This is a genomic window from Dactylosporangium sp. NPDC006015 (assembly GCF_040614215.1).
GTDB lineage: Bacteria > Actinomycetota > Actinomycetes > Mycobacteriales > Micromonosporaceae > Dactylosporangium > Dactylosporangium maewongense.
In genome coordinates, this window is record NZ_JBEXUD010000026.1 from 1 (window position 1) to 57,671 (window position 57,671).

Below are 57,671 nucleotides of genomic sequence, written 5' to 3' on the forward strand. Positions count from 1 at the left end.
AAAACCATGCTCAAGACCGCGTTCGGCTGGACCGACGACCAGGCCTACCGGCACATGGGCATCTCCGGCATGAACGGCCTGTCCGACCAGCAGGAGCTGACGTCGGTCGCGTACTGGCAGCAGATCCGCGACTGGGCCCAGTCCAAGCACCTCGCCCGGCTCGCCTTCTGGTCCGTCAACCGCGACCGCCCCTGCCCCGGCGGCGGCGTCGTCTCCAACTGCAGCGGCATCGCCCAGAACAACTGGCAGTTCACCCAGATCACCGCCACGTTCACCGGGTAACCGCGCGAACTGAGCACAGCGAGGGCTGGTCCTGCTACAGGGCCAGCCCTCTTCTGTCGGGGTGGCGCCCCAGCCAGGCCGTGTAGCGGTCGTTCTTGCGCACGGCGTCGGCGTAGGCCTCGATCGCATACGCCCAGACCTGCCCCGCCACGTCGGCGGCGGGCCCGTCGGGCAGCCAGCCGAGCATCTGCCGCCAGTGCAGCGGCGCGCCCGCGATCGGCACCGCGGCCAGGCCCGCCATCGGCCGCAGCGTCGCCTGGCACAGGCCGACCGCGTCGCCGGACTCGATGAGGTCGATCGCGCCGCGGACCTCCGTCTCGAACAGGACCCGGGGCGTGAACCCGGCCCTGGCGCAGGCCGCCGCGTGGCAGGAGGAGAAGCAGCCGTCGCCGGGCGCGGCGACCCACTGGGCGTCGGCGAGCTCGGCCAGGTCGACCTCGTCGCGGTCGGCGAGCCGGTGCCCCTCCGGCAGCAGCAGGAACACCGGGTCGGCGGCCACGGCCCGCCAGGCGAGCCCGTTGTCGGTCGCCGGGGGCGCGTCGCCGCAGGCGCCGACCAGGACGAAGTCCAGCTTGCCGGCGAGCACCTGGTCGCCCAGCTCGGCGGCGGACCACGACGCGTGCGTGCTGACCTGGGCACCCGGATGGTTGCTGCTGATGCGGTGCACCAGGCCGCCGAGGATCGGGCCGTTGACCGCACCGATCCGGTACCGCCCGGCGCGGTCCGTCGTGCTGGCCAGCCGGGTCGCCTCGTCCTGGAGCCCCTTGACGGCCGGCAGCAGCACCCTGGCCCGCGCCAGCACCAGCTCACCCAGCGGTGTCGCGCGGGCCCCCCGCCGGTCCCGCTCGAACAGCAGCCCGCCGAGCGCCCGCTCGATGCGCTGCAACTGCGCGGTCAACGCCGGCTGGGCGAGGCCCAGCACGGAGGCCGCCTTCGTGACACTGCCGGCATCCGCGATCGCGCACACGACCCGCAGGTGCCGCAGCTCCAGATCCATATGCAGACGGTAGGACCTCCGCCGGATGGGGAGAAGACCCCAAAGCCATCGAGCCTCACCGTTTTCGCAGATCGACACATCTGCGAAACGTGCCGGTCGATCATCATATACGGGGGGCGGGTATGCGGCGATGCTATGGAACCGGGCCGCCTGGGTACCCTGGACGGGTGCTCTCCCCCCGCCGCTGGTGCGCCGGTGCCGCCACCGTCACCGCGGCGACCGGCGCGATCGGGCTCGCCTTCGCCGTGGCCGGCTCGGCGCCGTGGCGCTATGTGAGCGAGTCCGGCGTCGCCGGCGCGCCCCACCCGACGCTCTACCGGGTCAGCATGCTGCTCCTGGCGGCGTCGCTGGCGTTCCTGGCGGTGCCGGCCCGGCACACCGCCCGCCACGCCCTCGTCGCGCTCCCGTTCGTGCCCGGGCGCGTCGCCGCCCTGGTGCCGGCGGGGCTCGCCGCGGCGGCGATCGCCCTGGCCGCGCCTCTGGCCGCCGTCGCGGGCGCGGTGACCTGCTCCCCGGGGTGCCCGCTGCCGCCGTATGAGTCGCCCCAGCCGCGGGACCTGGTCCACGCCGCCGGCGCGATCGGCGCGCTGCTGCTCCTCGCGCTGGCGATTCTGGTGTACGCCACCCAGCCCGATCACTCGACGCTGCGCCGTACGGGGCGGCTCGGGGTGCTCCTGGCGTTCCCGCCGCTGATCCTGTCCGCGATCGGCATCCTGTTCCTGGGCCGGGGTCTCTTCACCGGCCTGATGGAGCGGGCCGCCCTGGTCGCCGTGTCGGCATGGCTGGTGCAGACCGCCGCCGTCCACGTCCGCGCCAAGCCGTGACCCGCACCGTCGTCGTCACGGGGGCGAGCGCGGGGATCGGCCTCGCCGCCGCGAAGGGGTTCGCCGCCGCCGGCGACCACCTGATCCTCCTCGGCCGGAACGAGCAACGCCTGGCCGCCGCCCTCGACGCCGTGCGCGAGGCCGGCGCCGCCGACCCGGTGGCCGTGCGGGCGGACTTCGCCGACCCGGCCCAGGTGCGGTCCGCGGCCGCCGAGGTCCGCGCCGCCTGCGACCGCATCGACGTCCTGGTGAACAACGCCGGCGGCCTCTTCCGCGGCCCCACCTGCCTGCAGGTCAACCACCTGGCCGGGTTCGAGCTGGCCCACCTGCTGCTCGACCGGTTGCGGGACCCCGCCCGGCTGATCACGACCGCGTCCCTCGCCGAGGCCTGGGGCGTGCTGGACGTCGACCGGCCGCTGCGCGCCTCACTCTGGCACCGCAGCCGGTGGCTCGCCTACGGCTCCTCGAAGCAGGCGAACATCCTGTTCACCCTGGAGGCGGCCCGGCGCTGGACCGCACGCGGCGTCCTGCCCGTGGCGTTCTTCCCGGGTCTCGTGCGGAGCCGGTTCGCCACCACCAGCCCGCTCTTCATGCTCGGCAAGCTGATCCCGGTCCTGTTCAGCTCCCCGCAGAAGGCCGCCGACACCCTGCTGTGGCTGGCCGGCGCGCCCGCGGAGGCACTCGTGCCCGGCGGCTACTACTTCCTGCGGCAGCCCTTCGCCGCGACGCCCCGCTCCACCTCACCGGCGCGGGCCGCCCGCCTCTGGGCGTCCTCCCTGGAGGCCGTCAAGCTTCGGTGAACGCGAGCCGGCGGCCGTCAAGCTTCGGTGACCGCGAGCCGGAGACCGTCAGGCGTCGGCGACCGCGAGCCGGCGGCGGGCACCGCGGCCGGGGCGGGGCACGACGTCGCGCGGCGGGACCTGGGCGTGGCCGGACTCGCAGACCAGCACGGCGTGCACGGGCGCGCCGCAGCCGCGGTGGACCGTCTCCAGCGGCGGCCCCTCCGGCCCGGCCAGGTACCGGTCGCCCCACTCCAGCACGGCGACGAGCAGCGGATACAGGTCGAAGCCCTTCTCGGTGAGCCGGTACTCGTCGCGGACCCGCGAGCCGGGCTCCCGGTACGGCACCCGGCGCAGCACGCCGTTGTCGACGAGCATGCCGAGGCGGTTGGTCAGCACCTGCCGCGGGATGCCGGTGCGCTCCCGCATGTCGTCGAAGCGGTGGATGCCGTTGAAGACCTCGCGCAGCACGACGACGGTCCACTTCTCACCGAGGATCGCCATCGCCGCGCCGATGGTGCAGTTGTCGACCGACCAGTCCAGTGCCGCAGGTCTCATCCCGTCAGGCTAACCCGCACCTGAGTCTGGTTGACAGATCCAGCTCTCGCCCGACAGGCTGCATCCATGACGCAGACTCAGGACGAGGTCCGTAGCCGCACGTTCACGTGGTCCGACCCGATGCTCAACGCGGCCGAGCTCGGCCGGCGCAGCGGCCTGGAGCTGCTGCGGGCGATGGCCCGCGGCGAGCTGCCGGCGCCGCCGATCACGCACCTCATGGGTGCCGGGCGGATCGAGGCGGAGCTGGGCCGGGTCGTCGTGACCCTCGAACCGCAGGAGTTCCACTACAACCCGCTCGGCAGCATCCACGGCGGGGTCCTCGCGACGCTGCTCGACACGGCCGCCGCCTGCGCCGTGCACTCGACGCTGCCGGCCGGCGTCGGGTACACCTCCCTCGACCTCAGCACGAAGTTCCTGCGCCCCGCGTCGATCGCGTCCGGCACCCTGACCTGTGAGGGCACCGTGCTGTCGAAGGGCCGGCGGACCGCCCTCGCCCAGGCGGTGATCACCGACGCCCGCGGCGGCATGGTCGCCCACGCCACGTCGAGCTGCATGATCTTCGACCTGACCTGAAGGCCGCACCTGGAGGCCGCACCTGGAGCAGCGTGACCGACACCACGCTGCGTGAGGCTTGATCAGCGAAGAGTGTCCGACCTGGTGACAACGCCACGCTACCGGCTGCTCAACCATGGATCACGGCGAGTCGTCGACCCATGGAAGGGGACCGAATGCCAAGCAGAAACCGGAGCGCACTGGGAGCCGCCGCGGCAGCGATCATCACGATCGCCGGCGTGGCCGCACCGGGCGCGCCGGCGGCCTCGGCACCACCGGCGGCATCGGCCGCCGACCAGCTGACCCGGGTGATCGTCGCCTACGACGACGCCGACGCGGCAGCCCGGGCGGTCGACCGCGCCGGCGGGAAGGTCGGCCGGGCGCTGTCGATCGTGGAGAGCTTCGCGGCCGAGATACCGGACACGCAACTGTCCGCCCTGAGGGCCGCCCCCGGCGTGCGGTCCGTGACCCTCGACGGTGAGGTGGCACTCCAGGCCGAACGATGGCGCGCCGACGGCGACGCCAACTCGATGTTCAGCGTCGTGCGCGCGACCGGCGCGCTGGACGTGTGGAAGAAGACCGACTCCAGCGGCCGCCCGATCGGCGGCGCCGGCGTCGGCATCGCCCTGATCGACTCCGGCGTCTCGCAGGTCACCGGGCTCAACGACCCGGGCCGGATCGTCAACGGGCCGGACCTGTCGTTCGAGTCGCAGTCGCCCAACCTGCGCTACGCCGACACGTTCGGGCACGGCACCCACATGGCCGGCCTGATCGCCGCCCGCGACCCGGGCACCAACTTCATGACCGTCGACTCGCCGACCAACTTCACCGGCATGGCGCCCACCTCGACGCTGATCAGCGTCAAGGTCGCCACCGCCGACGGCGCCACCGACGTCTCGCAGGTCATCGCCGGGATCGACTGGGTCGTCACGCACCGCAACGACCCCGGCCTGAACATCAAGGTGCTGAACCTGTCGTTCGGCACCGACAGCTACCAGGACGAGAAGCTCGACCCGCTGTCGCACGCGGTCGAGGCGGCCTGGAAGAAGGGCATCACGGTCGTGGTCTCCGCCGGCAACGACGGCAAGACCCGCACCGCGCTGTCGATGCCGGCGGCCAACCCGTACGTCATCGCGGTCGGCGCCGCCGACTCGAAGGGCACCGAGTCCCGCTCCGACGACGTCCTCGCGGACTTCAGCACCCGCGGCAACACCACCCGCTCCGCCGACCTGACCGCGCCCGGCCGCTCGATCGTCGGCCTGCGCGACCCGGGCTCCTACGTCGACGTCAACTACCCGACGGGGCTCGTGCCGGGCGACACGACCGGACGGTACTTCCGGGGCAGCGGCAGCTCGCAGGCCGCGGCCATCACGTCCGGCGCCGCGGCGCTGCTGCTGCAGCAGCGCCCGAACCTCACGCCCGACCAGGTCAAGAAGCTGCTCGTCAGCACCACCGACGCGATGACCGCCGGCGACGTGCTGGGCCGCGGCTCCGGCCAGCTCAACATCAAGAAGGCGATCGAGGCGCCGACGCCCGCCGCCACGCAGACGTGGGCGGCGTCGACCGGCACCGGCACGCTGGAGTCCTCCCGCGGCTCCGCGCACGTGGCGGACCCGGTCACCGGCACCGAGCTGACCGGCGAGACGGACATCATGGGCCGGGCCTGGACGCCGTCGACGTGGGCGAAGGCATCGACCGCCGGCACCGCGTGGACCGGCGGCACCTGGAACGGCGCGACCTGGACCGGCACGTCGCTGAGCGGCACGGCCACGACCGGCCGCAGCTGGGTCGCGGTCGGCTGGTCCGGCACCAGCTGGTCCGGGCGCACCTGGAGCGGGCGCACCTGGAGCAGCGCCGTGTGGGACGGCCGCACATGGAGTGGCCGAACTTGGTCAGGTAGCACCTGGAGCGGCCGAACTTGGAGTGGAAGCTACTGGTCAAGCTCCATCTGGCAGTAACCCTCATGAAAAGGGCGATTCCGGGACGGTCATGAAGAAAGCACGCGCGTGGACGCGCCCGGACGCACGGGTGGCGGCGCTCAGCCTGTGGCTGGGCGTCGCCACCGTCGTGGCCCACGGTCTGCGCATCCACCACGGCGGGCTTCCGGCGTCCCCCGATGCCCTGCCGCTGATCCTGCTCGCCGTCGCGTTCGCGGTCACCGAGGGGTTCGCGGTGCACATCCGGGTCCGCCGCGGCGGCCACGCGATGAGCCTCAGCGAGATCCCGATGGTCCTCGGGCTGCTCTCGGTCGACCCGACCCTGCTGCTCACCGTCCGGCTCCTCGGCGGCGGCCTCGGCCTGGTGATCCTGCGTGGCCAGCGCGGCGTCAAGCTCGGCTTCAACGTCGCCCTCCTCGGCGTGCAGACCACCGCGGCGTCCGTGATGCTGCGCGCCCTCACCGGCCCCACCCTGCCCGACGTCGGCCCGATGCAGTGGCTGTACGTGCTGCTCGTCATGCTCATGTCCGACGTCGTCGCCGCGGTGCTGGTCACCGCCGTGATCGCGCTGCACGACGACCCCAGCGAGTGGAAACGCCTGCCGAGCGCCCTGCAGGGCCTGCCGCTCGTGGCGATCACCACCAGCATCGGCCTGATCAGCACCCTCGCCATCGACCGCGACCCCCGGGCGATCGCCCTGCTCGCGATCGTCTCCGCGGTCACGTACCGGGCCTACCGCTCCTACGTCAGCCAGAGCCAGGGCCACGAGCAGGTCGAAGAGCTCTACGCCTTCACCCGCGCCGTCGACGGCGTCCTGGACACCGGCGGCGTCGCCCGCATCGTGCTCGAACAGGCCCGCGACCAGCTTCGCGCCGAGCGGGCCGAGCTGATCATCCCGGGCGCCGACGGCTCCCAGATCCGGATGCGCATGCACGGCCGGCACCAGCTCGACACGACCGTCATCGACGCCCTGCCGGAGACCGCGTGGTGGCAGCCCGCCCGCGCCGGCACCCCCGTCCTGGTCGCCAAGGGCAGCCGCGTCGTCGGCTCCATCGTCGACGGCATCGCGGTGCCCGTGCCGCTCAACGACGGCGCGACCGGCGTGCTGTTCGTCGCCGACAGCCTCCCCGACATCCCGACCTTCGGCGAGCATCACGTCCGCCTCTTCCAGGCGCTCGCCAACCACGCCAGCCTCTCGCTCGCCAAGGCCCGGCTCCTCGACGAGCTGCGCCGGGAGGTCGCGGAGAAGGAGCACCTGGCGCTGTACGACCCGCTCACCGGCCTGCCCAACCGGCAGCGCTTCCAGTCGCTCACCGACGCGCTGCGCGCCCAGGGCACCCCGGTCGCGATGCTGCTCATGGACCTCGACCGCTTCAAGGACGTCAACGACGCGCTCGGCCACGACATCGGCGACACGCTCCTGCGGCAGGTCGGCGACCGCCTGCAGGGCCGCCTCGGCGACCGCGGCACCGTCGCCCGCTTCGGCGGCGACGAGTTCGCCGTCCTGCTGCCCGGCATCCGCACCCGCGAGGTCGCCGTCGCGATCGGCGACGACCTCGCCGCCGCCATGGAGCAACCGATCGCGATCGGCCACCTGCGCCTCAACGCCCGCGTCAGCATCGGCATCGCGCTCGCCCCCGAGCACGGCCACGACGCGAAGACCCTCATCCAGCGCGCCGACGTCGCCATGTACGTCGCGAAGACCACCCGCACCGGGGTGCGCGTCTACCAGCCCGACGACGACCGCAACAGCCCCCGGCGCCTCGCCATGGTCGCCGACCTGCGCGAGGCCATCCAGCGGCACGACCTCGTCGTCGTCTTCCAGCCGAAGCTGGAGACCGCCACCGGCATCGTCCGCGGCGCCGAGGCCCTCGCCCGCTGGCACCATCCCGCGCACGGCTTCGTCCCGCCCGACGAGTTCATCCCCCTCGCCGAGACGTCCGGCCTGATCCGGCCCCTGACCCTGCACGTGCTGGAGGTCGCGCTGCGCCGCTGCGCCTCGTGGCGGCGGATGGGGCACGACATGCACGTCGCCGTCAACCTGTCGCCCAACAGCCTGCAGGAGGCCGACCTGCCCGACATCGTCGCCCGGCTGCTGGGTCAGGCGGGTGTACCGGCGAGCGCGCTGACCCTGGAGATCACCGAGAGCAGCATCATGGACGACCCGGCCGACAGCCTCGTCACGCTCGACCGCCTGCACGCCCTCGGCGTCAAGCTCGCCATCGACGACTTCGGCACCGGGTATTCCTCCCTCGGCCGCCTCCGCGAGCTCCCCATCCACGAGATGAAGATCGACAAGTCCTTCGTGCAGCGCATCGCCGTCGACCACCGCGACCGTGCCGTCGTCCGCTCCGCCGTCCAGCTCGGGCACGCCCTGGACCTGGAGGTCGTCGCCGAGGGCGTCGAGGACGAGCAGACCCTCCACCACCTGCGCACGGAGGGCTGCAACCTGGTCCAGGGCTACTTCATCTCCAAGCCCCTGCCCGCCGACGAGTTCGCCGACTGGCTGGCCGCACGGGTGCCGCAACTCGGACAGGCATAACCTTTTCCCGCATGTGCACCGTGCTCCTCCGCTTCGACCCCGCCGCCACCTTCCCCGTCCTGCTGGCCGCGGTCCGCGACGAGTACCTCGCCCGCCCCTGGGAGCCGCCCGCCGAGCACTGGCCCGGCTTCTGGGGCGGACGCGACAGCACCGGCGGCGGCACCTGGCTCGCGGTCGACCCCGCCGCCCCGGCCGTCACCGCGCTGCTGAACGGCTTCCCGCCCCTGCCGCCCCTCGGCGACCGCCCGACCCGCGGCGCCCTCCCGCTGACCCCCCTGCCGCAGGACCTCTCCGGTTTCGACGCCTTCCACCTGGTGCGGGCGACGCCCGCCGAGGTCACCGTCCTGTCCTGGAACGGCACCGACCTCACCACGCACACCCTGCCCCCGGGCGACCACGTGATCGTCAACCAGGGCGTCGACGTCAACGACTTCGCCCCGCTCCACGCCGCCGCCACCCCTCCCCTCGACCCGGACACCCCGACCCGCGAGGCCTGGGGCGACTGGGTGCCGCTGCTCGCGGGCGGCGCGTTCACCGGCGCCGCTCCGCGCACGCTGCTCGTGCGCCACGAGGTGGACGGCCTGGAGTACGGCTCCGGCTCCGCCAGCCTGGTCGCCCTGGGCCGCGACACCGTCCGGTACGACTTCGCCACCACCCCCGGCCCCTCCGCCACCTGGACCTGGATCCCCGTTCCCCCGACCCGCTGACCGCCCCGTCCCGCTGACCGGTCCGCCACGGTGGACCGGTCCGCCACGGTCGACCGGGACTCACAGGTGGCGCACAGGTGGGGCCCAAGGTGCTGGCAGGGGCGGGCCGCAGTCTCGGGAACATGACGACGACGCTGGTCCGCCCCGCTGACATTGCCGACACGCCCCCGCAGACGCCGCCGCCCCGGGATCCGGTCTGGGCCCGGCCGGCGTTGGGGGTGCTCCTGGTCGGCACGCTGGTGGCGTACGTGTGGAACCTCAGCGCATCGGGTTGGGGCAACGCCTTCTACGCGGCGGCGGCGCAGGCGGGCGGCGAGAGCTGGAAGGCGTGGTTCTTCGGCTCGTCCGACGCGTCGAACTTCATCACGGTCGACAAGACGCCCGGCGCGCTGTGGGTCACGGGACTGTCGGTGCGCGTCTTCGGGCTCAGCTCCTGGAGCATCCTCGTGCCGCAGGCGCTGATCGGGGTGGCGACGGTCTGGCTGCTGTACGCGACGGTGCGGCGCTGGCACGGCCCGGCGGCCGGGCTGCTGGCCGGGGCGGTGCTCGCCACGACGCCGATCGCGGCGCTGATGTTCCGGTTCAACAATCCTGACGCCCTGCTCATGCTGCTGCTCGTCGCCGGCGTGTACGGCATGGTCCGCGCGCTGGAGCGGGGCAGCACCTGGTGGCTGGTGTTCGCCGGCGGCAGCGTCGGCCTCGGCTTCCTGACCAAGATGCTCCAGGCGCTGCTGGTGGTGCCGGCGTTCGCGCTGGCGTACCTGCTGTTCGCGCCGACCGGCTGGGGGCGGCGCCTCGTGCAGCTGCTGGTCGCGGGCGCGGCGGTGGTCGTGTCCGCCGGCTGGTGGGTGGCGACCGTCGAGCTGATCCCGGCGTCGTGGCGGCCGTACGTCGGCGGGTCGCAGAACAACTCGATCCTGGAGCTGACCCTCGGGTACAACGGCCTCGGCCGCATCACGGGCAACGAGACCGGCAGCGTCGGCGGCGGGGGCGGCGCCAACGGTGGCCGCTGGGGCGAGACGGGCTGGTCGCGGCTCTTCGACGGGCAGACCGGCGGGCAGGCGTCGTGGCTGCTGCCGGCGGCGCTGATCTTCCTGGTCGCGGGCCTGGTCTGGTCGACGCGGAAGGCCGCCTACGTGCTGTGGGGCGGCTGGCTGGTGGTGACCGCCGTCGTCTTCAGCACCATGCAGGGCATCTTCCACGACTACTACACCGTGGCCCTGGCGCCGGCGATCGGCGCGCTGGTCGCGATGGGCACGGCCACGCTGTGGCGCCGCCGCGGCAACGTGTACGCGCTGCTCACCCTCTCCTCGGCGGTCGCGGTCAGCGCGATCTGGTCCTACGTGCTGCTCGCCCGCGCCACCGGTTTCCAGCCGTGGCTGAAGGTCGCGGTCCTGCTGGCCGGCGCGGCGGGCGCGGCGGGCGCGGCGGGCCTGCTGGTCAGCCAGCAGCTCGGCCGCGGGATCGGGCGGCGGGTCTCGCTCGCGGCGGCCGCGGCGGCGCTCTTCGCGGTGCTCGGCGGGCCGGTCGCCTACTCGTTGAACACGATCGCCACCCCGCACTCCGGCTCCATCGTCACGGCGGGTCCGGCGGTCGCCGGAGGCTCCTTCCCGGGCGGCGGCGGCCGCGGCGGTACGGGCGGCGGCCCTTCCCGGAACGGCGGCTTCCCAGGAGGCACCGGCACCTTCCCCGGTCCCGCCGGCACTGGCGGCGGCTTTCCCGGCGGCGGCGGTGCGGGCCAGCGTGGCGGCATGGGCGGGGGCGGCATGGGTGGGCTGCTCAACGCCACGACGCCCAGCGCGGAGCTGGTCGCGCTGCTGCGGGAGGACGCGGCCAAGTACACGTGGGTCGGTGCGGCCGTCGGGTCCAACAGCGCCTCCGGGTACCAGCTGGCGACCGAGCTTCCCGTGATGGCGATCGGCGGCTTCAACGGCAGCGACCCGGCGCCGAGCCTCGCACAGTTCCAGCAGTACGTCGCCGACGGCCAGATCCACTACTTCATCGGCGGTGCCGGCGTCGGCGGGCGCAGCAACGGCGGCAGCAGCGTCAGCGCGGAGATCGCCGCGTGGGTGGCCGCCAATTACACGGCGCAGACGGTCGGCGGCGTCACGGTGTACGACCTGTCCTGACCACGCCTCCCGTCCACGAGGGCCGTCCCGTTTCCGGGGCGGCCCTCTTCGCAGCCGGGGTGCCGGCTCGCTTTCACAGGTGGGGTACAGGATCGCCACAACCTGCCGGAAGCAACGGAGCCGAACTTGGTTGGCATGACGACAACGACGCTCCCGCGCGCAGCAACCACCGACGTCACCGCCGCCAGCGCGGTCCTCGACGTCGTCGTCCCCGTGTACAACGAGGAGCGCGACCTCGGCCCGTGCGTGCGCCGGCTGCACGCCCACCTCAGCGCGACGTTCCCGTACCCCTTCCGGATCACCGTCGCCGACAACGCCAGCACCGACGGGACGCTCGCGGTCGCCACCACCCTTGCCGGCGAGCTGGCCGGCGTCGAGGTGGTGCACCTGACCGAGAAGGGTCGCGGGCGGGCCCTGCGGGCCGCGTGGGACGCCTCCGACGCGCCGGTCCTCGCGTACATGGACGTGGACCTGAGCACCGACCTCAACGCGGTCCTGCCGCTGGTCGCCCCGCTGCTGTCGGGCCACTCCGACGTCTCGATCGGCACGCGGCTGGCCCGCGGCTCCCGTGTGGTCCGCGGCGCGAAGCGGCAGTTCATCTCCCGCTCGTACAACATCCTCCTCCGCGGCACGTTGCAGGTCGGCTTCTCCGACGCGCAGTGCGGGTTCAAGGCGATCCGCAAGGACGTCGCCGAACAGCTCCTGCCGCTGGTGGAGGACACCGGCTGGTTCTTCGACACCGAGCTGCTCGTGCTCGCGCAGCGGGCCGGGCTGCGCATCCACGAGGTGCCGGTCGACTGGATCGACGACCCCGACAGCCGCGTCGACATCGTCGCCACCGCGCTCGCCGACCTCCGTGGCATCGCCCGCCTCGCCCGCGGCCTGGTCGACGGCTCGCTGCCGCTGCAGTCGCTGCGCTCCCGCTTCGGCCGGGAGCCGCTCGCCGCCGCGGGCGTGCCGGCGTCGATGCCGTCGCAGCTGCTGCGCTTCGCCGGCGTCGGGGTGCTGTCGACGGTCGCGTACCTGCTGCTGTTCGCGCTCCTGCGCCCCGCGGCGGGCGCGCAGGCGGCCAACTTCGCGGCCCTGCTGATCACCGCGGTCGGCAACACCGCACTCAACCGGCGGCTGACCTTCGCCGTGCGGGGCACCGCCCACGCCGGCCGGCACCAGGCACAGGGCCTACTGCTGTTCGCCCTCGGCCTCGCGCTGACGTCGGGCTCGCTGGTCGCGCTGGACGCGGTGGCGCCAGCACACCCGCACCTGCTGGAGGTGGCCGTCCTCGTCCTGGCCAACCTGGCCGCGACCGTGCTCCGGTTCGTGCTGATGCGGGTCTGGGTGTTCCGCAAGGCCTGATACCCGGGCTACACCGGCGCCTCTCACAAGCCGTCCCCACACCGGATCCCGATCGCCGGCACGGCGCCCGCCCGGCGGCTCGACGCGCTCACCCGGCAGCTCGGCACCCTGCTGGCCGCCCCACTGGACGCCCGGCCCGTCACCGACGAGGCCACCGCCCGAGGTCGCGTGCCCTGGGTTCCGCTTCCTCCAGGACCTTAGCCCACGACAGGAAATTGATCTCCGGCGTCGTCGCTGTCCGTAGTTTAGCCTGCCCGCAATACGAATGCCTGGGGCACCGAGCGGCACAGGGAGGCTACGCCGGGTAGTCGGAGGGCCAGGTCGGGGGGCGGCGGTCTCTGAAGGCGGCCAGGCCCTCCGCCACCTCGGCGGGGTCCTGCCGGGCGGGGCCTTCCCGGCCGTCGATGAACGCCTTGGCCGCGCGGACGCTCAGCTGGGAGCGGGTGGTGATGGTGGCGGCGGTGTCCCGTACCGACGCCGCCAACGCGTCCGGAGCGACGACGGCGTCGATGAGGCCGATGGCGAAGGCGGCCGGGGCGTCGATCAGGTCGGCGGTGAAGAGGAGCAGCTTCGCGCGGGAAGGGCCGACGAGGTCGGCCAGGCGGCGGGTCGTCGAGCGGGGGTAGACGATGCCGAGCTTGGCGGGCGTGATCCCGAAGCGGCTGTCGGCGGCGGCGAAGCGCAGGTCGCAGGCGACGGCGAGCTGGCAGCCGCCGCCGACGCAGAAGCCGTCGATGCGGGCGATGGTCGGCTTCGGGAACGCGGCGAGGGCGAGCTCGGCCTGGACGGCGACGCTGTCCTCGCCGTCGGCGGCGATCGCCGCGGCGTCGTCGATGTCGGCGCCCGCGCAGAAGGTGCCGCCGGCGCCCTCGACGACGAGGACCTTGACGGCCGGGTCAGCCTCCAGGTCCTTCAGCAGGACCGGCACGGCGCGCCACATGGCGGCGGTCATCGCGTTGCGCTTGCCGGGGTTGTCGATGGTCAGCGTCGCCACCGGGCCGTCGACCGAAACCCGGACCGCCTCGACGCCGGAACCGGCGCCCGAAGCGGTCACCACTCGTGGACGGGGACGTTGGAGTGCATCCGTGGAAGGTACTCCTCGAGCAGCTTGCGCATGGTGTCGTCGCGGTCGATCTGGCCGGCGCCGGTGATGCGGTGGACGGTGTCGACCTGCCATGAGGCGCCGTTGCGGGCGGTGAGGCAGCGCTGCTCGATGATGCCGAGGAGCCGGTCGCGGTGGGCGGGGTCGACGCCCCAGCCGTCGAGGCCTTCGCGGGCCATGGGCAGGAGGCGGCGCAGCACGAGCTCGGTGACGGGGACGGAGCCGAGGCCGGGCCAGAAGAGGGAGGCGTCGATGCCGTGGCGGGCGCCGTTGTGGAAGTTCTCCTCGGCGGCGCCGAACGACATCTGGGTCCAGACGGGCCGGTCCTGCTCGGCGAGCCGGCGCACGAGACCGAAGTAGAAGGCGGCGTTGGCCATGCTGTCCACGACGGTCGGACCGGCCGGGAGGACGCGGTTCTCGACGCGGACGTGCGGCTTGCCGTCGACGACGTCGTAGATGGGGCGGTTCCAGCGGTACACGGTGCCGTTGTGCAGGCGGAGCTCGCCGAGCTTCGGGACGCCGCCGTCGTCGAGGACGGCGATCGGGTCCTCGTCCTCGCAGATGGGCAGCAGGGAGGGGAAGTAGCGGACGTTCTCCTCGAAGAGGTCGAAGATCGAGGTGATCCAGCGCTCGCCGAACCAGACGCGGGGGCGCACCCCCTGGGACTTCAGCTCCTCGGCGCGGGTGTCGGTGGCCTGCTCGAAGAGCGGGATGCGGGTCTCCCGCCACAGCTCGCTGCCGAAGAGGAAAGGCGCGTTGGCACCGAGGGCGACCTGGACGCCGGCGATGGCCTGGGCGGCGTTCCAGTGCGCGGCGAACTGCTGCGGGCTGACCTGCAGGTGAAACTGGACGCTGGTGCAGGCGGCCTCGGGCGCGATCGAGTCGCAGCGGACGTGGAGCCGCTCGACGCCGTCGATCGCGATGAGCAGGTCCTCGCCGCGGGCCGCGAAGATCTGCTCGTTGAGCAGTGCGTAGCGCGGGTTCGCCGACAGGACGTCGGGCGTGAGCTGGTCCCGGCGCAGGGTGGGCAGGATGCCGATCATCGCGAGCCGGGTGTCCACGCCGGCGGCGTGCTCCTCGGCGGCGTTGAGGCTGGCGCGGACCTGCTCCTCGAACCCGGCGAGCCCGTCACCGGCGAGCCGGCGTGGCGGCACGTTGATCTCGATGTTGAACTGGCCGAGCTCGGTGACGAACGCCGGGTCGGCGAGGGCGTCGAGCACGCGCTGGTTGCGCAGGGCCGGGTCGTGGTGCTCGTCGACGAGGTTGAGCTCGATCTCGAGCCCGCTCATGCCGTCGCCGTCCTCGAAGTGCGCGTCCGAGAGCATGCGCGCGAACGCGTCGAGACATTGACGCACCTTGTCGCGGTACCGCATCCGGTCTTCGCGGCTGAACTCGGTCGTTTCGACGTCCTTGCCCATGGGCCGTCCACCTCCGAAGCCGTCGGTTCATCTGGCATACCACGAGTCGCGGTTTTTTACTCCTGCATCTCAACCTGACGCGGCTCAGGTCGCCTTTCGATGCCCATGTGCCGGCGTGGCCTGGAGTGCTGGCCCAGCCGACGCAGAAGCTCCGTCATCACGGTGTACCGAGGGACCCGAACAGTTCAGTGTCGAGGCGCAATCGCGCCGTACCGGCGATGCCGCCGATCAACAGAATCTGCGTGTCTTCGTCCGGAGCTGGACTGAAGGTCATCGAGAGCACTGGAGAACCAACGACGACACGGTGGAGTTCGGTCGAGGTTTCGACGTCCCAGAATCTGACGTCTTGGGCATCGGACGCCGATGCGATCACAGGCCGCCCTGCCACCACACCGGCGGTAACTGCGTTGACCCAGCCCGTATGCCCACGCAGCGGTGGCCCGACCGGCTCGCCGGTGTCGAGATCCCAAAGACGAATGCTCCGGTCGTCGCTACCGGAAACAACGACTGTCCGATCGCCGATGTCGAGCGTTGCGAGGTCCAGGATCCAGTCGTCGTGACCGGTCAGCGGCGGCACCGTCAGCGATGCGGTCGCTGCGTCCCAGATACATACGACGCCATCGTCACCACCGGTCACGATCAGCGTGCCGCCGGGTCGCTCCACGACGCGAAGCGCGCGAACGGGGCCGTCATGGTGCCGAATCGGCGCACACCACGGATCGCCGGTCGCCACGCGCCACAGACGGACGGCTCCGTCCTCATGAGCAGAGATCACAACGAGGTCATCGTGTACGTAGCCGGTCCCGACCGCGTTCACAGGCCCGCCGGCACCGTCGAACGACCTGCTCGTCGCGGTGCCGTCGGCCAATGCCTCCGTGAGAATGACCAGTCCGTCCTCCGCCCCCGTCACCGCAATCAGCGACGCGCCATGCCGTCGTGTGCTCAACCCGTTCACCCCACGGCTGTGCCCGACGGCGATTCGATGGAGCGCCGCACCTGAGTCGAGGTCGAGTATCCGGAGGGAAGCATCGCCGCCGGCCGACACGACGACCGGCTTCCCCGCAAGCGTGCCGACGTCGATGGCATTGATGACGTCCGGCGAGCCCAGTAGTGGACCATCGATCTCACGGAGATTCTGCACGTCCCACCTACGGACCGTGGTGTCCAGCGACGCCGAGACCACCACCGGCTGCCCGTCTCTCAGCGCCGCCGCCAGCACGTGGACGCCCCGCTCGTGACTTGTCCAGACAGGCGTCAGCTCCACACGAGTTTCGAGATCCCAAACCCGGATCTCCCGATCTGCTCCCGCCGAGAGCACCGTCGGCCTGCCGTCGCGCTGCACGATGCTGACACTCCAGATGGCTGCGCGATGCGACGTGAAGGGAGCCCCGACTGGCGCCCCCGTTTCAAGGTCCCAGATCGCGACGGTGCCGTCCTCCGAACCGGAGACGATCACATTGCGGCCGCCGGACCACACGGTCGCCATCGCCCTGATCGGCTTGGCGTGTGCAGCGATCGGCACGCCCGGCTGCGTGCCCTCCAAAACACGCCAGTGGCGGATCGTTCCGTCCTCTGCACCAGCGATGACGACGGGTTCCCCGTCCGCCCATCCTCCCGCGAGCGCCCGGATGGCCGGCCCGGAGGCGACCAGTGGGTCGCCGAAACGTTCGCCGGCCGTCAGGTCCCACAGCAGCACCGCACCGTCTTCCGAACCGGACGCGACGATGTCGATGTCGCCGAGACGGACGACGGTCAACGCGGTGACCGGACTCTGATGACCCGCCAGCGGCACGGAGACGGGCTGGCCAGTGGCGATCTGCCAGACCCTGACCGTGGCGTCGTTGGCCCCGGACAGCAGGACGTCCGCACCCTCGCGCCTCGCCTGCGCAAAGGCCCGAACACGGCTGACGTGCCCCAGCAGCGTCGGGCACAGTTCCCGGCCGGTGTCGAACTCCAGCAGCTTGATGCCGCCGTCCGCTCCTGACGCGGCAACGATGCACTGTCCGTCCTCGCCGGTCAACGTCGCCAGCGCCCAGGTCGGACATCCCCAGTTGCCGACCCTCGTGAAGTCGTCACGCCAACGCACCCAGTCGGCGGTAACCATCGGACGAAGACCGGTGAGCGCACTGCGTCGCCCCGCAGCCTTCAGTTGGAATGCCAGCGTGGATTCGCGGGACGCGGTGTCTGCGTCATCGATGAGCGACTCGACCAGCGCCCAGGACTCCAGAGCGGCCGCATCCGATGCGCTCCCCGCCCGCGCCAGGAGGCGACGTACGTCGCCTCCTGATTCCCAAGGCAGAAACCACGGGGGAACGACCGTGTCGCTGAGGACGCCACCGAGAGCCGCGTGCCGCACAAGATGCCGCCTGACGTAAGCATGTGGCGCCTGAAGTGCGCCTCCTTCGTCGAGCAGCGACAGCAACGCCATGGCGACGACGGCGTGGCCGTGCCGATCGGCTGAGGGATCGTCCATCGGTGGCGCGCCGGCAAGCGTTGCCACCACGAGCTCCGGATTTCGACGGAGGATCTCGCCGATTCTTGCGTGCGCCGGTCGGTAGACCAGGCGATCGTCTTCCACATCGGACGCCAGATATCCCGAGAGACGGCCGTGCTGCACCGCCGCGATGACTGCGTCGATGTCGATTCCGGCGGCTTTCGCATCCGTGTCCGGCATGAGCGCAGCGGCGACGGTCGACCATACATTGGCCCATGGAAGGCCGGCTCCCAACGAAAAGGCGACGGCTCGGAGCACTGCGACCACGTGATCGACCGCGAGGTCGAGCCGTTGCGACTCTTCCCGGATGTCCGCTTTCAACAGCGAGACGGTGCCGGCGCGCAGGCGGCCGAAGAAGGCGGCGGATGACCCTTCGGGCCTTCTGCCTGACATCTTGAGTCGTGCGGCGGCGAACCGGGCGTCCAGAAACGATGGGCTGACTTCTTCGGCGATCAGTTCGGCGGTCCTGAGCGTCTCCCGAAGCCGGCTTGCCGGCAGCCGGTCCAAGTCCTCTCCGGACAACAGAATCCGCTGCACGTATTCCGTGATGTCATGGGCGACGTCGGCCGTCGAGTCTGTCCGGATCAGCGCCCAGACGGCATCCGGGCGGACGTTTTCCGCCACCTTCATGAGCAGGCCCTGCAGCCCCGCGCCGCGCAGGACGGCACCGCTGGGGCGGTCGGACCGGACACCGACGATCAGGCGGACGAGCGGCTCGCCTGCGTCGTTCGCGACCGCCAGGAGCCGGCCCAGGAGGCCAGATACGATCAGCTCGGGCTGCGCCGCCTCGTCGACACCGTCGATGACGATCGAGATCGTCCGGTCCTCGGAGCGAAGCCGCTCGACGATGGTGTCGAGGACAGTGCCGTCGGTGGGGGTGTCGGGCTCCACGGCGAGGAACGAGGCGAGCCGAGCAGCCAGATCGCCGAAGGTGGAATTTCGCGCGTACAGGGCCACGTCCACCGACCCCAGCGGCGGAACCGCATCCGCGCCGAGGTTCCGTACGGCCTCGTGAAAGGCCGGATCGTCGCGGAACGTCGGGTCGCTCAGCACCGTCACCTGGGCCAGAATTGCGGACTTGCCGCTGCCCGCCTCGCCGGTGACGACGACAACGCCAGACCCGCGGGCAAGGAAGTCACACAGGACTCGCAACTCGTCGCGGCGTCCGGAGAAATACCAGGCACTCGGCTCGTCGGAGTACCGACCCGAGGCACGCGAGCTCCAGTACGGCAGAGCGGACAACTCCTGTGCGAGCTGCCGGCGGACCGCCTCGACAGGTGGACCGACCGGCCGGTAACCCGGGTTCGGAATACACCGGGTGGTCGCAGGGGTCGGCGACGAACGCGGCCACACCCACAACGGCTCGAGGAGCGAGTCGTCTTCCTGGAAGAGATTCGCCATCTCAACCGCGAAGTCCTGAAACGACAGGTATCGCCGCGCATAACCGCTCTGCGGGCTGCGGAACCGCTCATACAGCCTGGCCAACACCGCGGCGAACTCGCCGACGCGGGGCTTCTCGTCGAAGTCACCGACCGTGATGACAGCAAGTGTCCTGAGACGCCGACGATCGAGGGGCAGCGACCGCAGTCGCTCGGCGAGTTCCGCGTGCAGCGCGCCCGAATGGCAGGAATCGACAAAAACGAGAATCTGCTCGGCACTCGACGACAGGACACGCTCCACGAGGTCCGCCGTGACGAGCGCCGTGTTGCGCAGGTTCGCCTCTTCGGAGCCTGGCAGCAGAAGGAAGTGGCGGCGCGAAGAGTCCTGCACACCGTGCCCTGTGATGTACAGGACGGTCGGCTGGTCACGGTGGAGACCTGCCAGACCCTCCGACCGGACGAGGTCTTCCAGCTCGTCCAAGCTGTGCGGATGCAGGATCGACAGCCTGCAGGCCTCACTTTCGACGCTCGATTCGCCGAACCAGCTCACGACGACATCGACCTGCTCGTCGAGCGCTATCCGAAACTCGTCGTCGAATGCCGGATATTCTCTCGGGGCAATCACCACGACGCGACGTGGGCGCTCCGTGGTCATTTCGGACGGCCGGAGGGCGGAAATCCCGCATCGAACCCGATCTCGACACATTGCGCGGGAACCCGCACCCGGAACGCCTTCAAATCGCTTTCTGGTCGCCACGGCGCGCAATAATCCCGCGCTTGTGTCACGATGTGTTACCTCCTGATGCGACGGCGACTGTCACCATGCTGTGCATCGGTCTGTCCAAATAGTCTAACCGCGTCACGGCATCACCTCGACGACACGAGACCACAGGCACCTGCGGTTGTCACCAACTTTTTGATCCGATATTGACACATTCCTGACGATCATCACTTCCCGCACGTCGCCGGCGGAAGCCTTCGGCCGTAGTGACAACATCGCGGCCCGCTGATGTGGTGGACAAACCAACTCGCAGCGGAGGCCGCCGTGCTCGGACTGTTGGACATCGCTCATGGCGGCACGACAATTGCCGCGTCGATCGGGCTGCTCGCGGCAGTTGCTGGAATGCGAGGCCGGCGATTGCAGTGGGGGCATCCGGCTCCAGCCGTGGCCGCAAACAACTCCGCTGCGAGCCTCCACATCATGACCAGAGGGCCGGCGCCGCGAGCACCCCGCCCGGCGATCCGCGACGTTCTCGTAGCCTCCCCGGCCCCGGCACGCAGGCCTCCGGCAGTGGCGGCACCGAAGATCGACGCCGTCATCGTGCCGCGCCGCGACCCGGCCACGCCTGTGGACAACGCGATCCGCACCGCATCTGCCGCAGGGGCTCCACTGGTCGTATTGGACTCGCCGGACGGCGTGGCGGCGCCGCCGGCGGACAGCGTCGCGTTCCGTGCGGCGCTCGACTCGGGCAGTGCGGCGCGGCTGACGTTGCCCGAAGCGTGGGACCCGACCGCGGCATTGTCCACGTCGAATCATGGGTCCGCGGATCGCCATCGGGACACTCCGGCGAAACGGAACGCAGGGATGCTCCTGGCGAGAGCCGCTGGGTGGCGGCACGTGCTCTTCATGGACGATGACATCGACCCGCTCGGCAGCGACCACCTCGACGCCACGCGGCAGGCGCTCGCCGGGCGAGGCAGTGGGACCGCGTCACAGATCGCGGCATGGGCATTCGTGGACGCGCACGACCGGTCCGTTGTCGGTCACGCCTGCGCGACCGCCGGCATGCCGACCATTTCGCTGATCGGCGCCGGAGCGATGGCAATCGACTGCCGGTCAGCCGTTTCGTTCTTCCCCGCCCTGTACAACGAAGACCTGCTGTTCGCCATGACCTCGGCAACACTCGGCGGCGCCGGCGTCACTCCCGTGGGCACAACCCTGCACCAGCGCGCTCGACGGGCGGATACCTTCGCCTCGCCGTCGCTGGCGGCACGCCAGGAGTTCGGCGAGCTTCTGGCGACTGGCCTCATGGAGGCGGAACTGGACAGCGAGCGGCTGCACATCCAGACGCAGATCGACTTCTGGCGGCACGTGGTATGCGATCGGATGACCTTGCTCGTCCAGCTCGCGGTCCAGCTGCAGGCAGGGCGTCACGCCGCTGCCGCGCGTTGCGTCGCGGAAGCAGCAGCCTGCCATGCTCCGGAACTGCCGGCGCAGTTGGCCGGCTATACCACCCAGCTGATCCGCGACCATGAGACCTGGCAGACAATGCTGGAACGCCCAGTGCAGGCACTCGGGAAGCATGCCGGGCCGTGGCTCGAGACACTGGAAACACGTGCCCGCGTCTGATGCCCCGGCTAGCCGGCTCGCCGATGCACCTCAATACGGTCGAAGGACGGCTCACCAGGTGGGACATGGACGGTGAAGATGTCGCGCGACCTGACCAGCACGAACCGCCACATGCCCGTCGCGGTGCGCTGCTCCTGCCGGACGGCGAACCGATCCACGTGTGGTGCGTGCTCGGGCCATGCATCGGTGACGGCACCGAGCGCCGCCGCCAGCGCCTCAGCCCGCGCCAGGGGCGTGTCGGCCGTCGCATCCGATCGCCCCGGTGCCGACCTCCGTCCGCGAAAGCTCACGACCGCATGCTTCAACAGGTCGTACGCGAGATTTCCGGTTACGCCGCCGGCCAGGACACCAGCAAGATCAACCGCGATGTCGACGGCCGGACCGAGATGCAGATCCGCGTAGGTCACCGCGCCGTCCTCAACCTGAAGACGATCGAGGTTTCGCAGTCCTCGCTCCGCGGAGAACATCGCAACAATCGTCGACCTGGCCGGCGCATGGACGAGCCATTGGGTCAGCAGCAACAGGTCGGCATCTCCGGTCGCCGCGTCATCACGCGCAGCGCACAGCTCAGCCGAACGGCGGAGTACCGAACCTTCTTCCGCCGCGTCGTGCTCCGTCCAGGACGCGGTGCCCGCCAGCGCGACCCATCGATCAACGACATGAAGGCCGGCATCAGCGAACTGCCGCACGACAGGCCCGGCCCAGTCCTTCTCACCCGGAATCACCCGAGATTCCAGAGAACCGCCGTCGGGTGAGGTCGCGTATTCGTGCCCGCAGATCACACATCGCCAGGCCGACGGGGCACCAACCCGCACCGATCTGCGGAGCGGTGGACGGGGAGAGCATTGATGCCGCGCTTCAGCCCTGGCATTTTCCTCGGGCACCATTTCCTGGTGAATGAGCGCCTCCGCCTGATCAGAACCTACGAATACCTTAGCGCGCGGATGCCACCCAGCGGAACCCATCCCTCGGTGGGGCAGACACCCACCTCGCATGCAGGCATCATTGTGGGATGCCGATTGATCAGGTGCGGATGACGCAAGCGACGGACACCGACACGGATCGAGTGGTCGCAGCGCTGGGTGGCGCTTCGTTCGTCGCAGATCGCCGGCGGCAGCTCGCCGGCGGCAGCGGAGTCCTGCTCGCGGCGTGGCGCGAAGCAGAGGCCGTGGGCTGCGTCTACATCTCGTTCGAAGAGGCGGACGAGGCGGAGCTTCGCGAGCGCCGGCCGGGCACGCCTGTCCTGCACCGTCTCCTGGTGGTTGAGCACCTGCGCAGGCAGGGTATCGGGCGCCGCTTGATGCAAACCGCGGAAAACGTCGCTCGCGACCGAGGATGCGCCCGCATGGCGCTGGGCCTCGACCTCGACAACATCGACGCGGAGCGTTTCTATCGTCGTCTTGGATACACCGAATGGCCCTATGGCCTGCTTGACACATTCTATATCGCGACCGTCGACGGTCGCGAAGTCCGGGTCCCCGAGCAATGCCGGGTGATGGAAAAGCATCTCTGACGGCAGAGCACCGTTCATGACCGGATTTATCTACCTTCTGGCGGCCATTCGTGGAGCCGGCTCTCAGGAGCCGTCCAGTCCGGGGTCAAGACCTCGCCCCTGACAATCTGGACCGTCGTCAGGATGCTGAAGGTGTCCCGCTGAGCGAACCGGGTGGCGAGGTATTCGCCGTTGCGGTCGCGGAACCTTGCATCGGTCAGCGAGCGCACGGCGCCGTAGGTGCCGCGGGCGAACATGCCGTTGAAGATCGTGACGGTGCGGAGCCGGTTGTACGGGTTGGGCGCGCGGTAGAAGTGGGCGACGTCCTCGACGAGCTGGCCGTCGACGAGGGTGGGCGCGAAGACGTGGGTGTCGTCGCCGGCAGAGACCTGGAACGCGGCGCCGGTCTCGTCGTCGCCCAGCCGGTCGTGCTGGGTGACGGGGACGTCGAGGCGGTTGAGCAGGGTGCGGGTGAGGAAGTTCCAGTCGACGCCGCCGAGCACGACGAGGTGGGTGGTGAGGTCGTCGGCCGAAAGCGCGTCGTCGGCGCGGACCCGGACCTGGCTCAACGGGTTGGCGGCGCGCAGGTGGCCGTGCAGTTCGAGGAGGGTGTCGAGGTCGGCGTACGTGTAGGACTCGGTGTAGTCGGGTTCGGCGGGGTCGACGTAGGGCATGTTGCGCCGGAACTCGGGTGGGAGCCGGGCGCAGGCGATGGTGATGGGGCGGCCGTCGGCGAAGAACAGGGGTCCGCTGTGCAGGCGGCGGAGCTCCTCGTCGGCGGGCCGGACCGGGCGGGCGCCGCCGCTGGTGCCGTTGGCGGCGTCGCGGAGGGCGAGCAGCTCCTCCTCCAGCTCGCGGCGGCGGGCCTGCTCGTCGCGGTCCAGGTCGTCCTCGCCGATGAGCTTCACGCGGCCGGCGGTGAAGGAGCGCGGGGTGCAGAACAGCCGCGCATAGGCGTTGATGCGGGCGGTCGGCGGCAGGTCGGGCTTGCCCGGCGACTCCCATGAGGAGATGAGCGGCGGGCTGACGCCGAGGGCCTTGGCGAGCTGACCCTGCGTGATCCCCGCGCCGCCGACGTCGGTCCGCAGCGACTTCAGCCGCGCCGCGAGGCGAGCTTTCGCGTTCGATGTCGGCGCCGCCATCAGCATCCTTACGTTCTGGACTTCAGAATGTGGATGAACATTCCTGACGGATTTCACCACAGCAAATACGTCGTCGGCAATCCTCAGTCGATTCGCGCTTCAGCCAGGACTGAAGTTCAAGTTGACGTCAGACAGGGCAGAATCCGCGGATCGACCCGGAAACACAGGGCAGTATTACTGCGTGCTGTCGGACCATCTGGAGGTCAGGCCCGCGATCGGGCGTGAGCTCGACCTCGTGGTCGCCGCGTTCGGCGATGCCTCGTTCTTCGCCGAGCGAATGGCACGACAGGCAGAGGACAACGGCGTCCTCCTGGTGGCGTGGCTGCACGGCGAGGTCGTGGGCTGCGTCTACGTGTGGTTCGAGGACGCCGAAGAGGCCGAGCTGCGCAAGCACCTGCCGGGCGTGCCGCTGCTCAACCGGCTGCGGGTCGTCGAGCGGTTGCGCAACCAGCGGATCGGGACCGCGCTGGTGCGCGCCGCCGAGCAGGTCGTGCGCGAGCGGGGGCACGCGCAGCTGGCGCTGGGCATCGGGCTGGACAACGCCGGCGCCGAGCGGCTGTATCTGCGGCTCGGGTTCGCCGAGTGGCCGCACGGGCTCGTCGACACGTTCTACATGGTGTTCAAGGACGAGCGGGAGGTGCGCGAACCGGAGTTGTGCCGGATCCTGGTGAAAGAGCTGAATCAGGAAATGCCCCTTAAACGCGACTAATGTTCGCGTACCGTCAGGCGCATGGCCGACCGTTCGCTGCTCCTCCGGGTCGCCAACGTGAACCCCGCCAGCGTGCGGACCCACACCGACCGCGCGCTGTACCGCTCGATCGCGGTGTTCATCCTGCTGTACGGCCTGTACGCGATCGTCGGCGCCGCGACCTTCGTCGACGCCACCGCGAACTACACGCACCCGTGGTGGCAGTGGCTGGTCGGCCCGCCGGTCGCGGCCGCCGTGATCGCCTACGACCGGGCCGTCGTCGGGCGGGTCGCGGTCAGCTACGACAACCTCGACTCCCCCGACCCGAAGCACCTGCTGCGGCGCGGCACGTTCGGCCTGTACGCGGGCCGGCTGCTGCTCGCCCTGCTGTTCGCCGTCGTCATCACCGAGCCGCTCATGCTCGCCAGGTACAAGGGCGAGATCGACGCGTACCTCGGCACCGTGCACAACCGCCAGCTGATCCAGCTGGAGCAGTCGGGCGCGATCGCCACGTTCGCCGGGCAGGTCGACGCGCTGCGCCGGCAGGACGCCGCTGACGACAAGGCCGTGGCCGACCTGCACCAGCTCGCCGCGACGAAGCGGGCCGAGGCCGCCGAGGTGTACGACCGTGCCCTCGCCGACTCCCGCGCCGACGGCGTCACCCAGCGGGCCGGCTGCCCGCCCGGCGGGTTCTGCGACACGCTCGTGCGGCAGTCCAGGGCGCTGACCGCCGAGGCGACCCGCCTGGACGACGAGGCGGCCGCGCTGCAGAAGACCCAGGAGAGCGCCCGCCTCGACCGGGCGAAGCAGGTCGCCGCGCTCAACGAGCAGATCACCGAGCAGCGCACCGACAACCGGCGGTCCGTGGAGGCCGGCGCGGGCTTCGGCGCCCGGACCACCGCGATGTGGCACCTGGTCAAGAGCGACTTCTGGGGGTTCGGGTTCTTCTACCTCGGCGTCGCGGCGCTGCTGGTCTGCCTGGACTGCGCGGCGGTGTGGCTCAAACTGGTCTCGCACGGCAACGCGTACGAGCGGACCGAGGCCCGCGACGCCCGCCGCCGCGAGCTGACCGCCACGAAACGCCACGAGCAGCAGCTCAAGGTCGCCGCCGCGGCACAGGAGGTGGCCGGCGACGGCCTCGACACGATCGTCGCGGAGCGCCGGCTCGTCGACGCCGCGGTCGAGCAGGCGACCGCGCGGCTCATGGCGGAACTGGAGGAGCAGTCCCTCCCCTCTTCGTCCAGAAGTTCCTGAATCGCTTGCAATGGGGGCTTCGGCACCCGGCAGACTGGTCGACGTGCGTCACAGCCTCCCCCGCCGCCCCCCTGTGCTGCCGGTCGTGATCGGCATCGTCCTGGCGGTGGTCGCCGGAGTGGGCGCCGTCAGGGCCGTGTGGGTGAGCTCGACGTCCTCCAGCGCCTCGCCCGACGGCCGCGGCGGTGACCGCGCCGACCGGTCCAGGCCCCGCACCGGCTCCGGCACCGACCTGCGGTGCGACGGGGTGCCGCTGAACGCGCCGCGGGAGCTGCGCGGCATCTGGATCACCACGGTCGAGAACATCGACTGGCCGAGCCGGCCGGGGCTGCCCGACGAGCAGATCAAGTCGGAGTACCTGGGCTGGCTCGACCTCGCCGGCAAGCGCAACCTGAATGCGGTGTTCGTCCATGTACGACCCAGCGGCGACGCGCTGTGGCCATCCGCCTACGCCCCCTGGTCGGAGTGGATCACGGGGGTACGGGGGAAGGCGCCCGGCTTCGACCTGATGCGCTGGATGATCGACGAGACGCACGCCCGCGGGCTGGAGTTCCACGCCTGGTTCAACCCGTACCGGGGCAGCCAGCCGGCCCCGGGCGGCGCCGGCTCCGACATCAACGCGCTCGCGCCCGACCACCCGCTGCGCAAGCATCCGGAGTGGGCGGTCGTCTACCCGGCGGCCGGCACCACCGGCAGCCGCCTGCACTTCAACCCGGGCATCCCGGCCGCCCGCGAGTTCGTCGAGGACTCGATGCTGGAGGCCGTCAAGAAGTACGACGTCGACGGGGTCCACTTCGACGACTTCTTCTACCAGTACCCGGTCGGCAAGCAGGACTACCCGGACGCCGCCGCCTACGCGCAGTACGGCAACGGCCTCAGCCGCGCGGACTGGCGGCGCGACAACGTCAACAAGCTCGTCCAGGAGATGCACGACAAGATCCGCAAGCTGAAGCCGTGGGTGAAGTTCGGCATCAGCCCGTTCGGCATCTGGCGCAACGACCGGACCGACCCGGCCGGCTCCCCGACCCGCGGGCTGCAGTCCTACGACGAGATCTACGCCGACACGCGGCTGTGGGTGCAGCGGGAGTGGCTCGACTACATCGTCCCGCAGCTGTACTGGAACATCGGGTTCGACGTCGCGGACTACGCGAAGCTGCTGCCCTGGTGGGCCGCCGTCGTCAAGGACACCGACGTGCAGCTGTGGATCGGCCAGGCCGACTACCGCGTCGGGCAGTCCGGTGCCTGGTCCGACCCCGGCGAGCTCGACCGCCAGCTCGCCCTGAACCGGAAGTATCCGCAGGTCACCGGCAGCGTCCACTTCAGCGCCAAGAGCATGCGCAGCGACACCCTCGGATCGGTCTCCCGCTACGCCGCCAGCTTCTACTCCACGCCGGCGCTGCCGCCGGTCATGGCGCAGCTGCCCGCCGACGTGCCCGCGCCGCCGTCCGTCTCGATGTCCGGCACCACGCTCACCTGGAAGGGCAAGGGCGTCAACTCGGCCGTGTACCAGGTGCGGGGCTCCTCGGCGAAGCTGCTGGCGGTGCGCCGCGGCGGGGACGGTTCGCTGACCGTGCCGGACGCCGCCGCCACCTACTGCGTGACGGCGCTGGACCGCTCCTGGAACGAGAGCACTCCGGCGAGGTGATCCCGGGTCATCCTGGGCCCGGCGAGTCTCTGGCGATGACCAGCTTCATCTCCGACCAGGACTTCACGACCCCCGCCCACGTCCGGGCCACCGCCGACTTCCAGGAGCGCGAGGAGCGCCGGGAGTCGTCGCCGGCCCCGTTCCTCGCCGTGGTGTTCCTGGCCGCCGTCTGGCTGGTGGTGTCCGCGGTGCCGATCGGCTACATCGGCGCCGCCCGCTACGACGTCTTCTGGAGCGACGCCGTCGTCGGGATCGCCGTCGCGATCGTCACCATGGTCCGGCTGCTGCGCCCCACACCCGCGCTCACCTGGGTCACCGGTGGACTCGCCGGCTGGCTGCTGCTGGCGCCGCTCGTGCTGCAGTACGGGTGGAGCGGCCCCACCGCGAACGACCTGATCGTCGGGCTGGTCATGCTGATCTGCACGGGACTGTCCGCTTCCTCGTCCTGAACAGCCTTCGGGGCCACCCCCGGTGGTGCGGGGCGGCCCCGAGATGTGGCAGGTTCAGCTCGTCCGGTGCGTGAACGCGTCCTTGACGTCCTCGCCGGCGTCCTTGACATGGTCGCCGGCCTGCTTCGCCTTGGCGGCGGCCCGCTCGGCGGCGCCTTCGGCCTGCAGCCGCTCGTTGTCCGTCGCATCGCCGAACTTCTCCTTGGCGGCGCCCTTGAGCTCTTCAGCCTTGTGCTCGACCTTGTCCGTGAAGCTCATCGCTGATCCTTCCGTTCGGTCCCTCGTGCTGCTTCTTTGGTGCCCTCGCTTGCCGGATGGCAAACACCGCCGTCACTGCGATGGACACCGCGCTGCCCACCCCGGCCGCCGTGTACGGCTGGTCGAACACCCTTCCGCCGAGGTACCCGAGCGACACCATGTAGCAGCTCCACAGCACCGCACCGACCAGCAGCGCGGGCACGAACCTGCGACGCGGGAACCGCGCGTAACCGGTCGCGAGCGCCACCGCGGTGCGCCCCATCGGCACGAACCGGCCCGTCGCCACGATCGCGCCGCCGCGCCGTTGCAACGCCCCGCTCACCTTGGTGAGGACCCGCCGCGGCCGGCCCTTGCCCGTCCACCTGCCGAACAGCCGGCGCCCGCCCCGCCGCGCCGCCTCATGGGTCAGCAGGTCCCCGGCCGCGACCGCCGCCACCGTCGCGACCAGCACCACCGGCAGCCTGAGCTGCCCACCCGCCGCCAGCGCACCCCCTGCGATGACGCTCGTCTCCGCCGGCAGGAACGGCAGGAGACAGTCCCCCACCAGCAACACGAAGATCACAACGTAGGCCCACTGCATACCTCAACCGTGCCCGCAGCACGCTTTTTCGACACCGGTGCCAGCCCGCCGATCCACGGTGGTGCAGCCCCTACCACCGGCCCGTCTCTACCACCGGTCGAAGAGGGCGACGATGGCCGGGTCGTGGAAGGCGATCATCTCCGTGATGCGCCCGTCGGACACGTGCAGGACGGAGACGCCGAAGGGTTGCCAGGCGGGCTCGCCGGGCGGGCGGATGTGGGCGACGACGGCGGGGCGGTGGTTGGCGGTGGTGCAGCGGATGTGGATCTCGCCGAGGGCGGGGCGACTGGCTCGCAGGGCCTGCTCGACTGCCGGGCTTCCCTGGTACCAGATGCGCAACGGCGGCATGGAGGCCCTGACGTCGTCGGCCAGGAGGCGCACCATGGCGGGGATGTCGGCGCGCTGGAACGCCTCGGCGTAGCGGCGGGCGACCTCGTGATCGGCGGGGGTGGCCGGCTCGGCGGGGGCGGGCACGCGGGCCTTCGCCCGCTGCAGGGCACTGTTGACCGCGGGGACGGTCATCTCCAGCAGCGTCGCGGTCTCCGCGGCCGACCAGTCGAGCACGTCGCGGAGGATGAGCACGGCCCGCTGCCGCGGCGGGAGGTGCTGCAGCGCGGCGAGGAACGCCAGCTCCACGCGCTCCTTCGCCAGCAGGGCACCCTCCGGGCCCTTGTGCTCCAGGACCGCGTCGGGGACGGGCTCCAGCCAGTGCTCGGCCTCACCGGGGGCGAGGTCGACCGGCAGCGCGCGCCGCGGGCGGCCCTTCAGCGCGTCCAGGCAGGCGTTGGTGGCGATCCGGTAGAGCCACGTGCGCTCCGACGAGCGCCCGTCGAAGGTGTCCCGGGCCCGCCACGCCTTCAGATACGTCTCCTGCACCAGGTCCTCGGCCTCGTGCAGCGAGCCCAGCATCCGGTAGCAGTGGACCTCCAGCTCGCGGCGGTACTCCTCCACCACCGTATGTTAGGGCGATGTGGACGGACTACCGGAAGCGCGTGCTCTTCGAGGACGACGCGGTGCTGGTGCTGGACAAGCCGGCCGGGGTGTCCGTGATGGGCGAGCGGCACGAGTCCGATCTGGTCAGGATGGCCGCCGAGGCCGGCGAGACGCTGTTCCCGGCGCACCGCATCGACAAGGTCACCTCCGGCGTGATCCTGTTCGCCAAAGACCTCGCCGGGCACGGGGCGCTGACGCGGCAGTTCAACAAGCGGACCGTGCGGAAGTCGTACCTGGCGGTCGTGGCGCCCGGCGGGCTCCCCACGACCGGCACGATCGACCTGCCGCTGAGCGTCGGGCGGAAGAACCGGGTGCGGATCGCGGCGCCCCGGGAGGCGATCACGCTGTCCGGTGACGTCTGGTCGGTGCCGGCCGAGGCGGTGTTCGACCAGGTCCCGACCTATCCGTCGGTGACGGAGCTGCGCGTGCCGTGGCAGGACGAGCAGCGCGCCCTGGTGGTCGCCGACCCGTTGACGGGCCGGCGCCACCAGATCCGGGTGCACCTCGCGTGGATCGGCCACCCGATCGTCGGCGACCCGCTGTTCGACAAGGCCGCCACCGGGCGGACGCACCTGCACGCGTGGCGGCTGTCGTTCGACCACGCCGGGACCCGGATCACCGTGGAGGCGCCGGCGCCCGAGGAGTTCCCGGTGTTCGACGTCAGGCTGCTGGACTGAACACCTGGTGCACCTCGGCCTCGCCCTCCCAGCCGGGCCACAGGTCGCGGTGCAGCTTCATGAACCGGCTGGTCCACTCCGTCGCCTCGGCCTTCGTCCGCACCTGGTACAGCGCGTAGCTGATCATCTCCTTCGTCTCCGCGAACGGCCCGTCGACCACGTCGAGCGCGCCGCCGGTGACCGTGACCCTGGCGCTGTTGACGCTGGGCGCGAGGCCCGCGGTGTCCAGCAGCGCCCCGGCGGCGGTGGCGTCCTCGCCGAGTTGCATGATCGCGGCCATCAGCTCAGGCGGAGGCGGGGTGCCGGGGGTCGTCCCCTTCAGCAGCACGAGATAGCGCATGTTCCACTCCTATCAACGGGTGTCCTCGCCGGTACCTCGAACGGGCCAGGCCCGATCCGACATGCTCTCGGGAAGAGGTATGGCTGGCCCTACCCCTGACACGGTAGACAGTGGGCTGTATCCGGCCGCCCGCCGTTCGTAGCGTCACATCCATGACGATCGGCACGCTGTCGTTGCACCGCAGGCTTCCTCCGCGGCTGTACCTGCTGCTGCTGCCGAGCCTGTTCGCCATCGCGCTCGGGCTGGCCATGCTGCTCGGCACGGACCACCGACCGGCCGTGCTGCCGCTGCTGCTCCTGGCGGTGGCCGCGCCGCAGGAGCTGTTCTTCCGGGCGTACCTGCTGCCGCGGACGCCGCTGCACGGCACGCCGGCGATCCTCGGGTCGGGGCTGCTGTCGGCCCTGCCGTTCGCGCTCTCCGGCCTGTTCCCCTACATCCTCGTCATGCACCTCGTCCTGACGGCGGTGACCGTCCGGTTCGGCAGCGTCCGGCTCGGCATCGCCGCGCACTGCCTGCTGGCGCTCGCCGTCCTCGTCGCCTGACGAGCCGTCCTCGTCGCCTAGCGGGTCGCCGACGTCGGCCACGCATCGGGGTTGGTCAGGTCGTCGTACACCTGCAGATGCTCGACGTACCAGGCCGCCTCATCCTCGCTGAGCAGGTCGGCGTGGAACGCGGTCGCCTCCAGCACGTACAGGCTGACCGGCCCGAACTCGGGGACCCACAGCCCCCGCATCCCGTCGGTGAGCCACTGCGCGGACCTGCCGGCCACGACCCGGTCCGGCGCGAACCGCGCACCGTCCGCCGCCGCGGGCTCCGCCGCCCACAGCCGCACCCGCTCGGCGTCCGCCTGCGTGACGACCAGCCCCGACCAGGCCCACTCCCGCCCTTTCCCAATCGCCGTCTGGCACTCGACCCACCGCGCTCCGGCCGGCAGCTCCGACAGCCGCATCGGCGTCACGCACCGCTGCACCCGGTCCAGCCGCACCGCGCCGTACACCCGCTGCGCCGCCGCCAGGTCCCGCGCCCACACCGCCACGAAGATCCCGTCGACCGGCTCCCACCGCAGGTCGGTGAAGCGCTGCCCGTTCCCCATGTCGAACGTGTCCGCCCGGCCCGGCCGCCCGCCGACCGTGACGTCGACGGCCGCCGAGCTCAGCGGCCGGAGCCCCCGCTTCAGGTCCACCACCGTCGGCGCCACGTACACCGCGGCGACCAGCTCGTGGTCCTGCCCGTACACGCTCACCGACTCCCGGTCCTCCCCGGAGACCCAGTCGACCACCCCTACGTCGTCGAACGCCTTCAGGTCCAGGTCCAGGTGCAGCAGCGCCGGATCCCCACCGATCCCCTCCGGCCGGCTCAGTGCCGACGGCACCCCCAGCGCCACGGGCAGCGTCGTGTCCTTGCGTTGCGGCAGCATCGCCTGTACGCCCAGCGCCGCCCCCACGATCAGCACCACCGCGGCGGCCACACCAGCCGCCCGCCGGCGCGCCCGCATCCGGCCCGCCCTTCGCACCGCCCGGCGGGCCAGCTCCCCGACCTCGACCTGCGTTGCCCCGGCCCGCGCCGCAAGGCTCCGCACCAGCTTGTCTTCCATGCCGCTCATGCCTCCGCCTCGCTTCCGCTCTCGTGTTTGCTCTCGTGCACGGCGCCGTGCTCGCTCAGGCGGGCGCGGAGCCGGTGCAGCGCGCGCATGGCGTGGGTCCGGACCGTCGTCTGCGAGCACTCGAGCACCCGCGCGATCGCCGCGTCGTCGAGGTCCTCGTAGTACCGCAGGACCACCACCGCCCGCTGCTTGAACGGCAGCGCCGCCACCAGCCGCCACAGCTCGTCCCGGTCCGCGGCCTCCCCGCTCAGGTCACCCGCCGCAACCGCCTCGGGCGCCCGCTCGACCGGCACCTCCCGATTGGCCCTGCGCCGCCACCACGACCGCGACCCGTTGAGGATCAACCGCCGCACGTACACCTCAGGGTCATCGACCCGCCGGATCCCCTCCCACCGCAGGTACGCCTTAGCCAGCGCCTCCTGTACCAGATCCTCGGCCCGATGGTCATCCCCGGTCAGCAACACCGCGAACCGCACCAGCCCCACCCCCCGAGCCGCGACGAACGCCTCAAACCCCACGACGTGCACCTCGGACGGTTGCAGGGTCACCACGCTTCGTCTCCCTCGGTAGGCCTCCACCCCACAGAGTCCCCGCACACCCCCACCTGTTGACCCGCGAGCCCGCCAACTTTCCGCGACCGCCGTCGGCACCTGACCGGACCACGCCGGTCGGGTGCCGGGTCGACAGCTCACTAGCCCGAACGCACCGGAGCCACGCGGTGCCGGGATATGCCGAGGCAGCCCAGCGTGGGCGTCGGTACACCGTGCTCCGCGCCCTCGCAGCTCAGGGGATAGAGCAACGGTTTCCTAATTCCGCTCCGGTACCGATAATCGGTAGGATGTCCTGCGCATTCACGGTAGTGATCAGCATTTCACGGTCAATGATGATCCGCGTGTGATCAGTGAGATACCTATGTTGGTCCGCGACGGAAAGGCTGGGTGCCCGCCGCCGACGATCGAACGGCATGGCCAACGGCGGCCTACCGAGCCGTCGCAGATATAAGCGAGACGAACGCGTTCCTCCGGATCGCACCGCCCCCTTCCACGGCCAGCACCCCGCGGTCGACCAGCGGTTTCAAGGCCCTGATGACGTGTTCTGGGCGGTACACGGTCTCGAACAGGGCGAAGTCCCGCAGATGCTCCACGAGCTCTCGCTTTTTGTCTCGCAACCTCTGCTCGAGTAGTCGGGTCAGAGGCCCCAACTGGGGCTCGTCTATGTTGAACAGCGTCTCCGCTTGCTCATCACGCGGATCCCGGAAGCCAACGCCTTGCGTACGGTCAACCTCCCAGAGGCTGTCCTTCATCTTACTGACCCCCAGTCGATGGCGGGTGCCGAAAACAAGGTACAGCGGCTGCCCCCTCCTCGGGATCAACTCAAAGTCCAGCAGGTATGGGAAGCCGGCCGCTCGAAGAGCTGTCCGATAGCAGGTCAGGATATGCCGGCTCTTTGCTTCGGGCGCAAGGTCTGCAACCGTTCGCCAATGGGGATCGCCGCCGAACACGTCGTCAGCAGCCGTCCCCAGATTTTCTACGAATCGAACAAAATGTTGCGGGAACAGCGTGACGATGACCTCGCTCGACACATTGGCGGCCAGCCGCCGGAGGAATTTGTGCGGAACTGGGGCGTTCCCCCAGGAGTCGAGGTTTGCGAAGATCGGCTGCCCCCAGGCGCCCACCTCGTCGAGGGCTGCCTCCAAATTAGGGGAGCACGTGCCCTTCACTATTTTGACAGGCATTGCGGCGTGAGGTCGCGGACGGCTGGGGAACACCTTCAGAAGCGTCCGCTCAAGTATGTCGACGCAACGCTGGTCGTCATCGACGAACACGAAGCGAGCGATACCTTTGTCGGGCCGAACCTTGCTCGTCAACGCTTGTATCGCAATTACGGGTGAGCCGAGTTCGTCGCCGCTGTAGATCCCGGGCCCGGAGAAGCCCTCAGCGTACGTAACTGATGGATAGGCGTTGGAGCCAGCGAGCAGGATCGGGAACCATCGTTCCAGGTAGCGGCGATAGATGTCGTGTTTGGCGCCAGTATGCTCCTCGCACGGCCACGGCACTTCACCCTTGACTGGCATCCGACCTCCTGATGACGCATCGTCATCAGTCAGTGTCTCACCGCAATGGCGGCAGTGGAACTCCCTGCGGAACCGTCTTCAGGCCGTCAGCGCAGCCTGTGCGATCGTTGGTGTAATCGACCGAAGAGGCATGTCGGAGTGCTCGCAGCCATCTAGCTCGCGGCCGCCCGCCTTCGGAGTGCGACCACCCCACTGCTTGAAGAAGAACGCCGTCCCAAGCTCGTTGCACTGGTTCCGAAGGGCTCGTACCCATGCCGGGTTCATCGGTCGACAGTGTGGTCCGGACTCGCCGCCGGCAATAACCCAGTCGATCCCAGCAAGATTCAGGCCCTCCAGCGGCCCGAGGAGGGGCTCAGCGGACACGAACCGCACAGCGGCCGGCACCCGTCTCAGGTCGTCGACGCGGGCGACCTCGCTGGCGTCCTCGACGCTGACGCCCATCCACACATTCAGCGGCCAGTCGAGCTTGGATGCTACTTTCGCCAGCCTGGCGGATCGCTTCGTTAGAACCTGGTAGGTATGCCGGGGGGTTTCCTGCATGACCTCGAACACCCGTTGTACGTAGCTCAACGGAACCCGGGCGTGGAAGAGGTCCGACATCGAGTTGACGAACACAACTCGTGGATCTCGCCAGCGGCGCGGTACGTCCAGCACGTCCTCGTGGATAGCAACCCCGAATCCAGGCCCGGAGGTTCGAGGATCTCCGTCGGTCTGGTACTTCGCCGATCCCATGGCCTTCAGCCGCTTGGATAGGGTCAGGGCGTAGCAGTTATCGCACCCGGCGGAAATGCGATCACAGCCCGTCGTAGGGTTCCACGTCGCCTCAGTCCACTCAATGCTGCTGCGGTCAGCCATCAGATCACCTCCTGAGATCGTCCCATCTTGTCGAACATTCGTTCGGCGGGGAAGGCTTACGTACAGTATGTCTGGCATTGTTGCGGCAAGGCGATGCGGCAGATCTGTCCGGGCAGCAGTGTGCACCCGTACGTGGGAGTGCTGTGGCCGATCGGGTCGGTAGGTTGCGGCCATGGCGTCGACCGAGTCGTTTGAGAGCCACGCCGTCCCGCGCTACCTCCTCAATCACGATGGGCCACTTTAGGAGTCGACGATGGACGACGAAATTCAGCTGATCAGTGACGGTGATGGCCTAGCGGTCATCGGTGATCCGACGGCTGTCGAACGCTTCCTCGTCTCCGAGGGACTGCCGTCGAAGGACCTCGGGCTGCAACGGCTTCGATCGACCCTCGGTAACGCGGCCGGAGCCGTACAGGCAGGTGCTGAGATTGCAGCCGACTCGGGTCGCTGGGTGAAGCTGACCGAGGAGTCCGCGCGGGCCATCCAAAAATACGGGCTGATGAAAAGTCGGCAGACGGGGCTCAGCTTGGGCGTGGTGCAGGCGAAGGGGCAGGCCAAGGGGATCAAGGGAATCGTCCAATTCGCGAAGGGGCCCGGATCGCTTGCGACCAACCCGGCGATCCTGGCTGGTGCCGCAGGGATCATGGCGCAGGTCGCGATGCAGCAGGCCATGGACGAGATCATCGACTACCTCGCCAAGATCGATGCGAAGGTCGATGACGTGCTCCGTGCCCAGAAGGACGCCGTGCTGGCGGACATGATCGGAGTGGACCTCGCCATAGAAGAGGCCATGATCATCCGGGAGCATGTGGGCCGAGTCTCCGAGGTCGCGTGGTCGAAGGTGCAGACCACGTCGGTGACGATCACGCGAACCCAGGCGTATGCGCTGCGTCAACTCGACGCGCTCGCGGAGAAATTGGAGCACAAGACCGCGGTTGGTGATCTCGCCAAGGCGTCCAAGGAAGCCGAGTCCAAGGTTCAGGAGTGGCTCGCGGTTCTGGCTCGTTGCTTCCAACTGCAGGATGCGATGGCCGTGCTCGAACTCGACCGAGTGCTGGATGCGTCTCCGGACGAGCTGGACCGGCATCGCCTCGCGCTGAGAGCCACCCGGCAGAACCGGTTGGAACTCATTGCACGGACCACCGAGCATCTGTTGGCTCGCATGGATGCGGCTGCCCACAGAGCCAACACGCAGGTGCTGCTGCACCCAAAGCCGTCCCGCACCGTGGTGGATTCAACCAACCAGGTCGCGGTCGCCGTCGTCGACTTCCACGGCCGGCTCGGAATCGAGCGCGGTCACCAGTCGCTGGAGGCGAGAAGATGGGTGGACGCGGCCGCGGATGTGAGGGACAAGGTGCTCGAGACAGGAGGAGCGGGCGTCGATGCCGCCCTACTCCTCGGTAACCAGACCCTTGACCGGGCCAGATCGGTAACGGGCAAGCTCTCCAGCGGGATCGCCGAACGAGCGCTCCGTTGGCGCCGGGACGACGAGAAACGCGACGAGGAAGGCTGAGCGGCGCCGGCCGTCAGCCACGTGGGCTCTCCCGTTGGACTGGACCAATGAGCCTCTCGGGTTCGGTATGTCTCGGCGCGCTTCACTTGAGCCGTTCTGACCATGTCAGCGGCTCCCTCGTCTGAGGTCCTTCCAGTGCTCTTGACCTGCAGGATTTCGAGGCCGAGCACCTGGCAGGACCACGACTGTTTCTGTGCGGTTGGAGTACTGCCGCAGATCGCGATGACCGCGCTGCGGAGTCAACTCGATCCGCGGTCAAGACGGGCGAGGGTACTCAGCACCGCTTCGACGTGCGCGACGTTGGGCGAGCTGGATCCGCCGGCCCGCTGAGCCTCCGCCAGCAAAACTTCGAGCTGGTCTCGCGCTGCGGGCACATCGCCGAGCTCGGCGTGGCACGTTGCAGCTTGCTGCCGGCAGTGCCACACCAGTTCGCGGTCGACGCTTGGCTGCGCGGCGAGATCGGATTCGAGCCGGGTGAACTCAAGCAACGCCTCTCGGTAGGCGCCCGCAAGCACGTACAGGTTGGCCAGGTCGAGCCGCAGGGAGAGGAGCTTCGGCGAATTCGCGCTCTGCCTATTTGTCGCTGCCTGCAGCGCCGTTCGCAACAACTCGGCTGCTTGGGTGAAGCGTTCCGCCTCAGCGAGGGCCCGCGCCCGGTCGTGGACGTCCTCCAACGCTGCCGTCGACGGAGGCTTCGGTACAGCGAGCATCTCGACCGTCGTCGGCATGAGGGGCAGCGGACCGAACGGATAGCGGTGCGGCATAGTCGGGTCGATGGACTGCCCGTCAGGCATGATGACCGGCATGTCTTCGCCGAGTTCGCTCTGTGCGGTGGCGAAGGGGACGAGCAGCTCGTACACCTCAGCGGCGGACGTCGGACGGTCCTTCGGGTTCTTGGCGAGCAGCCGTGTCACAAGCTGGACGACACCATCCGGAACGCCTTCCCGGTGCTCATCGATCAGCGGGATCGGGTCGTCCTGATGCCGATGCAGCATGTCGGCGGCATTGTCGGCCGGATAGGGCGGTGACCCGGTCAGCAGCTCGAAGAGGACGCAGCCAAGTGCGTAAAGGTCGGTGCGCGGTCCGATGGCACCACCCAGCGCCTGCTCAGGGGCGATGTAGGCGGGTGTGCCCAGGGCCTGGCCAGTGATGGTGAGCCGGGGCAGATCCGCCCCGAGCAGAGCGGCGACGCCGAAGTCGAGGACCTTGACCGTGCCGGTCGGGGTGATCATCACGTTCAGCGGTTTGAGGTCGCGGTGCACCAGCGACCGGGCGTGCGCAGCGGCGAGGACCGAGCAGATCTGTGCCCCGATCGCGGCGGCCCAAGAAACGGAGAGCCTGCCGCGTTCGGCGAGCAGGTCAGCGAGCACAAGTCCCGGTACGAGTTGCATGACGATATAGATGCTGTCGTCATGGAACCCGACGTCGTGGACGGTCGGCACGCCTGGATGATCGAGCCGTGCGGTGGCCCGCGCTTCGCGTATGAAACGCTCGACCGCGGTGTCCCGCGCTCCTTCCGCCAACCCCGGTCGCCGGAGAAACTTGATGGCCACCGGCCGGTCGAGCTTCTCGTCGTAGCCGGCCCAGACCTCACCCATGCCTCCCCGGCCGACCGGGTACGTCACCTCGTACCGATCGCCGATGCGAGTGCGCGCCTGCACTGCCGCCTACCCCTCCGCCTGTGATTCGCCACGCTGAACGTGAGCGCGGTCGTGCTCAGTTTGCCTGCAGTTGGACGAGCCGACTGGTAAGGAACGGGCTGGGTGTGCCGTGCCAGGAGACGGCGAGTTCGTCGCGGGCACGGGTGGCGGCGACGAACAGCAGCGACCGGTCCTTCTGCCGTTCGAGCTGGTAGCGCTTCGGGTCGGTGTCGCGGTACCGGTTGATCATCTGGCGTGGGATCAGTCCGTCGCTGACCCCGGCGATGATCATTCGCTGGTACTCCAGGCCCTTGAACCGGTGCATCGTGCCGATGTGGACGCCGTCGGCATGCTTCGGCCCGTCCGGTCCGATTTCCACGACGCGGACCCCGTCGGCTTCCAGCCGTGTTGTGACGTCTCCGGCGAGTTCCCGGGTCGGCACACAGATGGCCACTGATCCGTCCATCGGGTTGCCCCATAGGCGCAACTGCTCGGCGATGAGGTCGCGTTCCTGTGTCCATGTGGCAGCACCCCGGAACGTCGGCCTGTCGCCTCGCAGGAGGGACCGGTAGCCCGCCAGGTTCTCCTCGCCGCCGTCGAGGTCGTCGTACACCTCGCCGCTCATGATTTCCAAGGCTGCGGCCAGGATCTGTCGCGTCGTGCGGTAGCTCAACGTCAGCCGCGAGGAGCGGCCACGGATGTTGATGCCGAGGCTGCCCAGCGTCACATGGTTGTCGTAGATGCGCTGGTGGGTGTCGCCGACGAGGAACAGGTCGTCGGGACCGGCCGGGACCATGGCCCGCAGCATCTTCCAGTGCGCGGCGCTGAGGTCCTGAGCCTCGTCGACGACCACATGCCGGTACCGGTGGCGGCGGAGACTGCCGGAACTTTCCTCCGAGTTCGTGGCCAAGGCGGCTCGGTCGATCTCAAGGCGCGCGGCGCGTTCGGCGACTTGCCGCCACGTCCAGACACCCTGCCCGTCAAGCCAGTTGGTGAATCGTTCGGTGAGCTGCCAGACCTGGTCACGTTCGGCCCTGGTGAGGTTACGACCGCGATTGGGCCGGCGGGCCTTGAAGTAGTCGGTCCGCGAGTTGAGCACCTGGCCGAGGATCACCTGCGTCCACTCCGCCGCGAGGAACTCGGCGTCCCACCCGGAGTCGCCGGTCTCCAGCAGGAAGCTCTGCCAGAGTTCAGACACCTTGTTGTCGTCAACGACACGCTTCGTGGCACCGGTCTTAGCCTCGGCCACGACACGGCTCGCCAGCTTGTCGATGTTGACGATGTCCACCCGTGACACCAGCTCCTGGCCGCCAAGGGCGATGAGCCGGGTGCGCAGGTCGGCCGCGAGATTGCGGTTGAAGGTGGTGAGCAGGATCGGCTTGTCAGAGCCGGCTGGAAGCTGCTGCACGAGGTGGGCGACCCGGTGCAGGGCGACGATCGTCTTCCCGGTGCCGGGACCGCCACCGACCCGCGCGGGCCCGCTGTAGCGCCGCTCGACCAGTTTCCGCTGGGTCGGATGCAGGAAGATCTGCCAACGCTCGAACGACTCGCCGAGCATGGCCTGCAGCGCCTCGTCATCGGAGGTGACCTGTGTGGCCGGACGCTCGACGGCGGCCTGGAAGTCCTCCGGGTTGACCGGCTCCTCGGCACGCACCGGGTCGGTGATCTGGGCCAGCACATCGGCGTACGGCGTGCCGTCGAACAGGGCGAACAGCACGTCGGTGGTGAGCTGGGGTGCACGGTCGAGCAGTTCGAGCAGTTCCGCTTCGGTGGTCAACGCACGGATCTGCGGGAGCAGCGGCTCGGCCACACCCAGCTCGAGGAGTTGCGGGTCGGTGTAGGCGTCGAAGAGCGGCTTGAGGGCCGGTTCCGGTTCGGGCTCCGGCGGCACCACCCGGCCGACGATGCTGTCCCCGACCGGCGCGAGGTCGACCACTTCGATGCCGCCGGTGACTCGGTTGATGCGGTAGGCGTACCGGTCCAGGTCCTTGTAGACCGCGCTGCGGTGCTCGACGGCGACCAGCAGGTAGTCCCGGTCGGCGATGTGCAGCAGCAGTGCCCGGTATTCGCGATTCACCCGCGCCGACATGAGCCGGGAGTCACCGTTCAGCGTCTTGAGGTCGAGGCCGGGGTTGTCCGGGTTGTGCCGGAACTTGTGCATGAACTCGTAGACCGCGCCGATGTCGGCCCGGGTGAGCTTCATGACCTCCTTGTCGGCACGGTCCAGCATCCGCAGCGTGGCTCCGGTGGTCATCGACGTCCTTCCCCGCTCGTGGCTTCGATCTGCGCCGCAAGTTCTTCGACCGACCATTCCTGCGCCGTCCGCGCGCGCCAACCGGCGGTCGCATACGCTCGGTCCCGGTCGGCGGTCTCCGGGTCGTCGTGCGAGCCGGAGAGCACGATGGCGATGCGCTGGTTGGGCCAGGCCACCTCTGCAGGCCACCCCTGGTTGCCGAGCTCGTAGCCGACGACAGGCAGCGGTACACCGCGGCGGGCCAGGCTCTGCACGAGTGCCTCCAGTGCGGACTCCTCCGGATCCAGGTACCGCAGCACCTCCTGCCACGGCGAGTCGGTCTGCACGCTGGGCGGCTCGACCGGCTTGGTCTCTGCCGTGACGCCGAGCCAGGTCGCCGTCTCCTCGTCGAGGGCGAGCGCCCGCTGAGCCAGCACGAGCCCGGTGCCCTCCGTGACCGCGAGGGAGGCCGGGTCGAACGAGTCGACGGTGGACAACGCCAACTGTGCGCCGTCCCCTCCGCCACTGGCCAGGAACTGCATGATGTTGCCCCAGCTCAACCAGCCGGCCCAGCGTTGCTTGTGGCCGTCACTGGCCACCGTCGCAGGCAAATCGTCGATGACTGTCAACGCTGACCACACGGGAGGCGCGCTACGGCTGTCGATGATCATCGTCACCGGGCAGTCGGCGGTGTCCTTCGCGCGAACCACCACGATCTTTCCCGGGGCAGCCGGTGGCAGCGGCTCGCCGCGCACTGCCGCAACGATGCGCTCACCGATGCCGCTGGAGTCGGCAGCCGTCTTCTCCTGCGCCTGGACGAGCAGACCGGCCAGGGCCGCTTCGGCACGGGCGCGCCACCGTGCCTCGTCGGGATCGGCGAGGAAGTGCAGCAGCAAGTCAACGGGGTTGGTCCAGACGAACCGCTCCAGATCGGCCGGGTCGGAGTTGGGGGCGAGCTGTCGATAAACGTTGCGCGCGGCCTGCTGGGCTAAGCCGCCGTATGGGGCCCATGGTGCGGTGCTGTCCGCGTTGCCCCAGGCCTCGACATCGTTCCAGGTGACGGCGAAGACGTAGTAGCCGTGGGCGCGCAGCCGAGCCCGCTTCTCGGCGTCGTCGGCGAGCCGGTTGTACTCCGGCGACGCGTGGTACTTGAACCCGTCCAAGTAGACGGCGACCTCCGGCGACGGCGCGTCGAGGCGCCTGAAGTGCACGTCGGGGCGGGTACCCCGGATGGTGTTCTGCAGCTTCATCTGCCAATGCGTCACGTCGCGGCCGTTCGGCGCGGTCAGTCGTACATCGGCGATGCGGGCTCCGTCCTGGTCGGTGCGCTTGTCGATGCGCACGCCGGACTGCGGCATGCCCGACCGCGCCAGCAACTTGTTGAGGAACCGCATCTCCAGCTCACTCTCCACCTGGTGGATGAGCGAGATCTCGTCGGTGCGCGTGCCTTCTTGGATCTGCCAGCCGTCGAGGAGTTGGTCCAGCATGCCGAGCGCCTCGGCCCGGCTCATCAGCGGGAACTCGTCATTGCGGGCGTACCGCAGCAGGCACCGATGGCACGCCGCGCGGCCCTCGTGCTGGCACATGCAGGCGCCGATCAGCTCGCGAGCCTTCTCCAGAATGCCGCGGAACTCCTCCGGGTGAGCCAGCCGGTGCAGGTACCCGGTGCCTTGCGGCTGGGTGTCGTAGACGACGACGAAGTTCCGGGTGCCGCCGCTCTGCCCGTCGGGCATGGTGGCGCTGGCGATCCGCAGGTGGGCCGGGTCGCCGCCGTATTCGGCGGCGATGCCCAGCCGGACGGCTGCGGCGAACGACACGACCCGCTCCTCCACGACTGCGGTCACCGCAGGGATGAGAATCCGCAAGGCCTCGGTCTGCAGCTCGTGCGCGAGGATCAGCTCGACGTGCTCGGCCGTGCTCGGCGAGCGCCGGTGCTGGCACCATGGCCGGTGATGCTCGGCACCGGGGACCACCGTCGATCCGGATGCCTGCGCGGCGAGTTCCTGGCTGACCACGGGCCTGCCGTCCACGGTCGTGCCGCCGCACGCGGTACAGGTGAAGAACGGGTTGATACGCACCTCGTCGCCGGCGAACGCCTCCGTGGCCCGGTCGAATCGCTGGGCGCCCAGGTTGAAGTGGCGGATCATTGCGTGCCGTGTGTAGTCGACCCCGAAGGTGTCCCGCGCGTGCCGCCACGAGTCGACCCGGTCAGGGTCGATGTCAACGGTGATGGTGGTGGCGTAGAACCGGCGGTCACGGTCGTCGTTGTCGTCACGGATCCGCGCGTCGTCGCGCTTGTCGCGGGTCAGCACCCGGGTCGGCTGCAGCACCTTGAACAGCCTGCCGTGATCGGCGATGCCCTGGTCATGGCAGCGCGGACATTCGCTGGTGTCCTCCTGCGCCAGATGGGTCCGCACGTACCCGCACTGGGAACAGACCCGCCACAGCTCATACGCCGGCCGGTCCGCCGGGCCGATGTCCAGCCCGGAGACCTCGTGCTTGTACCCGCGCACGTAGTACGTGTTGCCCGGCGCGATCTCCACCAGCGCCTGCCGGGCCGGACGGTCGTACTCGCGCAGCTCGCTGTGGAAGCGCCGGGCGCCGTCCGGGGCCTGCTCCTCCCAGGTGAGGGTCGCCTCCAGCACGGTGCGGCTGTCGATGAGCGCGTAGTTGGGCAGCAGGCCGAGCTCGACGAGCGTGCCGTGCGCGGCGGCCGACCCGATCTCGGCGAGCCGCTTGCGGACCGCTTTCGCCTCGGCACGGAGCATCTTCAGTTCGCGGGCGTGGTCCGGGTCGCTGGCGACCAGCGTGCCCGCCGCCTGGTCGATGCCCTGCAGACGCCGGCGCAGGTCAGCCAGCCGGGACTCCCATGCTTCCTCCGCCTCCTTGACCCGGTCGGTGATCCCGGTGTCGGCGAACTCTCGCAGCTGCTGCGCGGCGGCCGGTGACACGTTGGCACCGAACAGGCCGAGGAACACCTCGACCAGCCGGCTGCCGTCGCGCTGACCGGCGTGGGCGAGGCTGGCGAGCCATCCGCTCGGACCGAACAGGACGTGAGCGCGGCGGGGCAGCGGCAGCACCCCGGGCAACCGGTCGCGGGCGGCGAGGTCGATGAGGTGGGCCAGGTACTGCCGGCGCAGGATCTCCACCGCCGACAGAAAGCAGCCTGGCGGGACGATCTGCCCGGCGATCATGTCGCGGGGTTCGGTGAGGTAGTACCGGTCCCGCTCGGACCGGCCGACCAGGGTCAGCACGAACGCGTTGCCGCTCTTACGACCGGCGCGGCCGGCCCGCTGCACATAGTTGGCCGGGCCGTTGGGCAGTGACGCCAGCACGACCGCGGACAGGGCGCCGATGTCGATGCCCATCTCAAGGGTCGGCGTGCACGACAGCACATTCGGATCGGTGTACCGGGTGCCGCCGCGGAACTGCTGCTCGACGGTCTCCCGCTGGGCCCGGGTCAGCATGCCGGTGTGCTCGCCGGTGACCACCCGGAAGACCGGACTCTCCAGATAGAGCCGCCGGTAGTAGTCGTCCGGCGCGGTGTCATCGGTCACGGCGCGCAGGCGGCCGGTGCAGCGGTACTGCCGGCACGGCTGGCCGATCCAGTCGTCGACCCGGTCCGGGTGTTCCGTCTGCTGCCAGTGGCAGGTGTCGCAGCCGACGCCAGCGCCCACGGCGGCCGCGTCGTCGAGGCGGGTCACCCGCAGGTGGCCGGGCAACAACCCGAACACCGTGTTGCCGTCCTCGGTGCTGCCGGCCGCGACGATGCCGGCCGCGGCCAGGGCGGGCAGCAGCCGCGAGAGGTACGCCGAACCGTCGTGGGGGTCCAGACCAAGGCAACGGGACGTCCAGTCCTGGTACCAGTTGCCCCGCGCGGTGATCGCGTCGAACTCCGACCGGGCCTTTGGGCTGGCGAGCAGGAACGCGGGCGCTGAGACACCGCGCGGGAACGCGGGCATTCCCGCCGGTCGGCCACCCCACACCTGCCAGCGGGTGCCACCCCGCTTCAGGTACGGGGAAAGCCACTCGTGGTAGATCGCGCCGCGGGTCCGCAACCGCTCCAACAGGCCTCGCAAGAAGGCGAGGTACTGAGCGTCGTCCGGCAACTGCCCGTCGAGCTGTCCCGGCCCGGTCAGCTGGACGTCGCGGCACAGCGCCGCAGCCTGCGCTGGGTCGTCGAGCATCACCTCAACAGCGACGGAGCGGGTCAGCTCCAGCGTCCGGCCCTGCCGAGCCCGCAGCCCGACCTCCATCACGGCGGCGAACGCGAGCCGCTCGGCGATCAGCGTCCAAGTTTCATGTGTACCCGCGTGCTCGCCGGCGAGCAGACTGTCCACGCCGGGCTGGTCATGCAGATCGGGCGGCACCACGGTGGAGAGGATCTCCGGCTCCACTGCCGCGTCGATCATGTCGACGAGCAGCTCGTCCAACCCGACCGGTACGCCCGGCCGTAGCTGGCTGGCCAAGAGCGAACGCAGCGAGAAGGCGTACGACCGGTTGGCGACGAATCCGGCCCGGTGCGCGGCGTCCTGCACTGAGTCGTTGAACAGCAGCGTCTTGCGTTCGGCGGGCGCCAGCTCACCGCCGGTGAACAGTTGCGTGATAGCCACCGAGGCGAGCGTCGCGAGGCCCGCGCCGAGGAATCGGATGCCGTGGTCCATCTCGCATGACGGGCAGCGGTCCGCCTCCGCCGCGTCGATCGCCATGACGTCGCCCAGCACGACGACCGACTGGTCGGTGCGCTCCCGGTCCCGCTGCGGGTCGAACGGGCGGACGCGCCGGCCGTACTCCAGCACCAGCAGACCCCGCGACCGCTGCTGCACCTCGTCGTCCGTGGCGGCGATGAACGCCCGGACCCGCCGCTTGTCCCGGCTCACGCTCGCGCGGTAGATCTTGTCCGGATCGACCTCGAGCTCGGTCGGGTCCTTCTCCGGCGACAGCGCCATCCAGCCGGACCGGCCGCAGTGGCGGCAGTAGATCGCAGGCAGCCGCTGGTACCGCGTGTCGGCAACGACCGCGTCGATCTCCGGGGCGAACGGGTCCAGGTCGCGCGGCGGCTCGCCGTACCAGCCGAACAGGGTCTCGTTGGCGACGCCGCGCAGCAGGCGCGACACGGCCCGGACCCACAGGTGGGTCTCGATGTTGAGCAGCGGGCGGCCCGGCGCCTCAGGGTTGTGCGCGAGCGACAGCAGGCCTACGAACCGTGCGAGGGCCTTCGCGGTGATCTCGGGCCGGGTCTTCATCGCGCTGCCCCAGCCGGTCGCGTTCTTGCGCGGCAGGATCTCGATGACCTCGCCGAAGGTACGCGGCTCGACGCCGAGGGAGTCGAGCACCGCCTTCGTCAGCGGATGCTGTCGCAGCAGCGTGCCGAGGCGCGCGGGGTCCTTTACGCAGTCCTCGCCGAGCAGCAGTTCGGCGACCTTCGACATCGGGTCGCCGTCGCGGTCGTCGATGGCCGCGAGCTCCTCGGGGTCGGGCAGCGGCAGGTTGAAGTCCTGGTGGGCGACGAACTCGCCCGGCTCGTAGCGGTCCTCGCCGACCAGCGAACCCTCGTCGAACGCGACGCCGAACACCTGCTCGGCAACCTCGCGGATCGCGGTGCGCCCGTCCTTGCCACCGCCCTCGCCGAGCGTGGCGGAGGTGGCGACGGGGCAGATCGAGCCGAGCGGCCGGTCGTTGCTCAGGCCCAGCGCCGCGCCGAGACGCCGCAGCAGCATCGCCACATCGGTGCCCTGCGCGCCGTCGTAGCTGTGGAACTCGTCTAGGACTACGTACGCCGGGTCAGCACCGTCCCACAGCGGCAGGTCATCGGCCCGCTGCAGCAGCAGGTCGAGCATCTTGTAGTTCGTGATCAGAATGTCCGGCGGCGTGCGCCGCATCTCGGACCGCTTCGTCATCACGTGCGCGTACTCAACGGCCGCCACGTCACCGATGTAGAGACCGGCAGTGACCTGGCTGAGCGCCGGGTCGGAGAGCAGTTCGTTGATGCGCTGCGTCTGGTCGGTGGCGAGGGCGTTCATGGGGTACAGCAGGATCGCCTTGACGCCCGTGCGACCGTCGCGCTTGGCACGCTGGCAGTGGTCGAGTATCGGAATCAGGAACGACTCCGTCTTACCGGATCCAGTGCCGGTGGTGATCAGGGTCGGCTCGGCTTGCTTGCCCTTTGTGGACAATCGCTGGAATGCGTTGGCCTGGTGCAGGTACGGCGTGAACCCGTCGGGTGCCCACTCCAGGTGCGAACGCCAGCCATCGTCCGCCGGCCGGAATGGTGTGCGGATGCGCAGGTAAGGCCCGCGGAAGACGCCCTGCTCTGGGTGCGACAGGAAACGCTCAAGCCCTTGCCGGACGCCCTCATCGGTCAGCCCGAAGGTCGTGGTCAGGTATTGGGTCAGGCTTTGCTGCAGCGCGTTGGCCGCGATGGTCGGCCTCATGACGGTGTCCACCCTGCGTCGATGGCGTCCTGCAGCCGCTTACTGAACACGGCATGCGCCTGCCGGTACTCGTTCTCCCGATCCGCCTTGTGAAACGGCGCCGTGTACCCCTCGGGCGGAGGATAGCTCGCCGAATCCTCCAAATGCGTTGTCAATTTCTCGTACGCATCGTTTGGCTGGTTGATGCCGCGCGCATAGTAATCCCTTGTGATTCGGCGACCATTGCCGTCGAACCACATTGCGGACTCATATTCGTTTAGCACTGGGAAACGGGCCCTATACATCGCCAGCAACTCGTCCTCAGTAATGCCGAGCCATACGGCAACGAGAGCATCGAGCTCAACCAATGCTGATCGGCGCGTCCGCTCCGTCCTGAGGGGCACTCGACCAGTCCACGTGCAGTCGACGGCACCAAGAGTTTGTGCTTCTGATAGCGCGGGCCAGCCTACCGCCCAAGCCTCATCGTGCCACCGTTCGTCGTGGACCTTCTGCCACAACTGAGCGTATGCGCGGGTGAGACAGTTCAGTCGCAGTACACGCAGAAGTGCCGCCGGTGCGAGCGGATGCTCGGAATCTGGAGCAGGCATCGCCCCCGCGTTGTTCACTTCCAGGTGACCTCGGCCGGTGATCCGAAGTAGGTAGTCTAGCGGCAACGAGGCCCAGAATGCCGCGTGCAGGGCGGTGTCCCGTTCGGTGCCGAGCGCCATTGAACGAACCGCATGGATGTGTGTTGGGCCCGGTGGAATGATGGCCGCGAACAAGCTACGTTCGGTGTTGAGCGGTACCATCTCGCGCCAAACTAGGCGGTAGTAGTCGGTGTAGGGCCGACCTCTCCATGAGTCTTGGGCCAGTTGGAACGCAGGGTCTTCGACAGCACGGCGATAATTGGTCCGCGGGACTGCGTCCTCTGCGCAGGTCGTTAGATCCCACGGTTCGTAGTCCTTGGGGCTCCGGCATGGAATATTTGGGTGCTTAGCGAGTGGCGTGGCGACACCGAAGTGCGGCCCCTGGAGGACCACCTCACGCCAGTCGCCAGGATTGGAGCCATGCCACGTAATGGTCCCAGCGTCCTTAGCAACCTTTTCATGGAATCCAGCCGAGATCATCGGACGATGGTCAGCGAGTCGACGACCAATTGACGCCAGAGCAGAAATCGCCCTTTGCTCGCCTACTGTTACCGGCTGGAGCAGCCTTGTCTGATCCGTCGGGGCATTGACATCTCCGATGACCCGACGCCACTCCGCAAGCACTGTTTCGTCCACCGTAATGAGCCTGCCTCGATGTGGCCGGAGATCCCAATTTCCCTGGGTCTTGATGCCGGGCAGCTCGCCCTTTCCGTCATGCGTCAGTGACCCGACCAGCGTCTCCGGTGCGTACAGCCAGCTCGCATGAGTAAAGGAAATATGCCCCCGTGGTACCCCGTATATGTGGATTCCAAATTCGCGGGTCCAGCTGATCTCCCGAAAAAGCAGCCGCATGTTTTGAAAGTGCCCATGGAGTCGCAAATGGTCGTAAGCCGCCGAGCGCAGTCTTCCTTCCCTCGCGCCGCTGAAGTGGCCGTCGGGGTGTATCAGACCAGCTACGCCGACGATGGATAAGTTCGACCAAACGCGACACGCGAATGCCCGGTACAAGTCTGGCTGCGTTCCGGCCAGCAAGGGATAGGTCGGGGGTGCCGTGTAGAAGGCGACGCATCCCGTATTGGTGGTGAGTTCCTGAGCGAAGAAGCTATCCAGATTAGCGGTACGCAGCTTTCTGCTTTGCCAAATATGAGGCGGAGGGCTCTCTGTCAGGACGAACCAGGGATCACGTTCGGCCAGAACGACATCTTCCTTCCACTGCGGTCGAACCCAAGGTGGGTTGCCCACCTGGAGCTCGAAGCCGCCCCGCGCAAACGCTTGGGCGAAGGTGAGTTCCCAGTGGAAGAAGCCTTGTCGCTCGGCGATACCCTCGGCGGCCTGAAGCCAGGGGAAGCGGTCAGCGAGCCGGTATGACTCGTCCATGCCCATTAGGCCGACCAAGGCATCTTCATAGACGCTAAGTTCACTCAGCGACTCGAAGTCGCTCATCAGCGAGTCGGCCGGGATGTCGGAGCGGCCGATAAGAGCTTCGGCGAAGGTGAGCCAGTCGTCCAAATGCCCCAGTGGCACCTGCTTGCGAAGTTGTTCAGCCACTGTCATCTTGCGAGTACCGGTTGTCTTGGTCGGCAGCCTGAGTTGTTGTGGCTCCACCTGACCGAAAAGGTCGTGCGTCTCATAGACGGTCGGTTCATCGTGCACGGGCAGGTCTTTGACATGAGTGACCTCGACAGATCCGGCGGGGTAGGCAGGGTCGGAGCCATCGAGCAGGCCGACTTTGTCCAGAGGCCAGAACCACAGCGCGCACCAGACGTCCATCAGCGTCTTGAGCCGCCAATACGGCGTGTCCGGCCTTGCCAGATCCGCAAGGATCTTCTCGCGTGGCACTGCCTCGGTGACCGACGGCAAGCCCTGCGCTTCCCACACCTTGACGTCGCGGCGGATCTCCTGCTCGGAGATCTCCAAGCGCCGCTGTACGAGGTGCCACAAGTACTCGGCGCGGGAGGCCAGCGCCTGCAGCCGCTTCACCTGCGACTGCTTGCCTTTCGCCGACGGCACGCGCTTCATCGCCGTCCGCCACTTCTTGAGCTTTTCGGTCTCCACCGGCGCCAGCTCCCGGGCCTCCTTCTCCCCGGCAACCGCACCCCAGCCGTCGGCGGGCAGCAGGAAGTGGTGGATCGTGCCCTCGTCGATCGGGCCGTCGCGGAACGGCTGGTCCTTCGGCGCCGTCGTCAGCCACGACTTGTCGGCGAGCTGTTTCGGCGTGTACGTCTGCCGACGCCCGCCGATCAGCGAGTTGCCGCGCTGAAGGTGGAGGCCGAACCAGGGTGCCTGGAGGCCGGCGTGCATGACGTTGAGCCAGAGCGACACCTCGGCCAGTTCGACGGCGGTGCGGTTGAAGTCGACGCCGTAGCAGTTGTGCAGCGCGATATACGCCTTCACCCGCTGGAGTTCAAGGTGGTACTGCTCCGGATCAAGGCTGACGCCGAGCTCCTCCTGGCGGCGGCGCAAGTACTCGGCGGCGACCTGATTGATGGCCTCGTTGAGGAACGCGCCCGAGCCGAGCGCAGGCTCGCAAATGGTCCAGTCGAGCAGTTCCCGGGCGGGGGTGACGGTGCCGTCCTGGTCGAGGCGGTACTTCAGCGCGAGCTGGACGGTGACCTCGGTCAGTGACTGCGGAGTGTAGTAGGAGGCGCTGGTCTGCCGGTCGCGGCCGGCAAGTCGGTAGACGAACGAGCCCGGCTCGTACGTGACCCGGCTGCGGACGCCGGTGTAGGCGTTCTCCTTGTAGACAAAGACACTGTCGTCGTATTCATCCACTTTGGACGCCGGGATCATCCATGAGCCGTCGGTCGGGTCGCCGTTCTTGGCGACCTCGTAAAGCTTCTCGGTGGCGACGAACCCGGTGTAGGACATCAGGCCCTCGTAGACGGCGCCGAGTTGGTTGATGCCCAGCTGCGCGTACGAGATGAAGCCGCCCCTTCCCTTCTTGCTGCCCTTCCTGAGCATGAGCCGGCGCAGCACCTGATACAGGGTGGCGTTGCGCAGGCGCGTGTCGAGCTTCGGGCCGTCGGGGTCGTCTGGGTCGCTACCGGGTTGCGGAATCTGCCGACCGATCAGTTTCGTGTACTCGGAAAGGAAGAGGTTCGATTTCATCGGCTCGAAGCGCAGTCCGACGTCCTCACTGGCCTTTTCATCCACAGCTTCGCTGCCCCGTTTCCGATGGCCCTTATTGACCATGCGGAAGAGCAGATCGAGCGACTCGTACAGGTGGAAGCCGCCCTCGGCCGAGGGGGCCATGCGGCGCGAGATCAAGTCGCCGAGACGCCCCAGGCTGTAGCCCTCGACGTATTCGGGGTCGTTCACCGGCAGGACGCCCAGCTCGGGCCTTGCCTCGGCGTACAGCAGGAACAGAATCCGGTACAGGTACCGGAGCGCCTCGCGGCCCAGCTCCTTGGCCAGTTCGTCGAGGTCCATCACCTGCTGTGGCTGGTAGCCAGCCTGCCGAATTCGGTCGAGGACCTCGTTGGCGATCAGTTCGACGGAGACGCGCAGCCCTTCACGCAGTTCGCTGGTGACAGGGACTGCGTGCTGGCGGGAGCCGACGACCAGGTCGGCGAGCGGCTCGCTTCCGCCCTCCGCTGGTGGGTGCAGGGAGTCGGCACTGAAGAGCGCCGCGATGACGTCGAGTTCCTTGTCGTCGTTGCGTCCGTACGCGATGTCGAGGCTGACCGCCAGGTAGCGGCCCTCGCCCCAGACGCTGCGGTCAGCGAGGGTGATGACGCCGCCGCTGAGGATCAGCACGTAGCGGGGTGGATTCTCCGCGGCGAAGAACCAGGAGGCGAGCTTCGCGCCGGTTTCGATCGTCTGGCCGTCCACGAGAGTGACGGAGGCGAGCAGTCGGCCGGCGCCGGCGGGATCCTGGGCGGCGTCGGTATCGGCCGCCCAGCCACAGTCGATGGCGACGATGCCGTGGCTGGTCGTCAGGTCAGCGTGGGCGACTGGAATCTCGTGATCCTGGCCGGCCCGCTCGACGGTGATGATCTGTGGCGCGGGCTCGAAGCCGAGCTGCTTCAGGATCTCGTTGTGCAGCTTGCGGAGCCGGTCGGGGTCGAAGAGTTCGAGGTCGGCCAGTTCGGTCTTGGCGTTGAAGTAGTCGCGGCGGAAGCGGCGCAACCCGACACGTGGTGTGACCCGGCCGGCCTTCTCCTCGTCCGTCCACCGCTTGTACAGACCACCTCTGAGGGTGGTCGGCAGGACCTCGGCGAGGTAGTGCGCGGAAAGGTACTCGCCGCGGTTGGTCAGCGATTCGAAACTCATGCGACAGTCTCCGGAGCGTTGACGAGGACAGCGAGCACCCGCAGCAGCGGGTCGCCCGCGGCTTCAAGCCGGTTGAGCAGGTCGTTCTGCTCGTCGACGGTGGCTCGCACCTGGCTGCGGCGCTTCTGCTGCAGCGGGGCCGGCAGCTCGTCCAGCCGGCTTTGCTTTTCGAATCGCGTGAGCCGTTCCCGGTACCTGCGCAGCGGTTCGGCGTTGGCCGCGGCCCACTCGTCGCGCTTGTCCGCGAGGTGCTGGCGGGCGGCGGCAACCGCCTGCGGTACCAGTGCCTGCACCTCGTCGAGCGGGATGGCGACGGCCCGGTTGACCATCTTCGGGCCCACCCCGGCCGCGTCGAGCGCCTCGTCCATCGGCTTGATGACCGGCGTGCCGGGGAGCCCGGAGACGGCCATCCACTCGACCACGGTGGGCTGGCCGAGGCGGTTGCCGTAGACGCCCTGCACCAGGAAGACCGGGCCGTCGACGTCGGCGGTGAGGACCGGGGCCTGCTGGCGGCCGAGCCGGATCAACACCTTGTCGACCAGCCAGTCGACCATCGGGTGGACGTCGCTGAGGAACGCGATGTCGGGCCAGGTCGTCGTCGTGGCTTTGCGGGCCTCGTCGAGTTTGCGCTGCCCCAGCTTCCGGTCGAAGGTGACCTTGAGACGGAGCCTCTCGCCTTCCTCGTGTGCCTTGAGGTACGACTTCGGCAGGTCGGAAAGCCGGTGCATGAGGTCGTCGGGGGCGAGGAACGTGATCAGTTCGTCCTCGCGACGCAGGTCGATGGCGTCCTCGGGCTTGTCGTCATAGAGCTCGCGGAGCGCGACGTCGACGAACTCGCTGGTTGAATCAAAGAGCTTCGGCACCCTGGCCCGTGGCACCTCGGTCGCCGCGGGGACCTCGCCCACGCCTGCCACGAGGTTCGCCAGGACATCCAGTTCGAAGCCGCCGTCATAGGACTCTTCCACCGTCTTGCCCTCGAGCAGGTCCTTGACCAGCCGGTCCTCTTCCACCTTGGCGTCGTATAGGCCAGTCATCGCCTCGACGCTGCCGAGGCTGCGGTGGGCGATCTCCTCCCGGTCGAGCAGTTTCTCGGCGACCGTGCGGTCGTCTTTCGCGTCGAGGACCTCGGAGGTGAGGATCAGGGCGCGGAACTGCGGCTGGTGGCGCTGCCCGTAGCGGTCGATGCGGCCGTTGCGTTGCTCGATGCGGATCAAGCTCCACGGGATGTCGTAGTGGATCAGGTGGTGGCACTGCTGGTGCAGGTTGACGCCTTCGGAGGCGACATCGCCGGTGAAGAGCAGGCGCACCTCACTGCTCTCCAGCTCGAACTCCTGGAGGACCTTCTGCTCCTCGGCGTCGGTCAGTCCGCCGTGCATGACGCGGACCGCGCCTGCCTTGAGGCCGAGCTTCCCCGGCACGATTTCGGCGAGCCACTTCAGCGTCGGTACCCGCTCGGAAAAGACCACGACCCGCGTGGTGCTGCCCGGTTTGACGCCGATCTTCTCCAGTTCGCCGACGAGCCGGTTGAGCTTGCTGGAGTCGCGATCGGTCATGGCGGACGTCAGTTCGGCCAGCCGGTCCAATGCGACGGCTTCGGTGCCGGTCGCCTTCTTGCGCCGGGCCTCGACGGTGGTGGCGAGCGCCCTGTGGGAGGAGAGAAGGGACTTCAGCAACGTGTACGGGAACAGCCGGTCCAGGCCACGCAGGGGCTCGTCGCTCCAGTGGCCGGCCAGCCACACGTCGGTCAGTTCGGCGAAGATCTTCTCTTCGGCTGGGGTGGCAGGACAATGCAGCGGCACAGATGGTCCCCGGTCGGCCCAGCGGTCGCCGATCGCGTCGCGGACCTCCGGGCTGATCTTCGTGCGGCGCAGGTACAGGTGCTCGATGTCCTTCGCCTTGTAGTCCTTCTTGTTGGCGATGGCGGCCGGGTCGAGCAGTGAGATGAGCTCGGCGAACGACTCCTTGTCGCCGTTGTGCGGGGTGGCGCTGGCCAGCAGCAGCGCGTCGGTCTTCGCCGCCAGGCGCCGGGCCAGTTCGTTGCGCTGGGTGCCTTTGTTGATGAGATTGTGGGACTCGTCGACGACGACGGCGTCCCAGGTGATCGCGTCGAGGTGGTGGCCGAACTGGCCGGCGTCCTTGAGCGTGTCGACCGAGATGATCGCCCGCTTGAAGTAGGTAAACGGGTTGCGGCCCGCCGGGATCTCCTGCTGGATGCGCTGGATGCCGGTCGAGTCGAGTCGCACGAGCGGGATCGCGAAGCGGGTCCACAGCTCCCGCTGGAACTGCTCCAGCACCTGCTGCGGCGAGACGACCAGAATCCGGTCACCGCGGCCGCGGCGGATGAGTTCGGCGAGGATCAGCCCGATCTCCAACGTTTTGCCCAGGCCCACCACGTCTGCCAGCAGAATCCGTGGACGCAGCCCCGACAGGGCCAGCTCCACGGGTCGCTGCTGGTAGGGCAGCGGGTCCAGCAGGAAGCGGTCGGCCAGCGCCAGCCCTCGCTCCGATCGTGGCAGCGGGGTGCGCCGCAGCACCGCCTCGAGGAAGAGCCGGCCGCGGCGGAACCGTGACGAGGTGTCCTGGACGAGGACTGTGTCCTCCGGCCGCATGGCGTGGACGTCCTCCAGACCGGTGAAGAAGGTCGCTTCCACGTCCTGGACGAACTCCGACACCCCGACGGCTTTGATCATGGTGCCGTCGTACGGCGTCGGCTTGGCGGTGCGGACGAGCCACTCCTCGTCGCGGACGAGAATGCGGGCGCCGGGCGCAAACGATGCGGACTCCGGGTTGGTCATCGGGAAGAACCTTCCTACAACGTCGACCGGCGGGCGTACTGGCGGCGCACCTTCTCGACAAGCCACATAACGTCAGGTCGCGGCTTGACCTTAGGCGTAGGTTCGACCGGAGTCGGCTCGGGTTCCGGCAGGTCGGACGGCACAACGGTGCTGCCGGTCGGGTCCGCCTCGGGATCCTGCTTCGGGTCGGTCAGGTGCGGCGGGACGACGAGTTCCGTGCTGCGGTCATAGGTCGATTCGCGGATCTGTTGGCGCAGATCGCTCGCCGGTACCCCGCCTGCAGTGGCGACCTTCAGCAGGCGTTTCCGCGCCGTGTCGAGGGTGGGACGAGCGGTCGGGTCGAAGGCGAGCATCGCTCCGATCAGGGGCACGAGCTCGGCTGGCACTCCGGTCAGGTCCGGCAGGTCGGCTGGGTCGGTGATCCGCAGCAGCAGTCCCCATGAATTGGTCGCTGGGTAGAGGCCGTGGCCGGTGAGCGCGAGCACCAGCGTGGCTGCCAGCCCGTAGATGTCGGCGGCCGGGGTCAGGTCCCGCTCGCCTTTCACCTGTTCGGGCGACATGTACGCCGGGGTGCCCACCAGCTCGCCCGGGGCGGTCAGATAGCTTTCCCGGTCCCGAAGGACCGCCAGCCCGAAGTCGATCACCATTGGGCCGTCCGGGCCGAGGATGATGTTCTGTGGCTTGAGGTCGCGGTGCAGCAGACCGGCCTGGTGCACCTTCGCGAGGCCGTCGGCCAGCATCGCGCCGATCATCGCGGCGAGCGGCAATGGCAGCGGACCGCGGTCGTCGACGTACTGCCGCAGGGTCAGACCTGGGATGTATTCGATGGCGAGCCACGCCGGATCCGCCGTGAGGTCGGCGTTTTCCAGCCGGGCCACCCGTGAGCCGTACACCAGCTTGAGGCTCTCCAGCTCTGAAGCGAAGCGGTCGCGAATCGTCGGGTCCATCACCAGGTGACGCTTGACGACTTTGACGGCGACCCGGTCGGCGGTCGGCGACACAGCGAAGTACACGTCGCCCATGCCACCCGACCCGAGCGGCTGTACCAGCTGGTATTCGCCAATTGTCGTCAGCTTCGGCGTCATCTGTCCCCCTCGCGCGGCCCCGGCTCGCTACAGAGATCGGCCGACAACCAGCGAGCGCGCCGTTGCGGGCCGCCGACTGCAGGGATTGTCGGTAGACCATCCAGCGATGCGCGAGGCGTGATCATCGTTTGCCGGTGTCGACGCCCGGTGCTTCCCTTGTTGCAGATAGGCAGTATCACAGTGATCTCGCTTGTGCGCCTTCCCCCGATCGGCGGCCATCGCCAGCCGCCGGTCGATGACATGTGGGTAGCTCGACGTCAGGTGCACCGCATCCGTCGTATTGGTCGCCACTGCCGGCGTGCCGGTTGGCACATTGAAGACAATCGATGTGCCATATGGCGCGCATCGGTGTCACCGGGCCCCAGCATCGTCGGGCCGGATTACACCGCCGGCCAGGCCGTCAGCGGTGAGCTGGATGAGTTCGGCGCCGAGGGCCGCCGCTTCGCGCAGCGCGCTTTCGAAGGCGACCAGGCGACGGAACGCCACACCATGTGCACGCTGCTCCGCCAATGGCAGTCGGCGTATCTGGGCACGGCGGATGTCGAACCGCAATGTGCCCGCCAGGCTACTCGCCTGCTTCTCATTGCCGGATGTCCGGAGTTGTCCGGCAAGGAACCAGGGGTCGAGCGCGGCCGGGTTCGGGCGTAACAGATAGAGATTTCGGCCAAGGAGCGGACCGTCTGCGGTAACTACCCGGGCGGTGAGTTGCCGGGCAACCATGGGCGCCACCACGTCACCGGCAGTCAGGCGGATCTCCTGGCCCAGCCGCCCAGCGCCACGCCCTGAGGCGGCATGCCCCTGCAGCACGTCCTGCACGGTCAGCACCGGTGGCCCGTCGCTCACGCCGGACGGATCGTCGTCGTCAGTACCGGCGGCACGGATAGGTCCGATCAGTTGCACCGCGCCGGTGCGGACCAGCTCGGTGACGGAGACGGTTAGCGCGGCGGCGCCAGTGTCCGACGCGGTGGCTGCCGGTGGTATCAGACGGGGTAACTCAGTGACGACTGCCGCGAGCCGTTCACGCGTCCGAACCAACCGTTCCCCGGTTTGCTCCCCGCCGGCTGGTTGTCGCCGGGCGGGAGTGAGGTCGACGTCCTCGTCGAGCAGGTCGATCACTGGAACCGCCCGGGCGAAGCCGGGCTCGTCAATGACGGTGTCAGGTGCGCCGGCGACGGTACGCGCCAGCACCAGCACCCGGGCATAGCAGTCCTGCTGATTTCCCGCGGCGTCGATCAGTAACGTCCGCGCGGGTGCTGGCGCGTCCGGCACGGGGCGCTGCAACAGCCACAGATGTAGGGGTACCGCATGCGGCGCGGCGGCTCCGCCTGGTAATGCCACGACCGCGCGCAGCGCGCCGCGACGTAACAGCTCGGCGCGGATGCGGCGGCCGGCTTTGCGGCTCGCGGCTGAGGGCGGCATCAGCAGCACAGCACGGCCACCTGGACGCAGATGTGCCAGCGCGTGCTGCACCCAGGCCAATTCGGGTTCGGTCCGCGGCGGTGCGCCGTACTCCCAGCGAGGGTCGTGTCCGAGCTCCTCCTGGCCCCAGTTGGTGACCCCGAACGGCGGGTGGCTGACGATGGCGTCAAAGCTGCGCCCGGCGAACGCGTCGGTGCGCAA

General features: G+C 69.2%; 39 protein-coding genes and 1 pseudogene (1 of these 40 running past the window's edge). 18 read left to right on the plus strand and 22 right to left on the minus strand.

Annotated elements, in window-relative coordinates; translation table 11 throughout:
* A pseudogene (locus ABZ321_RS35470) lies at positions 1 to 282 on the plus strand (chitinase); the annotation flags it as partial.
* Between the two features lie 34 nt (positions 283 to 316).
* On the opposite strand, the gene ABZ321_RS35475 reads toward ABZ321_RS35470, so the two are convergent.
* Positions 317 to 1,279, minus strand: a complete 963-nt coding sequence (locus ABZ321_RS35475; protein ID WP_344501447.1) for a LysR family transcriptional regulator — start codon at positions 1,277 to 1,279, stop codon at positions 317 to 319.
* A 167-nt stretch (positions 1,280 to 1,446) separates the two neighbouring features.
* Here ABZ321_RS35475 and ABZ321_RS35480 point away from each other — a divergent pair, with 167 nt between their 5' ends.
* Positions 1,447 to 2,103: a DUF998 domain-containing protein gene (locus tag ABZ321_RS35480; protein WP_354899547.1), complete on the plus strand. Its 657-nt coding sequence runs from the start codon at positions 1,447 to 1,449 to the stop codon at positions 2,101 to 2,103.
* On the plus strand, positions 2,100 to 2,903 hold the full coding sequence (locus tag ABZ321_RS35485) for an SDR family NAD(P)-dependent oxidoreductase (RefSeq protein WP_354899549.1): 804 nt from the start codon (positions 2,100 to 2,102) through the stop codon (positions 2,901 to 2,903). The genes ABZ321_RS35480 and ABZ321_RS35485 overlap by 4 nt, the downstream gene beginning before the upstream one ends.
* 48 nt (positions 2,904 to 2,951) lie before the next feature.
* Here the strand turns inward: ABZ321_RS35485 and ABZ321_RS35490 are convergent, their stop codons facing one another.
* Positions 2,952 to 3,440: a helix-turn-helix domain-containing protein gene (locus ABZ321_RS35490; protein ID WP_344501444.1), complete on the minus strand. Its 489-nt coding sequence runs from the start codon at positions 3,438 to 3,440 to the stop codon at positions 2,952 to 2,954.
* A 66-nt stretch (positions 3,441 to 3,506) separates the two neighbouring features.
* On the opposite strand from ABZ321_RS35490, the gene ABZ321_RS35495 reads away from it, so the two are divergent.
* From ABZ321_RS35495 to ABZ321_RS35520, 6 genes are all read left to right on the plus strand, one after another.
* Positions 3,507 to 4,013, plus strand: coding sequence for a PaaI family thioesterase (locus tag ABZ321_RS35495; protein WP_344501443.1), 507 nt, complete (start codon positions 3,507 to 3,509; stop codon positions 4,011 to 4,013).
* 218 nt (positions 4,014 to 4,231) lie between these two features.
* Positions 4,232 to 5,950 (plus strand): S8 family serine peptidase, encoded by a 1,719-nt coding sequence (locus ABZ321_RS35500; RefSeq protein ID WP_354899554.1) that lies wholly within the window; start codon positions 4,232 to 4,234, stop codon positions 5,948 to 5,950.
* 31 nt (positions 5,951 to 5,981) lie between these two features.
* Positions 5,982 to 8,471 (plus strand): EAL domain-containing protein, encoded by a 2,490-nt coding sequence (locus tag ABZ321_RS35505; protein ID WP_354899557.1) that lies wholly within the window; start codon positions 5,982 to 5,984, stop codon positions 8,469 to 8,471.
* A gap of 11 nt (positions 8,472 to 8,482) precedes the next feature.
* Positions 8,483 to 9,178 (plus strand): NRDE family protein, encoded by a 696-nt coding sequence (locus ABZ321_RS35510; RefSeq protein ID WP_354899560.1) that lies wholly within the window; start codon positions 8,483 to 8,485, stop codon positions 9,176 to 9,178.
* A 122-nt stretch (positions 9,179 to 9,300) separates the two neighbouring features.
* On the plus strand, positions 9,301 to 11,307 hold the full coding sequence (locus tag ABZ321_RS35515) for a glycosyltransferase family 39 protein (protein ID WP_354899563.1): 2,007 nt from the start codon (positions 9,301 to 9,303) through the stop codon (positions 11,305 to 11,307).
* Positions 11,308 to 11,442: 135 nt separating this feature from the next.
* On the plus strand, positions 11,443 to 12,660 hold the full coding sequence (locus ABZ321_RS35520; protein ID WP_354899567.1) for a glycosyltransferase: 1,218 nt from the start codon (positions 11,443 to 11,445) through the stop codon (positions 12,658 to 12,660).
* A 295-nt stretch (positions 12,661 to 12,955) separates the two neighbouring features.
* On the opposite strand, the gene ABZ321_RS35525 is transcribed toward ABZ321_RS35520, so the two are convergent.
* The 3 genes from ABZ321_RS35525 to ABZ321_RS35535 form a co-directional block, all read right to left on the minus strand.
* On the minus strand, positions 12,956 to 13,717 hold the full coding sequence (locus tag ABZ321_RS35525; protein WP_354899570.1) for an enoyl-CoA hydratase-related protein: 762 nt from the start codon (positions 13,715 to 13,717) through the stop codon (positions 12,956 to 12,958).
* Entirely contained in the window at positions 13,711 to 15,180 is a 1,470-nt protein-coding gene (locus tag ABZ321_RS35530) for a glutamate--cysteine ligase (protein WP_344501436.1), read from the minus strand. The genes ABZ321_RS35525 and ABZ321_RS35530 overlap by 7 nt, the downstream gene beginning before the upstream one ends.
* Before the next feature lie 157 nt (positions 15,181 to 15,337).
* Positions 15,338 to 19,708, minus strand: a complete 4,371-nt coding sequence (locus ABZ321_RS35535) for a hypothetical protein (protein WP_354899573.1) — start codon at positions 19,706 to 19,708, stop codon at positions 15,338 to 15,340.
* A 636-nt stretch (positions 19,709 to 20,344) separates the two neighbouring features.
* Between ABZ321_RS35535 and ABZ321_RS35540 the strand changes: the two genes are divergently transcribed.
* Positions 20,345 to 21,403, plus strand: a complete 1,059-nt coding sequence (locus ABZ321_RS35540) for a hypothetical protein (RefSeq protein WP_354899576.1) — start codon at positions 20,345 to 20,347, stop codon at positions 21,401 to 21,403.
* 8 nt (positions 21,404 to 21,411) lie between these two features.
* On the opposite strand, the gene ABZ321_RS35545 is transcribed toward ABZ321_RS35540, so the two are convergent.
* Entirely contained in the window at positions 21,412 to 22,128 is a 717-nt protein-coding gene (locus ABZ321_RS35545) for a hypothetical protein (protein WP_344501433.1), read from the minus strand.
* A 287-nt stretch (positions 22,129 to 22,415) separates the two neighbouring features.
* Between ABZ321_RS35545 and ABZ321_RS35550 the strand changes: the two genes are divergently transcribed.
* Positions 22,416 to 22,916: a GNAT family N-acetyltransferase gene (locus tag ABZ321_RS35550; RefSeq protein ID WP_344501432.1), complete on the plus strand. Its 501-nt coding sequence runs from the start codon at positions 22,416 to 22,418 to the stop codon at positions 22,914 to 22,916.
* A 26-nt stretch (positions 22,917 to 22,942) separates the two neighbouring features.
* Here the strand turns inward: ABZ321_RS35550 and ABZ321_RS35555 are convergent, their stop codons facing one another.
* Positions 22,943 to 24,037 carry a helix-turn-helix transcriptional regulator gene (locus ABZ321_RS35555; protein ID WP_354899579.1) on the minus strand — a complete coding sequence of 365 codons (1,095 nt, stop codon included), beginning with the start codon at positions 24,035 to 24,037 and terminating at the stop codon, positions 22,943 to 22,945.
* 181 nt (positions 24,038 to 24,218) lie between these two features.
* Between ABZ321_RS35555 and ABZ321_RS35560 the strand changes: the two genes are divergently transcribed.
* The 4 genes from ABZ321_RS35560 to ABZ321_RS35575 are packed head-to-tail and all read left to right on the plus strand — an operon-like array spanning position 24,219 to position 28,073.
* Entirely contained in the window at positions 24,219 to 24,746 is a 528-nt protein-coding gene (locus tag ABZ321_RS35560; RefSeq protein ID WP_354899582.1) for a GNAT family N-acetyltransferase, read from the plus strand.
* Between the two features lie 21 nt (positions 24,747 to 24,767).
* Positions 24,768 to 25,979: a DUF4407 domain-containing protein gene (locus ABZ321_RS35565; RefSeq protein ID WP_354899585.1), complete on the plus strand. Its 1,212-nt coding sequence runs from the start codon at positions 24,768 to 24,770 to the stop codon at positions 25,977 to 25,979.
* A 43-nt stretch (positions 25,980 to 26,022) separates the two neighbouring features.
* Entirely contained in the window at positions 26,023 to 27,624 is a 1,602-nt protein-coding gene (locus ABZ321_RS35570) for a family 10 glycosylhydrolase (protein ID WP_354899588.1), read from the plus strand.
* A gap of 35 nt (positions 27,625 to 27,659) precedes the next feature.
* Positions 27,660 to 28,073 (plus strand): hypothetical protein, encoded by a 414-nt coding sequence (locus ABZ321_RS35575; RefSeq protein ID WP_344501427.1) that lies wholly within the window; start codon positions 27,660 to 27,662, stop codon positions 28,071 to 28,073.
* A gap of 54 nt (positions 28,074 to 28,127) precedes the next feature.
* Here the strand turns inward: ABZ321_RS35575 and ABZ321_RS35580 are convergent, their stop codons facing one another.
* The 3 genes from ABZ321_RS35580 to ABZ321_RS35590 all read right to left on the minus strand — a co-directional run bounded on the left by ABZ321_RS35580 (position 28,128) and on the right by ABZ321_RS35590 (position 29,862).
* Positions 28,128 to 28,331 carry a CsbD family protein gene (locus ABZ321_RS35580; protein WP_344501426.1) on the minus strand — a complete coding sequence of 68 codons (204 nt, stop codon included), beginning with the start codon at positions 28,329 to 28,331 and terminating at the stop codon, positions 28,128 to 28,130.
* A complete protein-coding gene (locus tag ABZ321_RS35585; RefSeq protein WP_354899592.1) occupies positions 28,297 to 28,911 on the minus strand; it encodes a VTT domain-containing protein in 615 nt (204 codons plus the stop codon). The genes ABZ321_RS35580 and ABZ321_RS35585 overlap by 35 nt, the downstream gene beginning before the upstream one ends.
* Before the next feature lie 87 nt (positions 28,912 to 28,998).
* Complete coding sequence (locus tag ABZ321_RS35590; RefSeq protein ID WP_354899595.1) at positions 28,999 to 29,862, minus strand: RNA polymerase subunit sigma-70; 864 nt, start codon at positions 29,860 to 29,862, stop codon at positions 28,999 to 29,001.
* Between the two features lie 17 nt (positions 29,863 to 29,879).
* Here ABZ321_RS35590 and ABZ321_RS35595 point away from each other — a divergent pair, with 17 nt between their 5' ends.
* Complete coding sequence (locus ABZ321_RS35595) at positions 29,880 to 30,581, plus strand: RluA family pseudouridine synthase (protein WP_354899598.1); 702 nt, start codon at positions 29,880 to 29,882, stop codon at positions 30,579 to 30,581.
* Here the strand turns inward: ABZ321_RS35595 and ABZ321_RS35600 are convergent.
* Complete coding sequence (locus ABZ321_RS35600; protein WP_354899601.1) at positions 30,565 to 30,921, minus strand: YciI family protein; 357 nt, start codon at positions 30,919 to 30,921, stop codon at positions 30,565 to 30,567. The two genes, ABZ321_RS35595 and ABZ321_RS35600, sit on opposite strands and share 17 nt — an antisense overlap.
* Before the next feature lie 152 nt (positions 30,922 to 31,073).
* Between ABZ321_RS35600 and ABZ321_RS35605 the strand changes: the two genes are divergently transcribed.
* Complete coding sequence (locus ABZ321_RS35605; RefSeq protein ID WP_354899604.1) at positions 31,074 to 31,463, plus strand: CPBP family glutamic-type intramembrane protease; 390 nt, start codon at positions 31,074 to 31,076, stop codon at positions 31,461 to 31,463.
* Between the two features lie 17 nt (positions 31,464 to 31,480).
* Here the strand turns inward: ABZ321_RS35605 and ABZ321_RS35610 are convergent, their stop codons facing one another.
* The 4 genes from ABZ321_RS35610 to ABZ321_RS35625 all read right to left on the minus strand — a co-directional run bounded on the left by ABZ321_RS35610 (position 31,481) and on the right by ABZ321_RS35625 (position 35,453).
* Positions 31,481 to 32,524 carry a hypothetical protein gene (locus ABZ321_RS35610; RefSeq protein ID WP_354899607.1) on the minus strand — a complete coding sequence of 348 codons (1,044 nt, stop codon included), beginning with the start codon at positions 32,522 to 32,524 and terminating at the stop codon, positions 31,481 to 31,483.
* Entirely contained in the window at positions 32,521 to 33,042 is a 522-nt protein-coding gene (locus ABZ321_RS35615) for a SigE family RNA polymerase sigma factor (RefSeq protein WP_344501466.1), read from the minus strand. The genes ABZ321_RS35610 and ABZ321_RS35615 overlap by 4 nt, the downstream gene beginning before the upstream one ends.
* A gap of 461 nt (positions 33,043 to 33,503) precedes the next feature.
* Positions 33,504 to 34,598 carry a three-Cys-motif partner protein TcmP gene (gene tcmP / locus ABZ321_RS35620; protein WP_354899610.1) on the minus strand — a complete coding sequence of 365 codons (1,095 nt, stop codon included), beginning with the start codon at positions 34,596 to 34,598 and terminating at the stop codon, positions 33,504 to 33,506.
* 78 nt (positions 34,599 to 34,676) lie between these two features.
* Positions 34,677 to 35,453, minus strand: coding sequence for a phage Gp37/Gp68 family protein (locus ABZ321_RS35625; RefSeq protein ID WP_354899613.1), 777 nt, complete (start codon positions 35,451 to 35,453; stop codon positions 34,677 to 34,679).
* Between the two features lie 253 nt (positions 35,454 to 35,706).
* On the opposite strand from ABZ321_RS35625, the gene ABZ321_RS35630 reads away from it, so the two are divergent.
* Entirely contained in the window at positions 35,707 to 36,966 is a 1,260-nt protein-coding gene (locus ABZ321_RS35630) for a hypothetical protein (protein ID WP_354899616.1), read from the plus strand.
* Positions 36,967 to 37,205: 239 nt separating this feature from the next.
* Here ABZ321_RS35630 and ABZ321_RS35635 read toward each other — a convergent pair whose 3' ends face one another.
* The 7 genes from ABZ321_RS35635 to ABZ321_RS35665 form a co-directional block, all read right to left on the minus strand.
* The gene (locus ABZ321_RS35635; protein WP_354899618.1) at positions 37,206 to 38,627 is read right to left on the minus strand and encodes a protein kinase; all 1,422 of its coding nucleotides are present in this window, start codon (positions 38,625 to 38,627) and stop codon (positions 37,206 to 37,208) included.
* 55 nt (positions 38,628 to 38,682) lie between these two features.
* Positions 38,683 to 40,860, minus strand: a complete 2,178-nt coding sequence (locus ABZ321_RS35640) for a UvrD-helicase domain-containing protein (RefSeq protein WP_354899621.1) — start codon at positions 40,858 to 40,860, stop codon at positions 38,683 to 38,685.
* A complete protein-coding gene (locus ABZ321_RS35645) occupies positions 40,857 to 47,273 on the minus strand; it encodes a DEAD/DEAH box helicase (RefSeq protein WP_354899624.1) in 6,417 nt (2,138 codons plus the stop codon). Before ABZ321_RS35645 ends, ABZ321_RS35640 begins: the two co-directional genes overlap by 4 nt.
* Positions 47,270 to 52,171: a class I SAM-dependent DNA methyltransferase gene (locus tag ABZ321_RS35650; RefSeq protein ID WP_354899627.1), complete on the minus strand. Its 4,902-nt coding sequence runs from the start codon at positions 52,169 to 52,171 to the stop codon at positions 47,270 to 47,272. Before ABZ321_RS35650 ends, ABZ321_RS35645 begins: the two co-directional genes overlap by 4 nt.
* The gene (locus ABZ321_RS35655; RefSeq protein WP_354899630.1) at positions 52,168 to 54,966 is read right to left on the minus strand and encodes a helicase-related protein; all 2,799 of its coding nucleotides are present in this window, start codon (positions 54,964 to 54,966) and stop codon (positions 52,168 to 52,170) included. The genes ABZ321_RS35650 and ABZ321_RS35655 overlap by 4 nt, the downstream gene beginning before the upstream one ends.
* Before the next feature lie 14 nt (positions 54,967 to 54,980).
* A complete protein-coding gene (locus ABZ321_RS35660) occupies positions 54,981 to 56,051 on the minus strand; it encodes a serine/threonine-protein kinase (RefSeq protein WP_354899633.1) in 1,071 nt (356 codons plus the stop codon).
* A 351-nt stretch (positions 56,052 to 56,402) separates the two neighbouring features.
* Positions 56,403 to 57,671 carry the 3' portion of an N-6 DNA methylase gene (locus ABZ321_RS35665; protein WP_354899636.1) on the minus strand. 660 nt of this gene lie beyond the right edge of the window, so 1,269 of the gene's 1,929 nt are visible here — the last part of the coding sequence; its start codon lies off the right edge, out of view; it ends in the stop codon at positions 56,403 to 56,405.

What these genes read in the sequence shown, in the direction of transcription:
- ABZ321_RS35530 (WP_344501436.1), bottom strand. Translation starts at nt 15,180, where the DNA reads ATGGGCAAGGACGTCGAAACGACCGAGTTCAGCCGCGAAGACCGGATG.
- ABZ321_RS35655 (WP_354899630.1), bottom strand. Translation starts at nt 54,966, where the DNA reads ATGACCAACCCGGAGTCCGCATCGTTTGCGCCCGGCGCCCGCATTCTC.
- ABZ321_RS35585 (WP_354899592.1), bottom strand. Translation starts at nt 28,911, where the DNA reads ATGCAGTGGGCCTACGTTGTGATCTTCGTGTTGCTGGTGGGGGACTGT.
- ABZ321_RS35600 (WP_354899601.1), bottom strand. Translation starts at nt 30,921, where the DNA reads ATGCGCTATCTCGTGCTGCTGAAGGGGACGACCCCCGGCACCCCGCCT.
- ABZ321_RS35510 (WP_354899560.1), top strand. Translation starts at nt 8,483, where the DNA reads ATGTGCACCGTGCTCCTCCGCTTCGACCCCGCCGCCACCTTCCCCGTC.
- ABZ321_RS35475 (WP_344501447.1), bottom strand. Translation starts at nt 1,279, where the DNA reads ATGGATCTGGAGCTGCGGCACCTGCGGGTCGTGTGCGCGATCGCGGAT.
- ABZ321_RS35495 (WP_344501443.1), top strand. Translation starts at nt 3,507, where the DNA reads ATGACGCAGACTCAGGACGAGGTCCGTAGCCGCACGTTCACGTGGTCC.
- ABZ321_RS35610 (WP_354899607.1), bottom strand. Translation starts at nt 32,524, where the DNA reads ATGAGCGGCATGGAAGACAAGCTGGTGCGGAGCCTTGCGGCGCGGGCC.
- ABZ321_RS35515 (WP_354899563.1), top strand. Translation starts at nt 9,301, where the DNA reads ATGACGACGACGCTGGTCCGCCCCGCTGACATTGCCGACACGCCCCCG.
- ABZ321_RS35640 (WP_354899621.1), bottom strand. Translation starts at nt 40,860, where the DNA reads ATGACCACCGGAGCCACGCTGCGGATGCTGGACCGTGCCGACAAGGAG.
- ABZ321_RS35535 (WP_354899573.1), bottom strand. Translation starts at nt 19,708, where the DNA reads ATGACCACGGAGCGCCCACGTCGCGTCGTGGTGATTGCCCCGAGAGAA.
- ABZ321_RS35630 (WP_354899616.1), top strand. Translation starts at nt 35,707, where the DNA reads ATGGACGACGAAATTCAGCTGATCAGTGACGGTGATGGCCTAGCGGTC.
- ABZ321_RS35645 (WP_354899624.1), bottom strand. Translation starts at nt 47,273, where the DNA reads ATGAGGCCGACCATCGCGGCCAACGCGCTGCAGCAAAGCCTGACCCAA.
- ABZ321_RS35490 (WP_344501444.1), bottom strand. Translation starts at nt 3,440, where the DNA reads ATGAGACCTGCGGCACTGGACTGGTCGGTCGACAACTGCACCATCGGC.
- ABZ321_RS35605 (WP_354899604.1), top strand. Translation starts at nt 31,074, where the DNA reads ATGACGATCGGCACGCTGTCGTTGCACCGCAGGCTTCCTCCGCGGCTG.
- ABZ321_RS35550 (WP_344501432.1), top strand. Translation starts at nt 22,416, where the DNA reads ATGCCGATTGATCAGGTGCGGATGACGCAAGCGACGGACACCGACACG.
- ABZ321_RS35650 (WP_354899627.1), bottom strand. Translation starts at nt 52,171, where the DNA reads ATGAGTTTCGAATCGCTGACCAACCGCGGCGAGTACCTTTCCGCGCAC.
- ABZ321_RS35505 (WP_354899557.1), top strand. Translation starts at nt 5,982, where the DNA reads ATGAAGAAAGCACGCGCGTGGACGCGCCCGGACGCACGGGTGGCGGCG.
- ABZ321_RS35555 (WP_354899579.1), bottom strand. Translation starts at nt 24,037, where the DNA reads ATGGCGGCGCCGACATCGAACGCGAAAGCTCGCCTCGCGGCGCGGCTG.
- ABZ321_RS35595 (WP_354899598.1), top strand. Translation starts at nt 29,880, where the DNA reads ATGTGGACGGACTACCGGAAGCGCGTGCTCTTCGAGGACGACGCGGTG.
- ABZ321_RS35625 (WP_354899613.1), bottom strand. Translation starts at nt 35,453, where the DNA reads ATGGCTGACCGCAGCAGCATTGAGTGGACTGAGGCGACGTGGAACCCT.
- ABZ321_RS35580 (WP_344501426.1), bottom strand. Translation starts at nt 28,331, where the DNA reads ATGAGCTTCACGGACAAGGTCGAGCACAAGGCTGAAGAGCTCAAGGGC.
- ABZ321_RS35660 (WP_354899633.1), bottom strand. Translation starts at nt 56,051, where the DNA reads ATGACGCCGAAGCTGACGACAATTGGCGAATACCAGCTGGTACAGCCG.
- ABZ321_RS35520 (WP_354899567.1), top strand. Translation starts at nt 11,443, where the DNA reads ATGACGACAACGACGCTCCCGCGCGCAGCAACCACCGACGTCACCGCC.
- ABZ321_RS35575 (WP_344501427.1), top strand. Translation starts at nt 27,660, where the DNA reads ATGACCAGCTTCATCTCCGACCAGGACTTCACGACCCCCGCCCACGTC.
- tcmP (WP_354899610.1), bottom strand. Translation starts at nt 34,598, where the DNA reads ATGCCAGTCAAGGGTGAAGTGCCGTGGCCGTGCGAGGAGCATACTGGC.
- ABZ321_RS35565 (WP_354899585.1), top strand. Translation starts at nt 24,768, where the DNA reads ATGGCCGACCGTTCGCTGCTCCTCCGGGTCGCCAACGTGAACCCCGCC.